Source organism: Bradyrhizobium sp. UFLA06-24 (assembly GCF_054967145.1).
Genome location: NZ_JADFUE010000006.1, coordinates 111,801 through 167,016 on the forward strand (window position 1 = coordinate 111,801; position 55,216 = coordinate 167,016).

At 64.7% G+C, this 55,216-nt stretch carries 56 protein-coding genes (2 of these 56 only partly in view); 20 read left to right on the forward strand and 36 right to left on the reverse strand.

What is annotated here, in order from left to right:
• Positions 1-374, forward strand: partial view of an Hsp20 family protein gene (locus IF809_RS07900; RefSeq protein ID WP_164938902.1) — the 3' portion only. The gene continues 88 nt to the left of window position 1, outside the view; only the last 374 of its 462 coding nucleotides appear in the window; its start codon lies off the left edge, out of view; the stop codon is at positions 372-374.
• A gap of 149 nt (positions 375-523) precedes the next feature.
• A complete protein-coding gene (locus tag IF809_RS07905; protein ID WP_462837287.1) occupies positions 524-1,294 on the forward strand; it encodes an alpha/beta fold hydrolase in 771 nt (256 codons plus the stop codon).
• 60 nt (positions 1,295-1,354) lie between these two features.
• Here the strand turns inward: IF809_RS07905 and IF809_RS07910 are convergent, their stop codons facing one another.
• The gene (locus tag IF809_RS07910; protein ID WP_462837288.1) at positions 1,355-2,098 is read right to left on the reverse strand and encodes a hypothetical protein; all 744 of its coding nucleotides are present in this window, start codon (positions 2,096-2,098) and stop codon (positions 1,355-1,357) included.
• Between the two features lie 491 nt (positions 2,099-2,589).
• Here IF809_RS07910 and gltB point away from each other — a divergent pair, with 491 nt between their 5' ends.
• Both gltB and IF809_RS07920 read left to right on the forward strand, forming a co-directional pair.
• Complete coding sequence (gene gltB, locus IF809_RS07915; RefSeq protein ID WP_462837289.1) at positions 2,590-7,323, forward strand: glutamate synthase large subunit; 4,734 nt, start codon at positions 2,590-2,592, stop codon at positions 7,321-7,323.
• 113 nt (positions 7,324-7,436) lie between these two features.
• A complete protein-coding gene (locus IF809_RS07920) occupies positions 7,437-8,888 on the forward strand; it encodes a glutamate synthase subunit beta (RefSeq protein WP_128968514.1) in 1,452 nt (483 codons plus the stop codon).
• 199 nt (positions 8,889-9,087) lie between these two features.
• Here the strand turns inward: IF809_RS07920 and IF809_RS07925 are convergent, their stop codons facing one another.
• Positions 9,088-10,830 carry an outer membrane beta-barrel protein gene (locus IF809_RS07925; RefSeq protein ID WP_462837290.1) on the reverse strand — a complete coding sequence of 581 codons (1,743 nt, stop codon included), beginning with the start codon at positions 10,828-10,830 and terminating at the stop codon, positions 9,088-9,090.
• Positions 10,831-11,023: 193 nt separating this feature from the next.
• Here IF809_RS07925 and IF809_RS07930 point away from each other — a divergent pair, with 193 nt between their 5' ends.
• A complete protein-coding gene (locus IF809_RS07930; protein WP_164938903.1) occupies positions 11,024-12,031 on the forward strand; it encodes a KpsF/GutQ family sugar-phosphate isomerase in 1,008 nt (335 codons plus the stop codon).
• A gap of 49 nt (positions 12,032-12,080) precedes the next feature.
• Here IF809_RS07930 and IF809_RS07935 read toward each other — a convergent pair whose 3' ends face one another.
• Entirely contained in the window at positions 12,081-12,632 is a 552-nt protein-coding gene (locus tag IF809_RS07935) for a carboxymuconolactone decarboxylase family protein (protein WP_128968518.1), read from the reverse strand.
• Between the two features lie 71 nt (positions 12,633-12,703).
• On the opposite strand from IF809_RS07935, the gene IF809_RS07940 reads away from it, so the two are divergent.
• On the forward strand, positions 12,704-13,090 hold the full coding sequence (locus tag IF809_RS07940) for a winged helix-turn-helix transcriptional regulator (protein ID WP_462837291.1): 387 nt from the start codon (positions 12,704-12,706) through the stop codon (positions 13,088-13,090).
• Positions 13,091-13,180: 90 nt separating this feature from the next.
• Here IF809_RS07940 and IF809_RS07945 read toward each other — a convergent pair whose 3' ends face one another.
• The 5 genes from IF809_RS07945 to hemH form a co-directional block, all read right to left on the reverse strand.
• Complete coding sequence (locus IF809_RS07945) at positions 13,181-13,624, reverse strand: NfeD family protein (RefSeq protein WP_462837292.1); 444 nt, start codon at positions 13,622-13,624, stop codon at positions 13,181-13,183.
• Between the two features lie 24 nt (positions 13,625-13,648).
• A complete protein-coding gene (locus IF809_RS07950; RefSeq protein ID WP_128968521.1) occupies positions 13,649-14,653 on the reverse strand; it encodes an SPFH domain-containing protein in 1,005 nt (334 codons plus the stop codon).
• A gap of 226 nt (positions 14,654-14,879) precedes the next feature.
• Positions 14,880-15,503, reverse strand: coding sequence for a DsbA family protein (locus tag IF809_RS07955; RefSeq protein WP_462837293.1), 624 nt, complete (start codon positions 15,501-15,503; stop codon positions 14,880-14,882).
• Positions 15,504-15,555: 52 nt separating this feature from the next.
• Positions 15,556-16,521, reverse strand: coding sequence for an ABC transporter substrate-binding protein (locus tag IF809_RS07960; RefSeq protein ID WP_462837294.1), 966 nt, complete (start codon positions 16,519-16,521; stop codon positions 15,556-15,558).
• Positions 16,522-16,531: 10 nt separating this feature from the next.
• Complete coding sequence (hemH, locus tag IF809_RS07965) at positions 16,532-17,569, reverse strand: ferrochelatase (RefSeq protein ID WP_128968524.1); 1,038 nt, start codon at positions 17,567-17,569, stop codon at positions 16,532-16,534.
• Positions 17,570-17,649: 80 nt separating this feature from the next.
• On the opposite strand from hemH, the gene IF809_RS07970 reads away from it, so the two are divergent.
• Positions 17,650-18,048 (forward strand): MAPEG family protein, encoded by a 399-nt coding sequence (locus IF809_RS07970; RefSeq protein ID WP_453993450.1) that lies wholly within the window; start codon positions 17,650-17,652, stop codon positions 18,046-18,048.
• Positions 18,049-18,071: 23 nt separating this feature from the next.
• On the opposite strand, the gene IF809_RS07975 is transcribed toward IF809_RS07970, so the two are convergent.
• From IF809_RS07975 to IF809_RS07985, 3 genes are read right to left on the reverse strand one after another with little or no spacing between them, the layout of a single operon-like run.
• Positions 18,072-19,181 (reverse strand): nickel/cobalt transporter, encoded by a 1,110-nt coding sequence (locus IF809_RS07975; RefSeq protein ID WP_462837295.1) that lies wholly within the window; start codon positions 19,179-19,181, stop codon positions 18,072-18,074.
• The gene (locus IF809_RS07980) at positions 19,178-19,810 is read right to left on the reverse strand and encodes a DUF1007 family protein (RefSeq protein ID WP_128968527.1); all 633 of its coding nucleotides are present in this window, start codon (positions 19,808-19,810) and stop codon (positions 19,178-19,180) included. The genes IF809_RS07975 and IF809_RS07980 overlap by 4 nt, the downstream gene beginning before the upstream one ends.
• Before the next feature lie 5 nt (positions 19,811-19,815).
• Entirely contained in the window at positions 19,816-21,897 is a 2,082-nt protein-coding gene (locus IF809_RS07985) for a M3 family metallopeptidase (protein WP_462837296.1), read from the reverse strand.
• A gap of 135 nt (positions 21,898-22,032) precedes the next feature.
• Here IF809_RS07985 and IF809_RS07990 point away from each other — a divergent pair, with 135 nt between their 5' ends.
• Entirely contained in the window at positions 22,033-22,287 is a 255-nt protein-coding gene (locus IF809_RS07990) for a hypothetical protein (protein WP_462837297.1), read from the forward strand.
• Positions 22,288-22,786: 499 nt separating this feature from the next.
• Here IF809_RS07990 and IF809_RS07995 read toward each other — a convergent pair whose 3' ends face one another.
• The gene (locus IF809_RS07995) at positions 22,787-22,975 is read right to left on the reverse strand and encodes a hypothetical protein (RefSeq protein WP_164938904.1); all 189 of its coding nucleotides are present in this window, start codon (positions 22,973-22,975) and stop codon (positions 22,787-22,789) included.
• On the opposite strand from IF809_RS07995, the gene IF809_RS08000 reads away from it, so the two are divergent.
• From IF809_RS08000 to IF809_RS08015, 4 genes are all read left to right on the forward strand, one after another.
• Positions 22,974-24,116, forward strand: a complete 1,143-nt coding sequence (locus tag IF809_RS08000) for a type III PLP-dependent enzyme (protein ID WP_462837298.1) — start codon at positions 22,974-22,976, stop codon at positions 24,114-24,116. The two genes, IF809_RS07995 and IF809_RS08000, sit on opposite strands and share 2 nt — an antisense overlap.
• Before the next feature lie 131 nt (positions 24,117-24,247).
• Positions 24,248-24,835 carry a GNAT family N-acetyltransferase gene (locus tag IF809_RS08005; RefSeq protein ID WP_128968531.1) on the forward strand — a complete coding sequence of 196 codons (588 nt, stop codon included), beginning with the start codon at positions 24,248-24,250 and terminating at the stop codon, positions 24,833-24,835.
• A gap of 148 nt (positions 24,836-24,983) precedes the next feature.
• Positions 24,984-25,373 (forward strand): RidA family protein, encoded by a 390-nt coding sequence (locus IF809_RS08010; protein WP_462837299.1) that lies wholly within the window; start codon positions 24,984-24,986, stop codon positions 25,371-25,373.
• A gap of 64 nt (positions 25,374-25,437) precedes the next feature.
• Positions 25,438-26,880, forward strand: a complete 1,443-nt coding sequence (locus IF809_RS08015) for a homospermidine synthase (RefSeq protein ID WP_462837300.1) — start codon at positions 25,438-25,440, stop codon at positions 26,878-26,880.
• A gap of 247 nt (positions 26,881-27,127) precedes the next feature.
• Here the strand turns inward: IF809_RS08015 and IF809_RS08020 are convergent, their stop codons facing one another.
• From IF809_RS08020 to IF809_RS08060, 9 genes are all read right to left on the reverse strand, one after another.
• The gene (locus IF809_RS08020; protein WP_462837301.1) at positions 27,128-28,312 is read right to left on the reverse strand and encodes a cytochrome P450; all 1,185 of its coding nucleotides are present in this window, start codon (positions 28,310-28,312) and stop codon (positions 27,128-27,130) included.
• A 69-nt stretch (positions 28,313-28,381) separates the two neighbouring features.
• The gene (locus IF809_RS08025) at positions 28,382-28,720 is read right to left on the reverse strand and encodes a hypothetical protein (protein ID WP_164939070.1); all 339 of its coding nucleotides are present in this window, start codon (positions 28,718-28,720) and stop codon (positions 28,382-28,384) included.
• A 101-nt stretch (positions 28,721-28,821) separates the two neighbouring features.
• A complete protein-coding gene (locus IF809_RS08030; protein WP_462837302.1) occupies positions 28,822-29,538 on the reverse strand; it encodes an MgtC/SapB family protein in 717 nt (238 codons plus the stop codon).
• 30 nt (positions 29,539-29,568) lie between these two features.
• Positions 29,569-30,588, reverse strand: a complete 1,020-nt coding sequence (locus IF809_RS08035) for a WD40 repeat domain-containing protein (RefSeq protein WP_164938905.1) — start codon at positions 30,586-30,588, stop codon at positions 29,569-29,571.
• Positions 30,588-31,640, reverse strand: a complete 1,053-nt coding sequence (locus IF809_RS08040) for a CobW family GTP-binding protein (RefSeq protein ID WP_128968537.1) — start codon at positions 31,638-31,640, stop codon at positions 30,588-30,590. The genes IF809_RS08035 and IF809_RS08040 overlap by 1 nt, the downstream gene beginning before the upstream one ends.
• A gap of 66 nt (positions 31,641-31,706) precedes the next feature.
• Positions 31,707-32,570: a metal ABC transporter solute-binding protein, Zn/Mn family gene (locus tag IF809_RS08045; protein ID WP_453980722.1), complete on the reverse strand. Its 864-nt coding sequence runs from the start codon at positions 32,568-32,570 to the stop codon at positions 31,707-31,709.
• Positions 32,571-32,572: 2 nt separating this feature from the next.
• A complete protein-coding gene (locus IF809_RS08050; protein WP_128968539.1) occupies positions 32,573-33,442 on the reverse strand; it encodes a metal ABC transporter permease in 870 nt (289 codons plus the stop codon).
• Between the two features lie 6 nt (positions 33,443-33,448).
• Positions 33,449-34,201 carry a metal ABC transporter ATP-binding protein gene (locus IF809_RS08055; protein WP_462837303.1) on the reverse strand — a complete coding sequence of 251 codons (753 nt, stop codon included), beginning with the start codon at positions 34,199-34,201 and terminating at the stop codon, positions 33,449-33,451.
• Between the two features lie 2 nt (positions 34,202-34,203).
• On the reverse strand, positions 34,204-34,440 hold the full coding sequence (locus IF809_RS08060; protein ID WP_462837304.1) for a hypothetical protein: 237 nt from the start codon (positions 34,438-34,440) through the stop codon (positions 34,204-34,206).
• Positions 34,441-34,537: 97 nt separating this feature from the next.
• On the opposite strand from IF809_RS08060, the gene IF809_RS08065 reads away from it, so the two are divergent.
• On the forward strand, positions 34,538-34,786 hold the full coding sequence (locus IF809_RS08065) for a hypothetical protein (RefSeq protein ID WP_462837305.1): 249 nt from the start codon (positions 34,538-34,540) through the stop codon (positions 34,784-34,786).
• Positions 34,787-34,790: 4 nt separating this feature from the next.
• On the opposite strand, the gene IF809_RS08070 is transcribed toward IF809_RS08065, so the two are convergent.
• Positions 34,791-35,387 carry a superoxide dismutase gene (locus IF809_RS08070; protein ID WP_084808431.1) on the reverse strand — a complete coding sequence of 199 codons (597 nt, stop codon included), beginning with the start codon at positions 35,385-35,387 and terminating at the stop codon, positions 34,791-34,793.
• Positions 35,388-35,623: 236 nt separating this feature from the next.
• Here IF809_RS08070 and IF809_RS08075 point away from each other — a divergent pair, with 236 nt between their 5' ends.
• Both IF809_RS08075 and IF809_RS08080 read left to right on the forward strand, forming a co-directional pair.
• On the forward strand, positions 35,624-36,151 hold the full coding sequence (locus IF809_RS08075; protein ID WP_128968543.1) for a GNAT family N-acetyltransferase: 528 nt from the start codon (positions 35,624-35,626) through the stop codon (positions 36,149-36,151).
• Between the two features lie 135 nt (positions 36,152-36,286).
• Positions 36,287-36,745 carry a DUF2147 domain-containing protein gene (locus tag IF809_RS08080; RefSeq protein WP_164938907.1) on the forward strand — a complete coding sequence of 153 codons (459 nt, stop codon included), beginning with the start codon at positions 36,287-36,289 and terminating at the stop codon, positions 36,743-36,745.
• Here IF809_RS08080 and IF809_RS08085 read toward each other — a convergent pair.
• On the reverse strand, positions 36,742-37,893 hold the full coding sequence (locus tag IF809_RS08085; RefSeq protein WP_462837306.1) for a DUF3095 domain-containing protein: 1,152 nt from the start codon (positions 37,891-37,893) through the stop codon (positions 36,742-36,744). The genes IF809_RS08080 and IF809_RS08085 overlap by 4 nt on opposite strands.
• Before the next feature lie 223 nt (positions 37,894-38,116).
• On the opposite strand from IF809_RS08085, the gene IF809_RS08090 reads away from it, so the two are divergent.
• A complete protein-coding gene (locus IF809_RS08090) occupies positions 38,117-38,497 on the forward strand; it encodes a hypothetical protein (protein ID WP_128969492.1) in 381 nt (126 codons plus the stop codon).
• Positions 38,498-38,509: 12 nt separating this feature from the next.
• Here IF809_RS08090 and IF809_RS08095 read toward each other — a convergent pair whose 3' ends face one another.
• The 5 genes from IF809_RS08095 to IF809_RS08115 all read right to left on the reverse strand — a co-directional run bounded on the left by IF809_RS08095 (position 38,510) and on the right by IF809_RS08115 (position 43,141).
• Positions 38,510-38,719, reverse strand: coding sequence for a hypothetical protein (locus IF809_RS08095; RefSeq protein WP_128968545.1), 210 nt, complete (start codon positions 38,717-38,719; stop codon positions 38,510-38,512).
• 126 nt (positions 38,720-38,845) lie between these two features.
• A complete protein-coding gene (locus IF809_RS08100) occupies positions 38,846-39,568 on the reverse strand; it encodes an SDR family NAD(P)-dependent oxidoreductase (RefSeq protein WP_128968546.1) in 723 nt (240 codons plus the stop codon).
• Positions 39,561-40,943 (reverse strand): class I adenylate-forming enzyme family protein, encoded by a 1,383-nt coding sequence (locus IF809_RS08105; protein WP_462837307.1) that lies wholly within the window; start codon positions 40,941-40,943, stop codon positions 39,561-39,563. Before IF809_RS08105 ends, IF809_RS08100 begins: the two co-directional genes overlap by 8 nt.
• On the reverse strand, positions 40,930-41,175 hold the full coding sequence (locus IF809_RS08110) for an acyl carrier protein (RefSeq protein WP_462837308.1): 246 nt from the start codon (positions 41,173-41,175) through the stop codon (positions 40,930-40,932). Before IF809_RS08110 ends, IF809_RS08105 begins: the two co-directional genes overlap by 14 nt.
• Before the next feature lie 151 nt (positions 41,176-41,326).
• The gene (locus tag IF809_RS08115; protein WP_128968548.1) at positions 41,327-43,141 is read right to left on the reverse strand and encodes a long-chain-acyl-CoA synthetase; all 1,815 of its coding nucleotides are present in this window, start codon (positions 43,139-43,141) and stop codon (positions 41,327-41,329) included.
• A gap of 224 nt (positions 43,142-43,365) precedes the next feature.
• On the opposite strand from IF809_RS08115, the gene IF809_RS08120 reads away from it, so the two are divergent.
• A complete protein-coding gene (locus IF809_RS08120) occupies positions 43,366-44,346 on the forward strand; it encodes a Bug family tripartite tricarboxylate transporter substrate binding protein (RefSeq protein WP_128968549.1) in 981 nt (326 codons plus the stop codon).
• A gap of 18 nt (positions 44,347-44,364) precedes the next feature.
• On the opposite strand, the gene IF809_RS08125 is transcribed toward IF809_RS08120, so the two are convergent.
• Positions 44,365-44,643, reverse strand: coding sequence for a DUF3551 domain-containing protein (locus IF809_RS08125; RefSeq protein WP_453980731.1), 279 nt, complete (start codon positions 44,641-44,643; stop codon positions 44,365-44,367).
• 21 nt (positions 44,644-44,664) lie between these two features.
• A complete protein-coding gene (locus IF809_RS08130; RefSeq protein ID WP_128968550.1) occupies positions 44,665-44,943 on the reverse strand; it encodes a DUF3551 domain-containing protein in 279 nt (92 codons plus the stop codon).
• Positions 44,944-45,369: 426 nt separating this feature from the next.
• Here IF809_RS08130 and IF809_RS08135 point away from each other — a divergent pair, with 426 nt between their 5' ends.
• Complete coding sequence (locus IF809_RS08135) at positions 45,370-48,504, forward strand: efflux RND transporter permease subunit (protein WP_128968551.1); 3,135 nt, start codon at positions 45,370-45,372, stop codon at positions 48,502-48,504.
• 120 nt (positions 48,505-48,624) lie between these two features.
• Here the strand turns inward: IF809_RS08135 and htpG are convergent, their stop codons facing one another.
• The 5 genes from htpG to IF809_RS08160 all read right to left on the reverse strand — a co-directional run bounded on the left by htpG (position 48,625) and on the right by IF809_RS08160 (position 53,971).
• On the reverse strand, positions 48,625-50,499 hold the full coding sequence (gene htpG / locus IF809_RS08140; protein ID WP_128968552.1) for a molecular chaperone HtpG: 1,875 nt from the start codon (positions 50,497-50,499) through the stop codon (positions 48,625-48,627).
• A gap of 122 nt (positions 50,500-50,621) precedes the next feature.
• Positions 50,622-51,053 (reverse strand): hypothetical protein, encoded by a 432-nt coding sequence (locus tag IF809_RS08145; RefSeq protein WP_128968553.1) that lies wholly within the window; start codon positions 51,051-51,053, stop codon positions 50,622-50,624.
• Positions 51,054-51,324: 271 nt separating this feature from the next.
• The gene (locus IF809_RS08150; RefSeq protein WP_462837322.1) at positions 51,325-52,326 is read right to left on the reverse strand and encodes a glycoside hydrolase family 3 N-terminal domain-containing protein; all 1,002 of its coding nucleotides are present in this window, start codon (positions 52,324-52,326) and stop codon (positions 51,325-51,327) included.
• Positions 52,327-52,431: 105 nt separating this feature from the next.
• Positions 52,432-53,028 (reverse strand): nuclear transport factor 2 family protein, encoded by a 597-nt coding sequence (locus IF809_RS08155; protein ID WP_128968555.1) that lies wholly within the window; start codon positions 53,026-53,028, stop codon positions 52,432-52,434.
• 136 nt (positions 53,029-53,164) lie between these two features.
• Positions 53,165-53,971 carry a response regulator gene (locus tag IF809_RS08160; RefSeq protein ID WP_164938909.1) on the reverse strand — a complete coding sequence of 269 codons (807 nt, stop codon included), beginning with the start codon at positions 53,969-53,971 and terminating at the stop codon, positions 53,165-53,167.
• A 220-nt stretch (positions 53,972-54,191) separates the two neighbouring features.
• Here IF809_RS08160 and IF809_RS08165 point away from each other — a divergent pair, with 220 nt between their 5' ends.
• Together IF809_RS08165 and IF809_RS08170 are read left to right on the forward strand one after the other, a co-directional pair.
• The gene (locus IF809_RS08165) at positions 54,192-54,425 is read left to right on the forward strand and encodes a NepR family anti-sigma factor (protein WP_164938910.1); all 234 of its coding nucleotides are present in this window, start codon (positions 54,192-54,194) and stop codon (positions 54,423-54,425) included.
• Positions 54,425-54,973 carry a sigma-70 family RNA polymerase sigma factor gene (locus IF809_RS08170; protein WP_092288831.1) on the forward strand — a complete coding sequence of 183 codons (549 nt, stop codon included), beginning with the start codon at positions 54,425-54,427 and terminating at the stop codon, positions 54,971-54,973. The genes IF809_RS08165 and IF809_RS08170 overlap by 1 nt, the downstream gene beginning before the upstream one ends.
• Positions 54,974-55,062: 89 nt before the next feature.
• Here the strand turns inward: IF809_RS08170 and IF809_RS08175 are convergent, their stop codons facing one another.
• Positions 55,063-55,216: the end of a nitroreductase gene (locus IF809_RS08175; RefSeq protein ID WP_128968556.1), read on the reverse strand. The gene runs 560 nt beyond the window's last position; only the last 154 of its 714 coding nucleotides appear in the window; the start codon falls outside the window, past its right edge — the gene reads right to left on this strand; its stop codon occupies positions 55,063-55,065.

A 55,216-nucleotide genomic window follows, 5' to 3' on the forward strand; every position in this document is an offset into this window, starting at 1 on the left:
GCAGCCCCGGTTATCCCCCCTACAACATCGAGCGCACCGGCGAGAACGCCTATCGCATCACCGTTGCGGTCTCGGGCTTTGCCAAGGATGAGCTTTCCATCGTCGCGAAGGAAAACACGCTGACGATCAAGGGCGAGAAAGTCGCCAACGAGAACTCGAAATCCGAAGTGCTCTATCGCGGCATCGCCGCCCGCGCCTTCGAGCGCGCCTTCCAGCTTGCCGATTTCGTGCAGGTGAAGGACGCCTCGCTCGAGAACGGCCTGCTTCATGTCGACCTCGTCCGCGAGATTCCCGAAGCCAAGAAGCCGCGCCAGATCGCGATCAACAGCGGCGCCGCGAAGGCCCAGGTGATCGAGAACTCGGTCGCCGCCTAAGCCGCGCACGTCACTTCCAGGTTGCGAAAACGCCCCGGTGCCCCGGGGCGTTTTTTGCATTGCATCACAGGGTGGTGAGGAGGCGTAACAGCGCCAGCATGTGCTCCGTCCTTGGGACATCGCAGTCAAAACCAGGACGGAGAACGATCATGACTTTCTGGCGCAGCCTTTTGGTCGCCGCGAGCCTCATAGCGGCCCCCATCAGCCTTGCCCATGCACAGACCCCGCAGGCCGTGAGGGCCAAGAACGTCGTGCTGGTGCACGGCGCCTGGGCCGACGGCTCGAGCTGGTCGGAGGTGATCCCGATCCTGCAGGCTGCCGGGCTCAACGTCACCGCCGTGCAGAATCCGCTGGATTCCCTCGCCGAGTCGATCGAGGCGACCAAGCGTGTGCTGGCCGAGCAGGAGGGGCCGACGGTGCTGGTCGCGCATTCCTGGGGCGGCACCGTGATCAGCCAGGTCGGCACCGATCCGAAGGTCACCGGCCTCGTCTATATCGCCGCGCGCGCCCCCGATGCCAATGAGGATTTCATTGCGCTGTCGAAGCAGTTTCCCACCGGTCCCGCGCGTGCCGGCATCGTCGAGCGCGACGGCTACACCAGGCTATCGGAAGACGCCTTCCTGAAATATTTCGCCAACGGCGTCGCGCCGGAACGCGCCAAGGAGCTCTACGCGGTCCAATGGCCGACGGCCGCCTCGATCTTCGCCGGCCGCACCACCGAAGCCGCCTGGCATTCGAAGCCGAGCTGGTACGCGGTGTCGAAGAACGACGCCACCATCAACCCCGACTTCGAGCGCTTCCTCGCCAAGCGGATGAACGCGACCACGATCGAGCTCGACGCCGGCCACCTCTCGCTGGTGTCGCATCCGAAAGAGGTGGCGAATCTGATCCTGGAGGCGGCGGGCTATCCGCGCAGCTGAGGCATTGCCTCTGTGGTGCCATAGCGCCCGATCTCTTCGGGGGCTTCTTGCATGCTCAGCCTAATCCAGCCCCTGCACGGGCGGCATCTCCTGTGTGGGCAAGATGGGTGGAGCTGATCTGACTTGGCCGACGGTCGGAGCGGCAACCGACGGCGCGGCGTCGGCGGGTTTTGCTTGTATGGCGGTGGTCTGCTGCGCGGGCTGGGCTTGCGTCGGCTGTTCGGCGGGCTTCACAGCCGCGACCGGCATCTCGGCGCGCCGCGGAGCCGCCTTCGGCAGCGGCACGGTCCGGCTGGCGACATGGGGAATCGGCGCCGGCGGGCGCGGCGGGCCGCTGCGAACCATGGTCGGCGGCGGCAGCGCGGTGTGCGGCTCGTAAGGCGCAACCGCGGGCTCCTCATAGCCGGGGATCATGCCGTAGGCGTCCGCGGTCGGCATGAAGCGGATGATCCGGCCGTCGCGAGCGTCGATCACGAGCCGGCCATCGTCGCCGCGGCGGTCGATCACCGCGATGGTGTAGACGGCGCCGCGCAGGCGCGGGACGCCGAGCGGCGAGAAGCCGTTGTCGCGCAGCACCGCGTAGACCTCGGTGGGCGGCAGCAGGGCCGGCGCCGGACCGCGCTCCTCATAACCATAGCCGTAGCGCGGGGGCGGCGCGGCTTCCGGCGCGATATAGGGCCCGTCGAAATCCGACACCGCAATATAAGCCCCTCCGGAGATACCACTGGCCGGAACTTGTGCCTGGGTAGCGGTTGCAGCCAGCGCCAGCGTGGCCGCGGCCACACATTCTGTGAAAAACTTCATGGTCGACACGCTCCTGTCAGTCCCCCGAATGATCGGCGCTCTTTCGCTTCTTCCGGCATGGCGCGCCGTTCGAAGGGCTGATCCGAAGCTTCATCCGGGATTTCGGCGTGCACAGGGCCGGATCGCGGCGCGTTTGCTCCAAAACCGGGGCCGCGCAACTTTCGGAAAGCGATTGATTGACATATCGGGAATCGGGACTTCCGCGCGCTTGTGTGCTAGACAAAAATTTGGCAAGGTGATGGTTAGGACAGGAAGACTGTCTCAATTTTGCTCGCGGTTCCGGCATAGGGATTGCAGCGAAAACCGGTGCCTTCGAGCGCCATAAGGCAACAGGCAAAGCCGTTCTCGGGGACGAAGAGCGCCTTGGCCTGAATTTAAGAAAATGCGGCTCGCAACGGACGAGCGGTGACCCAGAGGCGGGTGCCGCGGAACGCCGAAGGTGCGCCGAAGATGGCGGTGAGGCAGCTTGCCGCACGGAGAGGATTGGAACAATGAACGGGTCGCAATTCGAGCGCGCAAACATCGTGGCAGAAGAGCTGTCGGCGACGGTCGCCTCGAAAACGACCGATCCGATCCAGGAGCACAATTCGCGGCCAAAAGCTGAAGGTCTCTACGATCCGAGCCTGGAAAAGGATTCCTGCGGCGTCGGCTTCATTGCCAACATCAAGGGCAACAAGTCGCACGAGATCGTCTCGGATGCGCTGAGCATCCTGTGCAATCTCGAACACCGCGGTGCCGTCGGCGCCGACCCGCGCGCCGGTGACGGCGCCGGCATCCTGGTGCAGATCCCGCACGCCTTCTTCAGCCGCAAGGCCAAGGAGCTCGGCTTTGCGCTGCCGGCGCCCGGCGAATACGCCATCGGTGCGCTGTTCATGCCGCGCGATACCGCCTGGCGCAACGTCATCAAGAGCATCATCGCCGACCAGATCAAGGACGAGGGCCTGACCCTGCTCGGCTGGCGCGACGTGCCGACCGACAATTCCTCGCTCGGCGTCACCGTGAAGCCGACCGAGCCCGCCTGCATGCAGGTGTTCATCGGCCGCAACGGCACGGCCAAGAGCGAGGACGAGTTCGAGCGCCGGCTCTACATCCTGCGCAAGTCGATCTCGCAGGCCATCTACCAGCGCCGCGACCGCGGTCTTGCCGGCTATTACCCCTGCTCGATGTCCTGCCGCACCGTGATCTACAAGGGCATGTTCCTCGCCGACCAGCTCGGCAAGTACTATCCCGATCTGCACGAGAAGGATTTCGAGAGCGCGCTCGCGCTGGTTCACCAACGCTTCTCGACCAATACCTTCCCGGCGTGGTCGCTGGCGCATCCCTACCGCATGATCGCGCATAACGGCGAGATCAACACGCTGCGCGGCAACACCAACTGGATGGCGGCGCGGCAGGCTTCGGTGAGCTCCGAGCTCTACGGCAAGGACATCAGCCGGCTGTGGCCGATCTCCTACGAGGGCCAGTCGGACACCGCCTGCTTCGACAACGCGCTCGAATTCCTGGTGCAGGGCGGCTACTCGCTGCCGCACGCCGTCATGATGATGATTCCGGAAGCGTGGGCCGGCAATCCGCTCATGGATGAGAAGCGCCGCGCCTTCTACGAATATCACGCCGCGCTGATGGAGCCGTGGGACGGCCCCGCCGCAATCGCCTTCACCGACGGCCGCCAGATCGGCGCCACGCTCGACCGCAACGGTTTGCGGCCGGCCCGGTACCTCGTGACCAAGGACGACCGCATCGTGATGGCGTCCGAAATGGGCGTGCTGACGATCCCCGAGGACCAGATCATCACCAAGTGGCGCCTGCAGCCCGGCAAGATGCTGCTGGTCGACCTCGAACAGGGTCGTCTGATCCCCGACGATGAGATCAAGGCCGAGCTCGCCAAGAGCCATCCCTATAAGGAGTGGCTGGAGCGGACCCAGATCGTGCTGGAAGAGCTGCCGAAGGTGCCTACCACCGGCGTGCGCTCCAACCTGTCGCTGCTCGATCGCCAGCAGGCGTTCGGTTACAGCCAGGAGGACATCGCGATCCTGATGACGCCGATGGCGGCCACCGGCGAGGAAGCCGCGGGCTCGATGGGCAACGACACGCCGATCTCGGCGCTGTCGGACAAGGCCAAGCCGCTGTTCACCTACTTCAAGCAGAATTTTGCGCAGGTCACCAACCCGCCGATCGACCCGATCCGCGAGGAGCTGGTGATGAGCCTCGTCTCCATCATCGGGCCGCGCCCGAACCTGTTCGACCTGCAGGGCATGGCGACCACCAAGCGCCTGGAAGCGCGCCAGCCGATCCTGACCGACGCCGATCTCGAAAAGATCCGCTCGATCTCCGACGTGGCCGACACGCACTTCAAGTCGCGCACCCTGGACACCACCTTCCACGCTGGCCTCGGCGCAGCCGGCATGGACCAGGTGCTCGACGAGCTCTGCGCGCGGGCCGAAAGCGCGGTGCGCGAAGGCGTCAACATCATCATCCTGTCCGACCGCATGGTCGGCACCGATCGCGTGCCGATCCCGTCGCTGCTGGCCTGCGCCTCCGTGCACCATCACCTGATCCGCACGGGCCTGCGCACCTCGGTCGGTCTCGTCGTCGAATCCGGCGAGCCGCGCGAAGTGCATCACTTCGCATGCCTCGCCGGCTACGGCGCCGAAGCGATCAATCCTTACCTCGCGTTCGAGACCATCATCGCGATGAAGGACCGCCTGCCCGGCTCGCTCGACGACTACGAGATCGTCAAGCGCTACATCAAGTCGATCGGCAAGGGCCTCTTGAAGGTGATGTCCAAGATGGGCATCTCGACCTACCAGTCCTATTGCGGCGCGCAGATCTTCGACGCGGTCGGCCTCAAGGCCGATTTCGTCGCGAAGTTCTTCGCCGGCACGCATACCCGTGTCGAAGGCGTCGGCCTTGCCGAGATCGCGGAAGAGGCCGTGCGCCGTCATGCCGACGCGTTCGGCGAGGCGCTGGTCTACAAGAGCGCGCTCGATGTCGGCGGCGAATACGCCTATCGCAGCCGCGGCGAGGACCATGCCTGGACCGCCGAGTCGGTATCGCTGCTCCAGCACGCCGCGCGCGGCAATTCGCAGGAGCGCTACCGCGCCTTCGCAAAGATCCTCAACGAGCAGTCGGAGCGCCTTTTGACGCTGCGCGGCCTGTTCCGGATCAAGAACGCGGAGGAAGAGAAGCGTAAGCCGATCCCGATCGAGCAGGTCGAGCCGGCCAAGGACATCGTCAAGCGCTTCGCCACCGGCGCGATGAGCTTCGGCTCGATCTCGCGCGAGGCGCACACCACGCTCGCGATCGCCATGAACCGGATCGGCGGCAAGTCGAACACCGGCGAAGGCGGCGAGGAAGCCGACCGCTTCAAGCCGATGCCGAACGGGGATTCGATGCGCTCGGCGATCAAGCAGGTCGCCTCGGGCCGCTTCGGCGTCACCACGGAGTATCTCGTCAACTCCGACATGATGCAGATCAAGATGGCGCAGGGTGCCAAGCCCGGCGAAGGCGGCCAGCTGCCCGGCCACAAGGTCGACGCGACCATCGCCAAGGTCCGGCACTCGACGCCGGGCGTCGGCCTGATCTCGCCGCCGCCGCATCACGACATCTACTCGATCGAGGATCTGGCGCAGCTCATCTACGACCTCAAGAACGTCAACCCGACGGGCGACGTCTCGGTCAAGCTCGTCTCCGAGATCGGCGTCGGCACGGTCGCCGCGGGCGTCGCCAAGGCGCGCGCCGACCACGTCACCATCGCGGGCTTCGAGGGCGGCACCGGCGCATCACCGCTGACCTCGATCAAGCACGCCGGCTCGCCGTGGGAGATCGGCCTCGCCGAAACCCACCAGACCCTGGTGCGCGAGCGGCTGCGTAGCCGCATCGTGGTCCAGGTCGACGGCGGCTTCCGCACCGGCCGTGACGTCGTGATCGGCGCGCTGCTCGGCGCAGACGAGTTCGGCTTCGCCACTGCCCCCTTGATTGCGGCCGGCTGCATCATGATGCGCAAGTGCCATCTCAACACCTGCCCGGTCGGCGTCGCGACGCAGGACCCCGTCCTGCGCAAGCGCTTCACCGGCCGGCCCGAGCACGTGATCAACTACTTCTTCTTCGTTGCCGAGGAAGTTCGCGAGATCATGGCTTCGCTCGGCTTCCGCACCTTCAACGAGATGGTCGGTCAGGTTCAGCTGCTCGACCAGACCAAGCTGGTCGCGCACTGGAAGGCCAAAGGCCTCGATTTCTCGAAGCTGTTCGTCAAGCAGAAGGAAGAGAAGGGCCAGAAGATCTATCACTCCGAGCGCCAGAACCATCATCTGGAGGCCGTGCTCGACCGCTCGCTGATCGAGAAGGCGAAGCCCGCGCTCGATCGCGGCGCGCCGGTGAAGATCGAAGCCGCGATCAACAGCACAAACCGCTCGGCCGGTGCGATGCTGTCGGGCGCGGTCGCCAAGATCTACGGCCATGCCGGCCTGCCCCATGACACCATCCATGTCAGCCTCAAGGGCACCGCCGGCCAGGCCTTCGGCGCGTGGCTCGCCCACGGCGTCACCTTCGAGCTCGAGGGTGAAGGCAACGATTATGTCGGCAAGGGCCTCTCGGGCGGCAAGATCATCGTCAAGCCGCCGGCCAACAGCGCCATCGTTCCGGAGGAGAGCATCATCGTCGGCAACACCGTGATGTACGGCGCGATCGAAGGCGAGTGCTACTTCCGCGGCATCGCCGGCGAACGGTTTGCCGTGCGTAACTCGGGCGCGGTCGCCGTGGTCGAGGGCGCGGGCGATCATTGCTGCGAATACATGACCGGCGGCATCGTGGTCGTGCTCGGCAAGACCGGGCGCAACTTCGCGGCCGGCATGTCCGGCGGCATCGCCTACGTGCTCGACGAGACCGGCGACTTCGACAGGCTGTGCAACATGGCCATGGTCGAGCTCGAGCCGGTGCTGTCGGAAGAGCTGATCAATGCCGGCACCTATCACCACTCGGGTGACCTCGAGGCGCATGGCCGGGTCGACGTGTTCAACAACCTGCTCGCCTCCGACGTCGAGCGGCTGCACGTCCTGATCACGCGCCATGCGAAAGCGACCGGCTCCAGGCGCGCCGCCGAGATCCTCGCCAATTGGAAGGAATGGCTGCCCAAATTCCGCAAGGTGATGCCGGTCGAGTACCGGCGCGCGCTGCGCGAAATGGCCGCCAACGCGGACGCCGAGCCGAAAATCGCGATCGGGGCGTAAGGCATCACACCCCGTCATTGCGAGCGCAGCGAAGCACTGGATTGCTTCGTCGCTTCGCTCCTCGCAATGACGAGAAGAAACAAAACGACTAAGCGGCAGGGACTTCGGGTTTAATGGGCAAGATCACGGGTTTTCTCGAAATCGAACGGCACGACCGCAAGTACACCCCGGTCGCCGAGCGCGTGAAGCATTACAACGAGTTCGTCATTCCGCTCTCCGAGAAGGAAGTACGGGACCAGGCTGCGCGCTGCATGAATTGCGGCATCCCCTATTGCCACGGCACCGGCTCGGTTGCGCCCGGCACGCCCGGCTGCCCGGTCAACAACCAGATCCCCGATTGGAACGACCTGGTCTATCAGGGCAATTGGGAAGAAGCCTCGCGCAACCTGCACTCGACCAACAACTTCCCGGAGTTCACCGGCCGCATCTGCCCGGCGCCGTGCGAAGCGTCCTGCACGCTCAACATCGACGACAACCCGGTCACCATCAAGACGATCGAATGCGCGATCGTCGACCGCGCCTGGGACAATGGCTGGCTGAAGCCCGAGGTCGCCGCCCACAAGACCGGCAAGAAGGTCGCCGTGATCGGCTCCGGTCCGGCCGGCATGGCCTGCGCGCAGCAGCTCGCGCGCGCCGGCCACGACGTGCATGTCTACGAGAAGTACGCCAAGGCCGGCGGCCTGCTGCGTTACGGCATCCCCGACTTCAAGATGGAGAAGGGCGTCATCGACCGCCGCGTCAAGCAGATGGAAGGCGAAGGCGTCACCTTCCATTACAACAGCCATGTCGGCGCCAGCGGCAATATCGATCCGCGCGAGATGCTCAACCAGTACGACGCGATCGCGCTGACGGGCGGCGCCGAAGCGCCGCGCGACCTGCCGATCCCCGGCCGCGAGCTCGAGGGCATCCACTACGCGATGGACTTCCTGCCGCAGCAGAACCGCCGCGTCTCCAGTGAAGCGCTGAACGGCGTCAAGGATATCCTGGCCGGCGGCAAGCATGTCGTCGTCATCGGCGGCGGCGACACCGGATCGGACTGCATCGGCACCTCGCTGCGCCAGGGCGCGCTCTCCGTGACCCAGCTTGAGATTATGCCCGCCCCGCCCGAGCGCGAGAACAAGGGCCTGACCTGGCCGAACTGGCCGCTGAAGATGCGCACCTCCTCCAGCCAGGCCGAAGGCGCGATCCGCGAATACGCCGTGCTGACGCAGAAGTTTTCCGGCGAGAACGGCAAGGTCAGGAAGCTGCACTGCGTGCACGTCGACGACAAGTTCAAGCCGATCGCCGGCACCGAGTTCGAGCTGGAGGCCGAGCTCGTCCTGCTCGCGATGGGTTTTGTGCATCCCGTGCACGAGGGCCTCTTGAAGCAGCTCGCGGTCGAGCTCGACCCGCGCGGCAACGTCAAGGCCAACACGCTGGACTACCAGACCTCGCGCCCGAACGTGTTCTCCGCCGGCGACATGCGCCGCGGCCAATCGCTGGTGGTCTGGGCCATCCGCGAGGGCCGGCTGTGTGCCCGCTCGATCGACACGTTCCTGATGGGGAAGACGGATCTGCCGCGCTGAGCTTTTGCTCCGCCGCCAGATCCGCAGACGGTGTCATCGCCCGGCTTTGACCGGGCGATCCAGTATTCCAGAGACTTTTGTGATTGAACCGAGGAGCCGCGGCGTACTGGATGCCCCGGTCAAGCCTGGGCATGACAGCTGAGTGGGTGGCGAGGGCGGAGTCAACTAAACCGCAAGCGCCCGCACGACCCGTGTCGCCCTAATTCTGCAACCTCACACCCAGCATCACCACCGTGCCTTGCGAGCTCGAGCCCGGCTGGTTCGAGTCCAGGATGTCGTGGCGCAGCGTGCCCTTGATCCAGACATTGCGGTTGAGCTTGTAGATCAGGTTGCCTTCGAGCGAGTAGGTTTTGTCGTTGCGGCCCTGGTTCTGGTAGTCGTAGGTGCCGTAGGTAAACTTGCCGATCGCGGTGAGCCAGCGGCGGAAGTCGTGGTCGACTTCGGCGGCATAGGTGTGCACCAGCACGCCGGAGGAGCCGGGGATCGTGGTTTCCGCGATCTGCGTGTCGGTGTTGAACTTGACCGTGGTCAGCCCGCTGGCGTTCCAGATCAGCGAGCCCGAGGTCAGGAAGCCCGAGAGCTGGCTCAGGCGGGGATCGACATAGGTGCGCGCGGAATAGCCGACCGATATCTCGCCGGTGAGGATGCGCGAGAATTCAAAGGACGAACCGATCTTGGCGTAGCCGCCGGATGAATCGCGCAAGTAGCCGTTGCGGTCGGCGGCCTGGTCGTGGACGCGGTTGTCGCCCTCGATCTCGACGAACGGCTTCAAGCCGGGCTTGAGGTCGTAGGAGAAGCGGCCGACGCCGCCATACTGGTTGAAGTCGCGATCGTTGTTGCTGAAGACCGAGCCGTCGGTGAGTTTTGAATCGGTATAGGCGGTGCGGTCCACCGTGGCGCCGGCGGCGACCTCGAAGCGGTTGAAGGTGTGGTCGAAGCCGACGGTGGTGCCGTAGCTGGCATAGACTGGATATTTCTGCAGGCCGGCCTGTACGTTCGGGCTGCCCGGATTGTCGGTGGCGAGCCGCAGGCGCAGCTGCGAGGTCAGCTTGAGGTCGCGATCGACGTCGATACGACCGTCGATATGGCCGGTGAAGTCGGGGCGGTTGATCTCGACCGGCGACGGCGAGGCAAGGCCGTCGATGGTTTCAGGCATGTTGTTGGTATAGCCCGAGAACGAGCCGCGCAGATCGGCGACCAGTGCGTGGCGCTCCCAGTCCGAGATCACGAGCAGGTCAGGCGCGACGACATAGACCGGGGAGCCGACCGGCTTTTGCAGGCGTGCAGGATTGCTGTCGTAGCCGGCCGAGAGCTCGAGCCCGCCCTTGATCAGAAAGCTGCCGGCGTAATCGCCGACCGCGCCGAAGGCATCGTCATCGGCCTTGAGGCGGCGGCGCAAGGGCTGGCCGGGCACGGTGCCCGCCATTGCCGGCGGCACCGGCGTCTTGTGCGCGGTCTCCGATGGAGGCGGCGCGATGCGCGGAGGGCCGAGACTCGTGTCCGGCGTCGCCAGCGGCACCGGCGAGCCGGGACCCGCGGGCTTCCTGGGCTTCGGCTGGCCCGGATAGAGCTTTGGCTGCTGGCGCTTGCGATTGAGCGAATCGTAACCGGAGCTGCTGGCGCCATTGGCGGGAGGCAGCCCATAGGTCGGCACCTGGCCGACGCGCGTCGCCGCGGGCGCATCGCTTTTCTTGCGCGGATCGTCGTTGGGGTCCGGCGGCTGCGGCACTGCGTCCGACGGCGCCTGCGGCACGCCGGCCGTGCGGCGCATCGGTAGCGCATCGGGCGCGACGAAGCCGCCGCGGCTGGGATTGAACAGATCGGGCGTGAGGCTCTGGGCGGCCGCGGGCGCGCTTTCCAGCACCGTCAGCAGCAGGCATGGCAAAGCGGCGCGGAAAGCTAACGCGCAGCTGCTCCGGCCCCTGCCTGGAGGCGACCCCACGATGGATTAACTCCAACGAAATCAAATACTTCCGCGATCGCTCTCGCCGCCTGGCGGGAACCATCGTTAATGGAGTTAAAACAATTATGGTTAATGACCCGTTGAGGGTGTTGGCGCCCGCGTCGCCTCGCAGGCCGGAGCGTGCTAAGCAGGCCGGCAACGGGCTGACGCCCCTCCTCCCCTGGACGTGAACATGCCGAGTTCGAAACCGCTGATGACCCAATCATCCGGCCCCGCCCCTGCCAGCGTCGAATCCGCGCTCCGCACGTTGGAAGCCGAGAGCGGCGGCCTCAACGCGCTCGCGGCCGCCCTGCGCGGCCCGCTGTGCCAGGCGTTCGCCAGGGCGGTCGACCTGATCCGCAATGCCAAGGGCCGCGTCATCGTCACCGGCCTCGGCAAGTCCGGCCATATGGCGCGCAAGATCGCGGCAACCCTCGCCTCGACGGGCACGCCGGCATTCTTCGTTCACACCGCCGAAGCTGGCCATGGCGATCTCGGCATGATCACCACGGACGACGTCATCATGGCGCTATCCTGGTCCGGCGAGCAGCCGGAAATGAAGACACTCGTGAACTACTCCGCGCGCTTTGCGATCCCGATGATCGCGGTGACGTCGAACGCGGCGTCTTCGCTGGGCCAGGCCGCCGACATCGTCATCGAGCTGCCGAAGGCGCGCGAAGCCTGCCCGCACAATCTGGCACCGACCACCTCGACCATGATGCAGGTCGCGATCGGCGATGCCATCGCCATCGCGCTGCTCGAAAGCCGCGGCTTCACTGCTCTGGAATTCGCCCATTTCCATCCGGGCGGCAAGCTGGGCGCGATGCTGAAATTCGTCCGCGACTACATGCGCACCGGCGCCGAGATTCCGGTGAAGCCGCTCGGCACGAAGATGTCGGATGCGGTGGTCGAGATGTCGGCCAAGGGTCTCGGCTGCGTCTGCATCGTCAATGCTGCGAACGAGGCCGTCGGCATCATCACCGACGGCGATCTTCGCCGCCACATGCGCCCCGATCTGCTGACGGCGCTGGTTGACGAGATCATGACCAGGAAGCCGAAGACCGTGCCGCCCTCGATGCTCGCGACCGAGATGATCGAGGTGCTGAACACGCGCAAGATCACGACGCTGGTGGTAACCGAGGCGAACAAGGTGGTCGGCATCGTGCACCTGCACGATCTCTTGCGGGCGGGCGTGGCGTAAGGCATCGCTCGTCATTCCGGGCGCGCCACTTGGCGCGAGCCCGGAATGACTATTGGGGAAACCGCGCCGCCTTCTCCTCCAGCGGCAGGCGCAGCCCGTTCGCCAGATACGACACCGTGCGATAAAAGCCGCACAGCAGCATGATCTCCAGGATTTGCGCCTCGTCGTAATGCGCCGACAGAGCGGCGAACTCGGCGTCGGTGAGGGTCGCGCGGTGATGGAGCGCGTCCACCGCCGCGATCAGGGCCTCCTCCGCCGGCGACCAGCAGGGCGAGGTCGCATCGCCCGCGACCGTCGCGCGGACCTCGTCCTTCGTGAGTTTTGCCGGACCGGCGAAGACCGCGACATGGACACCCCATTCGTACTCGCATTGGTTCAGAGCACAGGTGCGATCGATGACGATCTCGCGCTGGCGCAGTGAGAGCGGGCCCGGATCGAGAAGCCCGGCGGCGCGAAACTTCTCCCACGCGCGCGTGTGGGCGGCCATGACCCGGAACAGCACCAGCGGCGGGGCACCGCGCATGATGCGGTCGAACTGCGCCTGGATCTCCGGGGGATAAGGCTGATCGAGCGGGGCGATGCGCGGCGTCGGGGATGACATGAGCGTCCTCCTTGCTACAATTCTCGTAGCAGCACGCTACATTATCCGTAGCTAGACGCAAGAGGATCGCGATGGCGAAACAGGCAGGCTCTGGGGATCCCCGCGTGCGCGGCTCGCGCACCGGGCGGCCGATCATGGCGCTGCTCGACCTGCTCGGCCGACGCTGGAGCCTGCGAATTTTATGGGAGCTGCGCGAATTGCCCCTCACCTCGCGCGCGCTGCGCACGGCCTGCGACGAGGCCTCGCCGACAGTGCTGCAGGCCCGGCTGACGGAGCTGCGCGAGGCGGGCTTCGTGGAGCTCGGCGACGGCGGCGGTTACGGGCTGACCGCGCTCGGGCGGGAGTTGTGCGAGACGTTCATGCCGCTGCACCGGTTTGCGGAGAGGTGGAGGTCTTCTCCCTCGCCCCGCTTGCGGGGAGAGGGTCGGGGTGAGGGGGAGTCTCCGCGAAGACGGTGACAGTTGGACTCGCGGAGACTCCCCCTCACCCGATAATCAAGCTGCGCTTGACTATCGGCCTCTCCCCGCACGCGGGGAGAGGCGAAGAAGTCAAGCCGCCGCGACCGTCAAATTTGCCCCATCCACCTGCACCACCTTCACCCGTGTCCCTGCGGGCGTATCCGGACCCGCCACGCGCCAGACCGTATCGCCGATGCGAACGGTGCCGTTGCCGTCGATGATCGGCTTCTCCAGCGTGAACTCGCGGCCGAGGAGCGCCTCGGTACGCTTGTTGAGGAAGGGGCTGGCGCCGGCGTCGGGCTTCGGCCGGGCAAGCCGGCGCCAAACAGGGACGGCTGCGGCGGCGAACACCGCGAACATCACCAGCTGGATCTGCCACGAAATGACCGCGGTGAACGAAATCAGGCCGACCAGAAGCGCGGCAAGCCCGAGCCAGAACAGGAACACGCCCGGCGCGACCACCTCTAGCGCCATCAAGATGAAGCCGAAGATCAGCCAGTTCCAGTTGCCGAGCGATACGAACATGTCCGTCATGACACGACCTCCATGCGCTATTCCCTACCCCTGCCGCGGCGGGACCGCCGGCGGCGGCGAGCCGGTCGGGGGCACCGAACCGGTGCGGCGCGCGGCGGCGGTCGCAGAGGCAGCACTTTCGCCGAACGTCGCCTTCGCGATTTCGCCGATGCCGGCGAGCGATCCGAGCATGCTGGTCGCTTCCATCGGCAGCATGATGATCTTCTGGTTCGGCGCATCCGCGAACTGGCCAAACGCCTTGATGTATTTGTCCGCAATGAAGTAGTTCAGCGCGGCGACATCGCCCTTGGCAATGGCTTCCGACACCGCCTGGGTCGCCTTGGCCTCGGCTTCAGCGAGACGCTCGCGCGCCTCGGCGTCGCGAAAGGCGGCCTCGCGACGGCCTTCTGCCTGGAGGATCTGGCCCTGCTTGGCACCCTCGGCCCGCAGGATTTCCGACTGGCGCTGGCCCTCTGCGGCGAGAATGTCGGCGCGCTTGACGCGCTCGGCCTTCATCTGCCGGCCCATGGCCTCGACGAGGTCGGCCGGCGGCACGATGTCCTTGATCTCGATGCGGTTGACCTTGACGCCCCAGGGCGAGACGGCCGCGTCGACGACGCGCAGGAGGCGCTCGTTAATCTCGTCGCGATGCGATAGCACTTGGTCGAGATCCATCGATCCCATCACCGAGCGGATGTTGGTCATGGTCAGGACCGTGATCGCCTGGTTGAGGTTGGCGACTTCGTAGCTCGCCTTCGCCGCGTCGAACACCTGGTAGAAGGCGACGCCGTCCACCGTCACGGTGGCGTTGTCCTTGGTGATGACCTCCTGCTCGGGGATGTCGATCACCTGCTCCATCATGTTGATCTTGCGCCCGACCCGATCGAAATAGGGCACGATCAGGTTCAGCCCGGGGCTCAGCGTCTGCGTGTATTTGCCGAACCGCTCGATGGTCCAGTCATAGCCCTGCGGCACCGTCTTCACGCCGGCGATCAGCGTGACGATGACGAGCAATACCAGAACAATCGCGAAAATATCGAAACCGCTCATCTTTCCTCCAAGGCGGGAAAAGTCTCTTTCCCGCGCTGCCATTGGTCGGGATCAAGACCCTAGCGGTTCAGCAGCCGCTTTTCACGTCGGTATCGGCGCCATTCTGCACAAGACGCGAGGAGGGGAAATGGTCTCGATTATGTATTTGCGAACGGCTCTTGAAAGCGTGAAGGCGCAGACCTAGCGGCAAAGACTAAGGGTCATGCTCCTGTCGAAAGCTGAGCTCTCAGCCGCCCGCCGCGCGATTCACTTTCCAGGCCAGGACATCGAGCCGATCTGCCCCAAAAAAGATTTCGCCATCCCAGACGAAAGTGGGCGTCCCGAACACGCCGCTCCCATAAGCCTCCACGGTCCGGCTCGTTAAGGCGTCGCGAACGTTGGGATCATCTGCCTGCGCGACGATTGCGGGATCACCACCCGCCCGGACGACGGCTTCTCTCAACACCGCCGGGTCGGAAATGTCGCGCTGCTCATGCCACAAACCGTCGAACACAGCGCTCCGGAAAACCTCCTCGACCCGGTCCGAAAGCAGCGATGCAACGCACAATGCGGGAATCTGATTTGGCCGGTTGGGCCACTTCCAGGATGGCTTGAAAGGTGCGCCATAGAACGCGGCCATGCGGCGGATGTCCGCCATCAGATAAGCCCGCTTCGGCGGGATGAGCGTATCGATATAGGGCGCCCATGGCTCTCTGCCGGATTGCAGGTTGAGGATCACGTCGATGAAAATCGGGCGGCCGATCCATTCCACCTTGGTCGCCAAGCCGAGATCGGTATGGCGGACCCTGTAGTCAGCGAAATAAGCGTACGGTGACCTGAAGTCGTAATAGGTGTCGATTCTTGCTGTCATGGCTCATGATCTCTGAGATCACAGCGTCGTTGCAACTCCAGAATGCGCCATCCTACTCGATGACCTCGTTCGCGATTGCGAGCAGGTTTGGGGAAAGCGTGAAACCTAGCGCCTTGGCTGTCTTTAGATTGATGGCCAGCTCGAACTTGGTGGGGTTCTGGACCGGCAGGTCCGCCGCCCGCGCTCCCTTGAGGATACGATCGATATAGCCGGCGGCACGGCGGAGCTGCTCGGCGCTATCAGTGCTGTAGGACATCAACCCGCCTTCATCGACAAAGGCGCGGATGCAGAACACGGCCGGCAAATGCGCCTGCTCGATCGCCGCCAGCAGCGGCGCGCGGTTCGCGATGGCGAAGAAGTCCGGCAGCACCAGGAAGCCGCCATCCTTGCGCGAGGCCAGCGCGGCGATCGAAGCGACATCATGCACGGGCGCCGGCTCGACCGTCACATGCAGCGTCCGCGCGGCCTCCTCCACCGTATGCAGCATCAGCGCCGCGAACGGCGCGGTGGCGGGGTTGTAGACGACGAAGACGCGGGACACCTTTGGCGTGACCTGCGTCAGCATCTCCAGCCATTTGCCGGCGAGCGGGCCGTCGTAATCTGTGAAGCCTGTGATGTTGCTGCCGGGATGGGCCAGGTTCTGGACGAAGCCCTGGCTGACGGGATCGGTGACCACGGCAAATACGATCGGGATCGTCGTGGTGCGCCGGCGCAGCTCCTCCACCGAAGGCGTGCCGAGCGCGAGCAGGATATCGGGCTTGCGCGCGATCAAATCATCGGCAAGCTGCGCGACGCGCGCGCGATCGCCCGCGCCGCTGCGCCAGTCGATTTCGAGATTGTCTTGATCCTTCCAGCCATGAGCGGCCAGCGCCTCGGCAAGGGCCGTCCGGCCGATCACGTCATCGGCTGATGTGACAGAGAGCACGCCGAGCCGGCGCGGCGCCGTCGGCTGCGCCAGCACGGAGGGCGGCCATACCGCGAGTGTCCCAAGAAGCGCCAGACAGTCGCGGCGGTTCATGGAGCGCTCCTCAGATCCAGCCCTGAAGCTCGCGCAGCACCAGCGTACGGATCACGTCCATGCCTGGATCGCTGTCGTTGAGACAGGGGATCGCGGAAAATTGCTCGCCGCCATTGTGCTTGAAGATCTCGGCATTCTCCTGCGCGATCTCCTCCAACGTCTCGAGGCAGTCGGCGGAAAAGCCCGGCGTCACCACCGCGATGCGGCGCACGCCTTCCTTTGCCAACCGCTCCATGGTCTTGTCGGTATAGGGCTGCAGCCACTCGTCATTGCCGAAGCGCGACTGGAAAGTCAGCAGCAGCTTTGTTTCATCCATGCCGAGCCGACGGCGCAGCGCCTCTGTCGTGGCGATGCAGTGGCTCTGATAGGGATCGCCCTTCTCGACATAGGATTTCGGCATGCCGTGGAAGGAAGCGACGATCAGTTCGGGCTGGAACGGCAGTGTCGCCAGATGCGTCTCGATCGAGACAGCCAGCGCCTCAATGTAGGCCTCGTCCTGATAATAAGGCGGCGTCACCCGGAGCGTCGGCTGGTTCCGCAGGCGGGCGAGCACACGGAACACCTCGTCGCAGACGGTCGCCGAGGTCGAGGCGGAATATTGCGGATAGAGCGGAACCGCCAGGATGCGCTCGCACCCTTTCGCGATCAGCGCATCCATGCCCGCCTTGATCGAAGGATTGCCGTAGCGCATTGCCCAATCCACCACGACATGGGGACTATCAGACAGCGCGACGGCGAGCTTGTCGGCTTGCGAGCGCGTGATGGTCTTCAGCGGCGATTCGTTTTTCTCGTTGTTCCATATCTTCTGGTAGTCGAGCGCCTTGGTGCGCGGGCGGCTGCGCAGGATGATGCCGTTCAGCACCAATTGCCAGATCAGTCCCTGGTCCTCGATGACACGGGCGTCCGACAGGAATTCCTTGAGATAGACCCGCACGCCTGCGGCATCGGCGGTGTCGGGCGTGCCGAGATTGACCAGCAGCACGCCAACGCGCGGCTGGGCCGGGGGCGTTGCCTGCTTCGCGGTCTTGAGGGGGGCTAGGGTCGTCATAACCAGTTGCGTCGCGCGTTGCTCCGAACTTGTCAAGATGAGCCCGGTTTCGCTAGGGTCCTCCCAGCGGGGGAGGAACGATGACGCTCGCGGAATGGTGCGTGCTCGGAGCGTTACTGCTCTATCTCGTAACGATCGCCTCGATCAAATGGATCAGGTTTCGCGGCTTCGACAATTCCCGACCGCGCGATCCCGCCTTCTATCAGGACGCCATCGCGCAGCGCGCGCTCGGCGCCCACCAGAACGGGATCGAGACCTTTCCGTTCTTCGCTTTCGCCGTCCTGCTCGCCGAATTCCGCGACTCCCCGCAGCGCCTGATCGACGAGCTCGCGGTGCTGTTCCTGATCGTGCGGATCGCCTATGTGCTGACCTATCTCGGCGACCGCCCGACGCTGCGCTCCATCCTCTGGAGCATCGGCTTTGCGATCAATCTGGTGATTTTCTTCATGCCGATGTTGAAGCGGCTGCTGCCGGCGTGAGCTGATAAAATTGTAGGTGGCGCCTAAAAACACGTCGTCCGCTCGGCCGCGATATAGCCGAACAACAGGCCCGCTCCGAACAGCAGCACGAGGGCGGCGGCGCCGAGTTCGAGGCCGCGCATGAACAGCGCGCCGCCGCCATCGCTGGCCCCACTCAGGCGGGCGGCGATGTCCTTGGCGGAAACGGCGACGACCGCGATGGCCGCAACCGTGATCGCGGTGCCCAGCCCCATCAGGAAGGTCGCGGCGATGCCGGCCCAGAACAGGCCCTGAGCCAGCGCGAACACCAGCACCAGGATCGCCCCCGAGCAGGGGCGGATGCCGACGGTCAGGATCGCGGCAAAGCCGCGGCGCCAGCCCCCGGGGCCGGCGAGTTCGCTTGGGATTGGTCCATGGGAATGGCCGCAATGCTCGTCGTGGACGTGATCATGCCCGTGGTTGTGACGGGCGTGCGCGTGGTCGTGATGATGATGATCGTGCGCATCATGATGATGGCTGTGATGATGGCTGTGATCATGGAGGTCATGTGGCACGCCCGCGATCGCCGGCACCGGCTGCGTCGCCTGAAGCGCGCGGATGAAGGTTCGGCCCTTGATCCAGACCAGGCGCAGGCCGAACAGCGCGATCAGAGCATAGCTCGCGATCTCGATCGCGCCCTCCGCCTTGCACATGGTTCTGGCGGTGGCGTTCAAGATCCAGGCCGAGATGCCGACGATCAAGATCGCCACCAGCGACTGCATGAGCGCCGAGGCGAACGACAGCACGATGCCGCGCCGGGCCGTCTCGCGGTTGGCGACCAGATAAGAGGCGATCACCGCCTTGCCATGCCCGGGCCCGGCCGCATGGAAGATGCCGTAGGCAAACGAGATGAAGAGCAGCGTCCACACCGCCGAGCCGTCGGATTTCGCGGCGCGGATGGTAGACGACATCTGGCGATAGAACTCGGACTGCTTTGCCAGCAGCCAGCCGATGATACCGCTAGCCTCGGGCTCGGCGGCCTGCGCCGGCTTCGGCGCGCCGAACGGGTTTTGCGCGAAGACCTCGTGAAGCACGGCATCGGCTGAGCTCACGACCAGGAGCACGGCTGTGCAAGCAATCAACCCGCGCACGAGGGGCGACAGATGCGGCTTCAAGGGCAATCCACCGTGATCTTGTTGGCGAACATCATGCCGAAATTGGCGTTCGGGCCGTCCGTGAAGGTCTGCTCGTTGAGCTTTTGCGCGGTCGCGGTGCCGTCGCTCGGGCGATCGAGCTTCATCTGGCACGCCGAGGGCGCGCCGACCAGCTTGACCGGATTGTCCTTGGCCATCTGGAAATCGATGAAGAAGGAGCGGTCGAACACTTCGAGCACCAGCTGCTTGGGCTTGACCGGGTTCTTCAGCGGCAGGGTGAAATGCAGCGTCAGCACGGAGTCCTTGTAGTCGAGGAAATAATCGACCGGCTCCTGGAAGCGCTCTTTCTTGCCGTCGGCCTTCGCGAAGGTGAAGTAGGCATATTCCTTCAGGGACTCGACGTTGGTCTGCGCCAGCGGCACGAGTTCCTCGCGGGTGTAAGCGCCCTTGGTCTTGTTCTCGAGCCCCTGCACCGCATAGGCCGAGAACATGTCGTCAAAGGTCCAGGCATGGCGCACGCCGGTGATCGAGCCGTCCTCGGCGTAGAGCAGTTCGCTGGTCGCCGTGATCCAGACATGCGGATGCGCGCGCGCCACGCCTGACGCGAGCATCATGGCGGCGACGAGCAGGAGTCCCAGCAGGGCGCGCATGCCGGTCAGGCCGCCTTGGCGTCGTCGAGCAGGCCGCGGCGGCGCAGCAGCGCGTCGGGCTCGGGCGGACGGCCGCGGAAGGCCTCGTAGGCCGCTTCCGGATCGACCGATCCGCCGCTCGAATAGATGTCGTCGTGCAGACGCTTTGCCACGGCGGGATCGAAGATGTCGCCGGCTTCCTCAAACGCGCCGAAAGCGTCGGCATCCATCACCTCCGACCACATGTAGCTGTAATAGCCGGCCGCATAGTGGTCGCCGGAGAAGATGTGGCCGAACTGGGTCGGCCGATGCCGCATCGAGATTTCCTCGGGCATGCCGATCTTCTCGAGCTCGCGTCTCTCGAAGGCGCGGACGTCCTGAGCGTTTGCCGCCGGCTGGGAGTGGAACTCGAGGTCGAGCAGCGCCGAGGACACGAACTCGACGGTGGCAAAGCCCTGATTGAACTTTCGCGCGGCCAGGAAGCGGTTGAGCAGGTCATCCGGCAGCGGCTCGCCGGTCTGGTAATGGCGGGCGAATTGCTGCAGCACCTCGGGCCGCTCCTGCCAGTGTTCGTAGAGCTGGGAGGGCAGCTCGACAAAGTCGGTGAACACGGAGGTACCCGACAGCGAGGGATAGGTCACGTTGGACAGCATGCCGTGCAGGCCGTGGCCGAATTCGTGGAACAGGGTGCGGGCATCGTCGGGCGAGAGCAGCGAGGGTTCGCTGCCGGTGCCCTTGGCAAAGTTGCAGACGTTGAGGATGAGCGGCGCGATGTTGCCGTCGAGCTTCTGCTGGTCCCGCAGCGAGGTCATCCAGGCGCCGGAGCGTTTTGACGGCCGGGCGTAGTAGTCGCCGTAGAACAGTGCCTTGTGCTTGCCGTCGGGGCCCCTCACCTCCCAGACCCGAACGTCGGGGTGCCAGACCGGGACGTCCTTGCGCTCCTCGAAGCTGATGCCGAACAGGCGGGTGGCACAGTCGAAGGCAGCCGCGATCATGTGGTCGAGCGTCAGATAGGGCTTGATCGCGGCATCGTCGAAATTGGCGCGCTGAAGCCGCAGCTTTTCGGCGTAGAAGCGCCAGTCCCAGGGCGCGAGCTTGAAGTTGCCGCCCTCCTCCGTGATCAGCGCCTGCATCTCGTCGCGATCGGCGAGCGCCCGGGCCCGGGCCGGCTTCCAGACCCGCTCCAGGAGGCCGCGCACCGCGTCCGGCGTCTTGGCCATGGAATCCTCGAGCCGGTAGGCGGCAAAGGTCGGGTAGCCCAGGAGCTTGGCGCTCTCCTCGCGCAGCTTCAGAATCTCGCCGATCGCCGTGTTGTTGTCGTTGGCATTGCCGTTGTCGCCACGCGCCGTGAAGGCCTTGTAGACCTTCTCGCGCAGGTCCCGCCTTGCCGAGCTCTTCAGGAACGGCTCGGCCGAGGAGCGTGACAGCGTCACGATGGCCTTGCCTGCCATGTTGCGATCTTCTGCCGCAGCCTTGGCGGCGGCGATGAAGCTATCCGGCAGGCCCTGACGGTCCGCCTCCCCAAGCTCCAGGAACCAGTCCTGTTCGTCGCCGAGCAGATGATGACTAAAGCCGGTCGCGAGCTGCGCCAGCTTCTCGTTGATCTCGGCCATCCGCGTCTTGGCCTCGTCGGAGAGCCCGGCGCCGGCGCGATGAAAGCGGGTATAGGTGCGCTCCAGCAGGCGGAGCTGCTCCGGGTTGAGACCCAGATTGGCGCGGTTCTCGTGCAGCTGCGCGATGCGGCCAAACAGCACGGCGTTCATCATGATCGGATTCCAGTGCCGCGCCATCCGCAAGGAAACTTCCTTGTCGATCTCCAGGATGGCCGGATTGGAATGTGCCGAGACCAGATCGTAGAACACCGCCGCGACCTTGTTGAGCAGCTTGCCGGAGCGCTCCAGCGCTGTGATGGTGTTGGCGAAGTCGGGGGCAGCCGGATCATTGGTGATCGCCGCAATCTCGGCGGAATGGTCGGCAAAGGCCTGTTCGAAGGCGGGCAGGAAGTGCTCCGGCTTGATCTCGTTGAACGGCGGGGTCGCGAACGGCGTCACCCAGGCCTTGAGCAGCGGATTGGTCTCGGCGTCCGTAGTTTGGCTTGGGTCTGACATCACAAGTCCCGATTTTCGAGGCAATTTGTTGGGCCAGCTATAGCACGCCATCGGGCTTTTTTGGGCCATTTGGCCTTGCTCCCGCCCGCCTTTTCGGGGAGATTGCGGCCCTCGAAACACCGGACCCCAACGCCCATGAACGCGCCCTCCTCGTCCTCCCGTCAGATCGTCTGGCCGAGCGTCATCACCGTCGTCAGCGCCGCCATCCTGATCGGCGCCGAGGTGTTCGGCGCAGCGTTTGCCGGCGGCTGGGCGCTCGCGATTCTGCTCGGGCTCGGCGACCAGGCCGCGCACATCCTGCAGGCCGTGCTGTTCGCACTTGGCGTGCTGGTGATGACGGCCTTCATCCGCGGAGCTCAACGCGTCGAGCCGTTCTTCAAGCGCCGCTGACGCATCTTGCGCACAAGCAGCGCGCGCGAGGCTCAAAACTTAACGCCCGTTCATCTTCCGCGTCGCTCGCGCAACACTGCGCAAGCAGATGTTAGGCAATTCTGTTCGCAGCCTAAAAAAATTCTTGCGAAGCAGAGTCAAAACGCTTATGTGCGCTCTTGCCCAATTTCGCACGTGCCTGTGGTCGTGTGTCAGTCGGTAGGTATCCGGACAAGAGGCCGGACAGCCGCCAAGGGGTGAAGAAGCCGAGGGGCTCTTCGGAAGTGCGGAAGTCAAAGGCCGAAGGTCGCCAGACCCAGAGGTCCGAAGACGAAGCAAACCCGGAGCGCCCAGCATCTCTCTCAAAGAGATGCCTTGTCGAAGGTGACTTCGCTCTTTGCAACCGTGACTGGCAGCCGGAGGCGAACCGGCGCACCCCGCTCTCAACGGGGGACGCGACTTAAAGCAACGACGGATCGGGCTTTTTTGGTCTCTACCGGCATTCCACCGCCGGCGCGGGCTACTGAAAAGGCTTGTCCTTCATTGCCAGGTGAGCGGGCGGGAAACTCTCCCAACCAATCCACGGCAGCACAGTCTGGTTTGAGTTTTTTGGCCTCAGCGCGCCTCCATCGCGCGATGTGGCCGAAGCGCTCTTATCCGACGTCACGTTGATGCGGATCCCGTCGCTGGGACCGTTGGAGAGTGCCATGACCGAACGTATCCAGGAATTCCTGCGCAACCGCCGCAAGGATGGCCTCGACACCGAGCCGTGCCTCGTCGTCGACCTCGAGGTCGTGCGCGACAATTACCAGACCTTCGCCAAGGCGCTGCCCGACAGCCGCGTGTTCTACGCCGTCAAGGCGAACCCGGCGCCTGAGGTGCTGGCGCTGCTGGCCTCCATGGGCTCCTGCTTCGACACCGCGACGGTCGCCGAGATCGAGATGGCGCTGGCCGCCGGCGCGACGCCCGAACGCATCTCCTTCGGCAACACGATCAAGAAGGAGCGCGACATCGCGCGCGCGTTCGCGCTCGGCATCCGCCTGTTCGCGGTCGACTGCGTCGCCGAGGTCGAGAAGATCGCCCGCGCCGCTCCCGGCGCGAAGGTGTTCTGCCGCATCCTCTATGACTGCGCCGGCGCCGAATGGCCGCTGTCTCGCAAGTTCGGCTGCGACCCGGAAATGGCCGTCGAGGTGCTCGACGCCGCCAAGCGTCTTCGCCTCGAGCCGTGCGGCATTTCCTTCCATGTCGGCTCGCAGCAGCGCAAGGTGAAGGCGTGGGACCGTGCGCTGGCGATGGCCTCGCAGGTGTTCCGCGACTGCGCCGAGCGCGGCATCAACCTGTCCATGGTCAACATGGGCGGCGGCTTCCCGACCAAGTACCTGAAGGACGTGCCGCCGGTCGTGACCTACGGCCGCTCGATCTTCCGCGCGCTGCGCAAGCACTTCGGCAATCAGATTCCGGAGACGATCATCGAGCCGGGCCGCGGCATGGTGGGCAACGCCGGCATCATCGAATCCGAGGTCGTGCTCATCTCGAAGAAGAGCGACGAGGACGAGGTGCGCTGGGTTTACCTGGACATCGGCAAGTTCGGCGGCCTCGCCGAGACGATGGACGAGTCGATCCGTTACGCCATCCGCACCCGTCACGACGGCGCGGACATGACGCCGTGCGTGCTGGCAGGTCCGACCTGCGACAGCGCCGACGTGCTGTACGAGAAGAACCCGTATCCGCTCCCCGTGACGCTCGAGATCGGCGACAAGGTGCTGATCGAAGGCACCGGGGCCTATACGTCGACCTATTCGTCGGTGGCGTTCAACGGCATTCCGCCGCTGAAGACGTATCATATCTGATCCGCCTCTCTTTCGGGGCTTGACGAACCCGGGAGCCGGCTTGCCGGCTCCTCCCTGACATCTCTGATTTCTGACGACGCCTTGGAGTGGCGTGCTGCGCGCACGCCGGTCCAAGCGGGGACTGACGCGCCATGACCGCTTTTCGGAAGCCAAAGTTCGCCCTCACCTCGAAAGCCGCTCCGTTCGCAATTCGCAGCGAACGCGCTGCCGACGTCGCGATGCGTGAAACGCTGCTCGATGCCTGCTTTGGCGAGAACCGCCACGGCCGCACCTGCCAGCGCCTGCGCGACGGACGTGCACCTGCCGCAGGCCTTGCCCTGTCGGCGGTGCGCGAGGGCAAGCTCGTGGGAACCGTGCGGCTGTGGCACGTCAGCGCCGGAGGCAGGCCCGCCCTGGTCCTCGGACCACTGGCGGTGGATCCTGCCTGCCGCGAGCTCGGGATCGGCGCCGCGCTGATGCATCAAGCGCTGGCCGCCGCCCGGGCGCGCGGGCACGAAGCCGTCATCCTGCTCGGCGATGCGCCCTATTACGCGCGCTTCGGCTTCTCCGCCGAGAAGACCGGCGCGCTGGTGCTCCCCGGCCCGTTCGAGCGCGACCGCTTGCTGGCGATCGAATTCCAGGCGGGTGTGCTGGATGGAGCGGAAGGGATGATCGTCCCGACCGGCGCGGCGCTCGCCAAACGGAGGTCGGTTCGCGCCCTCCAGGCGCACGCGGCCTAAGGGATTGCCGTGATGGCGACGACCAAGGCCGCGGCGCGCGGCAACGCCGGGCCGCGCCTACGATAAGCCTGTTCCTTTGGGGTTGCGTGAGCCCCGGAAACGCCGTTTAACCCCACGAAATCCCCCTTTTCAGTCGAGGCCGAAAGCCATGTCCCGTCGCCTAATTTCCACCGGCTCCCCGCTCGAGAAGACCGTCGGCTACAGCCGCGCCGTGATCGAAGGCGAGTTCGCCTTCGTGGCGGGAACCACCGGTTATGACTACACCACGATGACGATGCCATCAGATGTCACGAGCCAGTCACGCAACTGCTTCAAGACCATTGAAGCCGCCCTGAAGGAGGGCGGCTTCGAGATGGCCGATATCGTCCGGGCGACCTACTACGTCACCGACGCCAGTGACATCGATGCCCATTTCGCCGTCTGCGGCGAGGTGCTGGGTGACATCAGGCCCGCTGCGACCTTGCTGGTCGTCAGCGCCCTCGCCAAGCCCGAGATGAAGGTCGAGATCGAAGTCACCGCCAAGCGCCGCAGCATCTAACAAGCGCCGCAGCGCCTGATCCACGTTCATTTTGTCCGACAGCACGTTCCGGAGAAACGATTCCATGAGCCTTCCCTCGCAGATCTACGCCAAGATCACCGGCCCCATCGTCATGGTCGGCTTCGGCTCCATCGGCAAAGGCACGCTGCCGCTGATCGAGCGGCATCTGGATTACGACAAGTCGCGCATCACCGTGCTCGATCCCAAGGACGAGGGCCGCAGGGCGCTTTGCGAGAAGCACAACGTCCGCTTCATCCAGAAGGGCCTGACCAAGGACAATTATCGCGAGGTGCTGACCCCGCTGCTTACCGAAGGCGGCGGCCAGGGCTTTTGCGTCAATCTCTCCGTCGACACCGGTTCGACCGACATCATGGAGCTCTGCAACGAGCTCGGCGCGCTCTATATCGACACCGTCAACGAGCCCTGGCTCGGCTTCTATTTCGATGCATCCAAGGGCCCGGAAGCGCGCTCGAACTATGCGCTTCGCGAAGTGACGCTGGCAGCCAAGAAGGCGCGGCCGAAGGGCTCGACGACCGCCGTGTCCTGCTGCGGCGCCAATCCCGGCATGGTCTCCTTCTTCGTCAAGCAGGCGCTGCTCAACGTCGCGGCCGACCTGAAGCTCAATGCGCCCAGGCCGAAGACCAAGGCCGAATGGGCGGATCTGATGCGGCAGGCCGGCATCAAGGGCATCCACATCGCCGAACGCGACACCCAGCGCTCGAAGAAGCCGAAGGAGCCCGACGTTTTCGTCAACACCTGGTCGGTGGAAGGCTTCCTGTCGGAAGGCGTGCAGCCGTCCGAGCTCGGCTGGGGCACGCATGAGAAGTGGATGCCGGAAAATGCGCACACCCACGAAGCCGGCTGCGGCGCCGCGATCTATCTGATGCAGCCCGGCGCCAACACGCGCGTGCGCACCTGGTGCCCGACCCGCGGCGCGCAATACGGCTTCCTCGTCACGCACAACGAGTCGATCTCGATCGCCGATTACTTCACGGTGCGCGACGCATCGGGCAAGGCGGTCTATCGGCCGACCTGCCACTACGCCTATCACCCGGCCGACGATGCCGTGCTGTCGCTGCACGAGATGTTCGGCCGCGCCGCGAAGATGCAGGAGAAGCACCACATCCTCGACGAGAACGAGATCGTCGACGGCATCGACGAACTCGGCGTGCTGTTGTTCGGCCACGACAAGAACGCCTATTGGTACGGCTCGCAGCTCTCCATCGAAGAGACCCGCAAGCTCGCGCCCTATCAGAACGCCACCGGCCTGCAGGTGACCTCCGCCGTGCTCGGCGGCATGGTGTGGGCGCTGGAAAACCCGAACGAAGGCATCGTCGAAGCCGACGAGATGGATTTCGATCGTCTCTTGGAAATCCAGTTGCCGTATCTCGGACCGGTGAAGGGCTTCTACACCGACTGGACGCCGCTGACGGATCGCCCGGGACTGTTCCCGGAGGACATCGACACCAGCGACCCCTGGCAGTTCAAGAACATTCTGGTGCGGTAGGGCGAGCCCTCTCCGTCCGTCATTCCGGGTTCGCGCTTCGCGCGGACCGGAATGACAGGCGGCCTCGACATCAAAAACTCGAAAACAACCCCATGCACAGTAGCCGCGGCCCGGCTATTTCTGTTTTTCCAAAGTTCACTTGACGCGTCGGGCAAAACAGCGGCAAGATGGCATGCTCATCATGCGGAGGCGTCGTCACCGATGGTGCCGGTGGGATCCAGTCGGAACGCCTTCGTCCCGGCAGCCGCTACTGCAGAAGGACCGGCAGATTGAGCGGGCCGCGGAAACCGAACCCGTGCCAGCGAACGCTCGCGGGATCAGGCAAGGTCATGCGGGGGAAGCGCTCGAACAGCATCGGGAGAAGGATGGCGCCGACCGTGCGCCGCGACAAATGCGCGCCCGCACAGTGATGCGGGCCGTTGCCGAAGGCCTGATGAGGATTGGGCTCGCGCAAGGCGTTGAAGTGCTCGCCGTCCTCGAAGACCTCCTCGTCCCGGTTCGCGGACGCCTGTATCGTCATCACTGTGTCGCCCTTCGGAATGAAGCAGCCCCGGATCTCGGTGTCTTCCATGACGAGCCGCGAGCTCGCCTGGATCGGCGCAACCCAGCGGACGCCTTCCTCGAAAGCGGATCGCCATTGGTCGCCTTCCTGGACTGCTTCGAGCTGGTCCGGGTTCGTCAGCAAGCCGTAGAGGATCGTCAGCAGCGCATCACGCGGTTCGTTGATACCGCCCCCGATCGCGATCTTGACGTTGGCGATCATCTGGCTTTCCGGAATCGGATTGGTCGCATTCGCCATGAAGGACAGCGCGGAGGAATCCGGCTCGGCGCGAACGCGTTCGACATTGGCGCGGATACATTCATCCATCTGCGCATTGGCGAGATCGGTTGCTTCGAAGGGCCCCGGCGTCCAGCCGAAATTGCCGGCGCCGTCGATCAGGGTCTGGGACCATCGCTGCATATCCTGATCGCTTGCGTCCGGAACGCCCATGACATGCGCCAGAATCCGCGCGGCGAGCGGTCCCGCGAGCGTGGGGAACAGATCAACCACCTCGCCGCGGGGCAGCCGTTCGAGATATTCGCCAGCCAGTTTCGCATAGAGCGGCGCCCAGACGGCCTCGATGGTCTTCGGCATCAGAGCCGGCATCATCGCCATCCGTTCGCTCCGGTGCTCGGCATGGTCCTTGCGCATCAGCGTGTGGGCCAGGAAGGCGCGCTTCATGGGCGTGTTCGGATCATCGGAGCTGAACAGCGCGGCGTTGTCCTTGACGAGCTTGGTGTCAGCAGCCTTGGTGAGGAAGGTGCGGCCGACGGATTTGACGCGGAGCACGGGCGCTTCGCGCCTCAGCCGCCTGTAGATCGGATAGGGATCGCGCGTGAGCTCCGCGATCGAAATGGTCTCGTCAAGGGGCGCCAGACTCGCGGTGGGCATGGGGTGATCCTGTGGCTGCAGGACGGTTGCCATTGTTGGATCATACACCGGGGCGCAGCGTGATGCCTGCTACTTCTGCTGGATCGGCGGCGCCACTTTCTCGGCCGGGGCGGGCGGCAGCGCAGGCTTGGCCGCGCCGGCGGCACCCTGCGTTTGCGGATCGGGGCGCGCCGGCTCGGGGGCCGGCGTGGTTGGACGCTCGCCGCCGGGCTTTGCCTCCGCGGGCGTCTTGTCCTGATCGTTGGACGGGGTGCCCTGGAGCGGCTGTGTCGCCTGTGCCAGCTCCATCCGGCTTTCGGCGCGGATTTGCGCAAGTGACATCACCGACACCACGACGCCTGCTGCGAACAGCGAACAGGCGATCATGAGATCTAGCTTCAGGTTTCGGTTGTTGTTCTGGCCGGGCATGTCGATCACCGCCTTCATCAGGGGAATCAACGAATTGCCCGGGCGGCGGTTCCGAACCCGCCGAAGCGGGAACTCCTCAGTTGGGCGCCAGAAGGCGGCGTTCACTCGGTCGTACTGACTTCCCATGTGGCATGCCGCACGCCCGGCAGGTGCTGCAAATCGGTCGCCACGGCGTTCAGCTCTTTCGGGTCGACCGCGCTGGCCACCAGCTTGGCGACGATCTCCAGCAGGTCGTCGCCGATCTCGACCACCTCGATATCGGCAACCGCATATTTCGCCGCTTCGAGCTTGTCGACGAGACGGTCGCGCATGTCGGGTAGCGCGTCGGTCGCGACCGCGAGCTTGAAGTAATAGGTGGCCTCCAGCGCCTTCTCGTCCAGCGGAATGCGGTTGATGGCGTTGACCAGCGGGCGCAGCAGCGTATTGCCGGCGATGACGAAGACGGTGAGCGCGGCTGCCTGCGCGACCATGTCGGCGCCGGCGCAGGAGCCGACCGCCGCCGAGGCCCATAGCGTTGCCGCGGTGTTGAGGCCGCGCACGTCCATGCCCTGCTTCATGATGACGCCGGCGCCGAGAAAGCCGATGCCGGAGACGACATAGGCGATCACCCTGACAGCACCGTCCGCCCCATCCAGATGCATCGCAAGATCGACGAAGGCGGCCGCTCCGACCGCGACCAGAACGTTGGTGCGCAGGCCCGCGGTGCGCTGGCGGTATTGCCGCTCGGCCCCGATCAGCGTGCCCAGCACAAAGGCCGTGATCAGGCTGACCAGCGTGTCGGCGAAGTCGGCGAGCTGGAAGGTCGTGAGAAATCGCATGGGCCCCTATACGGCGGGAACCATGACAGATCAAAGCTCCAGGAGGCCGCCGTCCCCATTTTCGTCCGCGAATGCGAGCAGTGTGCCCTTGGCGTTCCAGGCGATCGCGGCCACCGGCGGGGTGCCGTTGCGGCGGACCAGGATCTCGGCGCCGTCCTCCAGCCGCACCATCAGCACCGTGCCGTCGCTATAGCCGGCGGCGAGGATGTCGTTCTTCGGATGGCAGGCGACCACCGACACGCGCGCCTGCAGCGGCGCGAGCATCGCGGGCTCCTTGCCCATCGGGCCGTCCTTGCTGGCGAACGGCCAGATGATGACGGTGTCGGCGCCCGAGGTCGCGAGCCCCTTGCCGCCCGCGCTCCAGGACATCGAGCGGACGCGGCCGGGATAGCCGGTCATGCGCATGTGCCTGTTGTCGGCGAGCCGCCAGCCATGCAGCGCCGGCTCGTGCATCGCAGTGACCAGGAATTTGTTGTCCGGGCTGAAGGTGACGCCGTGATGCGAGCCGGCCCAGGGCAGGAACTCGGCCGATCCCTCCATGTTCGGAAACCACAGCGTGGCGCCGTTGTAATGCGCGATCGCGAGCCGCAGACCCTTGGGCGCGAACGCGAGCCCGCCGACGGTCGAGGGCACCTCGAGCGACTTCTCCTCGTTCTTGCCGCTCTTGACGGTTGCGATCTTGCCGGCCGACCAGGCGAAGGCGCCATCGGCGTGCAGCGCCACCGCATCGATCCAGCGCCGCTTGGGATCGGTGGCGAGCAGCGTCACCTCGCCCTTGGCGTCGAGCGCGACGACCTTGCCGTTGTCGCCGCCCATGATGATGCGCTTGCCGTCGGAAGCGGTCGAAAGAATGCCGCCACTGTGCACGGCGACCGTGGTGATCTCACCGGCGATGTCGACGAGCGCGACATTCTCCTCGCCGCCGACGAAGGCGGCGCGGGGCCCGAGAAAATGCACCGAGGTCACGGCCATGCCGAGCGTAACCGGCTTGACGCGGTCGGTGACGGAGACGATCGAGGCGGAATCGGGGGGCGGCGTGAACTCTTTCATCACGAGACGATGCAGCTCTCGAAGCCCTCGCGAATGGCCTTTTCCGGCAGTTCGCGGCCGATGAAGACGAGGCGGCTCTCGCGCTTCTCGCCCTCTTTCCACTTCCGCTGGTGGTTGCCCTCCAGCATCATATGGACGCCCTGGAAGACGTAGCGGTCGTCGTCGTCGTGGAAGGCGAGGATGCCCTTGGAGCGCAGTATCTTGCCGCCCTCGACCTGCACCAGGTTCTGCAGCCAGGGCATGAACACGTTGGGATCGAGCGGCTTGTCGGTCTTGAGCGAGAGCGACTGCATGTCCTCGTCGTGATAGTGCTTCAGGCCGTGGCCGTGGTCATGATCGTGATGATGGTCATGACCATGATGGTGGTGATGATCATGGTCGTGGTCATGATCGTCGGCTTCGAGGAAATCAGGCTCGATATCGAGGATGCGATCGAGATCGAACGCGCCGCGGTCGAGCACGTCGGCCAGCGCCACCGAGCAGCGCTCGGTGCGATGCAGCTTGGCATAGGGATTGATGCCGCGGATGCGGGCCTCGACCTCGGCAAGCTCGCCCTTGTTGACGAGATCCGTCTTGTTCAGAACGATGACGTCGGCAAAGGCGATCTGGTTCTTGGCCTCGGGCGCATCCTTGAGCCGGTCCGACAGCCATTTGGCGTCGGCAACCGTGACCACCGCATCGAGCCGGGCGTTCTTCTGCACGTCCTCGTCGACGAAGAAGGTCTGGGCGACCGGCGCGGGATCGGCAAGGCCGGTGGTCTCGACGATGATGGCGTCGAACTTGCCCTTGCGCTTCATCAGCCCGTCCATGATGCGAACGAGGTCGCCGCGCACGGTGCAGCAGATGCAGCCATTGTTCATCTCGAACACTTCCTCATCGGCGCCGATGATGAGGTCGTTATCGATGCCGATCTCGCCGAATTCGTTGACGATGACGGCGTATTTCTTGCCGTGATTTTCCGACAGGATGCGGTTGAGCAGCGTGGTCTTGCCGGCACCGAGATAGCCGGTCAGGACGGTCACGGGAATTTTGGAGGCGGTCGCTTCAGACATAACAACTCCGGACATAAGGCTGTCGCGCGACACTGACGGGGTCGCCCCGATGGGGTGGCCCCTGCCCTAATGGTCAAGCGCGCTGGTCAGGGCCTTTATATTGTGCCTGACCATATCAATGTAAGTGGGTGCAGGCCCCTTTTCGCCGGTCAAACCGTCCGAAATCAGGGTCCCGCCGACCTTGGCGCCGGTCTCGGCCGCGATCCGCCGGATCAGGCGGTCATCGCTGATATTTTCCAGGAACACGGCGGGGATTTTTTGGGCCCTGATCTGGCCGATGATACCAGCGATGTCCCGCGCGCTGGGCTCGGTTTCCGTGGAGACCCCGAGGGGAGCGATGAACTGGATGCCGTATTCGGCGGCGAAATAGCCGAAGGCGTCATGGGTCGAGATCACCTTGCGCCGCTCCGGCGGGATCCTGGCCACGGCCTCGCGGACCTCGCGGTCGAGCGTGTCGAGCTTTTCCAGATAGGCCTTGGCCTGGGCACGGAAGAATTCCCCATCTCCAGGGGCGGCAGCGGCGAGCGCGTTGGCGATATCAGTCACGTAGACCTTGGCATTGGGCACGGATTGCCAGGCATGCGGATCGGCCGCCGAGCCGAGCTGCAGCGGCGTGATGCCGGCGCTGGCGGTGACCACTTGCGCCTTGCTGCCGGAGGATTGCACCAGACGCGGCAGCCAGCCCTCGAGGCCGAGTCCGTTGACGATGACGAGCTTCGCCGCCGCGATACGCTTCGCATCGCCTGGCGCCGGCGTGTAGACATGGACATCGCTGTCGGCGCCGACCAGCGTCGTTACGCTGACCCGCTCACCACCGACATTGCGGACGAAATCGCCGAGGATCGAGAAGCTCGCGACGACGTCGAGCCGCTCGGCTGCGTGCAGCGGCGAGGCGATCAGCAGCGAAGCAAGGAGCAGAAGGATGCGCATCGTCACGCTTCCAGGTGCCGGCCGGGAAACATCTGGCGAACCAGTCCGCCGACGCTGCCGAACAGGACCGAAACGACATAGAGCGCGGCAGCCACGAGGATGATGGCGGGGCCCGAGGGCACGCGGGTCTGGAACGACAGCACGAGGCCGGCATAGCCCGAGACGGCGGCAGCGACGACCGCGATGCAGATCATCATCGTCAGGTCGCGCGACCAGAACCGCGCGATGCCGGCCGGCAGGATCATCAAGCCCACCGCCAGCAGCGTGCCGAGCGCCTGAAACCCGTTGACCAGGTTGACGACCACCAGCGCGAGGAAGGCGAGATGCGCGGGGCCGCCGGCGCGGCTGACGGTCCGCAAGAACAACGGATCGACGCTCTCGATCACCAGGGGACGATAGATCACCGCGAGCACCAACAGCGTCACCGTCGCGTTGAAGGCGACCACCAGCAACGTCTGGTCGTCCATCGCCAGGATGTTGCCGAACAGCACGTGCAAGAGGTCGATGTTGGTGCCCTTGATCGAGACGATGCTGACGCCGAGCGCCAGCGAGGCCAGATAGAAGGTCGCGAGCGAGGCGTCCTCCTTCAGCCCGGTCGAGCGGGCGACCACGCCGGCAAGGATCGCGACCGCGAAGCCGGCGATCAACCCGCCTGCGGTCATCGCGAACAGGTTGAGGCCGGAGAGCAGGAAGCCGACGGCCGCGCCAGGCAGGATCGCATGCGCCATGGCGTCGCCGACGAGGCTCATCCGCCGCAGCATCAGGAACACGCCGATCGGTGCGCCCGCCAGCGACAGCGCGACGATGGCGGCCAGCGCCCGCCGCATGAACTCGAATTCGGTGAACGGGCCGATCAGCGCGTCATAGATCATCTGAGATCAAGCCGCCCGCGAGTGGGCATCATCGGCGCAGGCCGCGGCGCTGTCGTCGAAGGCCTCGCACATCCGCATCGCCACCATGAGATTTTCCGGCGTCAGCACCTCCGCCGTCGGCCCCCAGGCCACAGGGCCGCGCGCCAGCACCAGTGTCTCGGTGAAATGGTTGCGCACCATCTCCATGTCGTGCAGCGCCGCGAACACGGTGCGGCCCTCGCCGTGCCAGCGCTTCACCAGCGCGAGCAAATCGGCCGTGGTCTTGCTGTCGATGGCGTTGAAGGGCTCGTCAAGCACGATCAGGCGCGCATCCTGGAGCAGCACGCGTGCAAACAGCACGCGCTGCATCTGCCCACCCGACAGCGTGCCGATCGACCGGTTCTCGAAACCGTTGAGCCCCACGGACGCAATCGCCCGGAGGATCTTGTCCCGCGCCGCCTTGCCGATGCCGCCGAACAGGCCGGCGTCGCGCCACAGCCCGGTGCCGACGAAATCGAAGACCGAGATCGGAAAGCTGCGGTCGATCTCGGCGCTCTGCGGCAGGTAGGCGATGTCCCTGCTGTCGAGCCCCCCGAGATGGATGCTGCCGTCGAGCGGCTTGAGGATGCCGACGATGCCGCGCAGCAGCGTCGACTTGCCGGCGCCGTTGGGGCCGATCACCGCGACCAGCGCGCCTGATGCGACCTCGCCGTTGAGATGGTGCACGGCCGGATGGCGGTCATAGCCGAGCGTGACGTTGCGGAATGCGACTTGGGCCATGCTCACCTCATCGCCAGGAAGACGATGCCCCAGAGCACGGCGCAGACGGCCAATGCGGCCGCGAGGCGCCCGGCCATGGTCATCCGCAGGATCGACCAGGGCGCGTCCTGGGCCGGATGTGGCGAAGCCGCATCGTGGACATGGGCATGGGTATGGTCGTGCCCGTGCGAATGCCCATCGAGGTGGGAATGGCCATGAGCATGGCCGGGATGATGGGTATGGGACGCGGCGGGAACCATGCCAAAGACGTTATATTATAACATTACGTCTGTCCACGGCCGGCTCAGGGGAGTCTCCGTGTGAGGGAGCGCCCCCTCACCCGACTTGCGCCGGACCATGCTTCGCATCGCCGGGGGCAAATCGACCTCTCCCCGCTGGGGAGAGGTGAACCGCCCCCTGCCGGCCCACTGCATCAATGAAGTTTTGAAATTCCGCGCAGCAAAAAAAGGCGGCCGCGTGAGCGACCGCCTTGTTGTCATTCCGGGGCGCGCGAAGCGCGAGCCCGGAATCCATTTGTCAACGCAGACTGGCGCCCGATGGATTCCGGGCTCGGCGCTGACGCGCCGCCCCGGAATGACCGGGTGAGCGCTCAGGCCTTCTCGAACAGGGACTCGACGTATTCCCAGTTCACGAGGTTCTCGACGAACGCCTTGAGATAGTCGGGACGGCGGTTGCGATAGTCGATGTAGTAGGAGTGCTCCCAGACGTCGCAGCCGAGGATCGGGGTGGCGCCGTGCACCAGCGGATTCTCGCCGTTGGGGGTCTTGGAGATCTCGAGCTTGCCGTTCTTGACCTGGAGCCAGCACCAGCCGGAGCCGAACTGACCGACGCCGGCCGCCTGGAAATCGGTCTTGAACTTCTCGAAGCCGCCGAGGTCCTCGTTGATCTTCTTCTCGAGCTTGCCCGGCAGCTTGGTGCCGCCGCCATTGGGCTTCATCCAGCTCCAGAAATGGATGTGGTTGTAGTGCTGGCCGGCATTGTTGAACACGGCGGGGTTCTTGCCGAACGAGCCCTTGACGATCTCCTCAAGGGACTTGCCTTCCCATTCGGTGCCCTTGAGCGCGTTGTTGCCGTTGGTGACGTAAGCCTGATGATGCTTGTCGTGATGGAATTCCAGGGTTTCCTTCGACATGAACTGGCCGAGGGCATCATAGGCGTAAGGGAGTGGGGGCAGCGTAAAGGTCATGGGTTCTTGTCCGCAACTGGTGGGGAACGGGGCTTAACGGTCACCCCTTATAGAAGGTTCCGGCGCCGCAAAATACCGTCAATTTGCGAAAAGGCGCGATGCGATCGCGTGGATTGATTGCACAAATTCGCCGCAGGCAACCATGTTCACCCTGATGTGCTGCAAAATATCATTGCCTTTGAAGCGGTTATGGCAGAACGGATGCACCACGCAGCCGGGGCCGCAAGGTAGAAGCCATGAGCATCGAGATCGACATCCTCAACGGCGACGCCTCGTGGCGGATCGCTGAGCCGCTCCATCAGGCGGTCTGGGGCCCGGACATGATCGCGGGCAAGCCGTGGGCTCACGTCAAATGGGCCAATGCCGATCTGCGCGTGCTGATCGAGACGCCGGAGGATGGCCTCGTCTGCCATGTCGGCATCTATTTTCGCACCATCACCTGGAATGGACAGAAGCTGCATGTCGGCGGCATCGGCGGCGTCTGCACGCGCGAAGACCGCCGCAACCGCGGCTATGCGACCATGGCGATCGACGCCGCCGTGCACACGATGCGCGCCAACGAGGCGGTTCGCTTTGCGATCCTGTTCTGCGAGCCGCACAATTTCGCGTTCTACCAGAGCCGCAGCTGGCTGCCCTTCAATGGCGAAGTCTATTGCGAGCAGCCGGAGGGGCGGATTCGCTTCGATTACATGGCGCCTTACGTCTTCAACGTCGTCCGTGCGCCGACGCTCGGCACCATCGATCTGTGCGGTCTGCCGTGGTGAGCTTCGCGCGCGTCATTGCGCCGGCCACCGAGGCAAATGCACGCAGGCGGATAAGCTTTGGAATGTGATTCTCTTCAGCGTTGCACTATCCTGCTGGGCTGCTATGGAGGCGCCATCTTTTTCGGGGCTGTCTCCATGTTCAAACGATTCGCCATTTTCAAACGATTCAGCATTGTGTCCGTCCTCCTGGCCGCGCTGTCCGGCACGACGGCCGCGCATGCGCAGAGCGCTGACGCCAGCGGGACCTGGCTGACCCAGGCTGGCGATGCGCGCGTCAAGATCAGCAAATGCAGCGGCGGCATCTGCGGCGTCATCGTCTGGTTGAAGCAGCCCTACGACACCGCGACCGGCCAGCCGGCGACCGACAGCAAGAATCCCAATCCCGCGCTCGCCAAGCGTCCGATGATCGGCTTGCCGCTGTTCTCCGGCATGCAGCCTGCGGGCCCGAACAAATGGTCCGGCCAGATCTACAACGCCGATGACGGCAGCACCTATGCGAGCAACGTCACGGTGACGGGCGCCGAGACGCTGCGGGTCGAAGGCTGCGTCGGCGCGCTCTGCGGCGGCGAAACCTGGACGCGCGCGAGACACTAACGCCCGGCCACCATCGCCTTCAAGGCGGTCGCCGCCGCGGCGTACCCGCCGCGCGCGCCATCGATGAAGTGCACGTGGTCGCTGCGCAGCGCCGAAGGCGTGAAGCAGGTCATCATCGCGGCATCCTGCCGATAAAGCCCGTAGCGGACGATGCCATCGCGGGCAGCGCCCGCCAGACGATCGCTCAAGGCGCTCTCGAGCTCCGGCGTGCAGTCGAGAATCATGCGCAGGCCGTCGTCATACTTGCGGAAGTCGGAGTTCTCGACCACCTGGCGCTTGTAGACTTTTGGCAGGAAGCCCCCGACCTTGATGTCGAAGCGCATCAGCAGATAGACGAAGAACGTATAGGCCAGCACACCGGCGCGACGCGTGAGCAGTGGGCCACCGCGCCTGGTGCGGGCTTCGTAATCCAATCCCTGGGGCGGCCATTTCAGCGGCGGCCCCTGCGGCGGCACGGGCCGCCCCGCATCCGGGCTGCGCTCGACGAGGTGGATGATGTCCTCGATGACCTTGCGGAACGCGAGCGGATCGGCGCCGGCGGCCGGCATCACCAGCACCGACAGGATCAGTCCGCGCGAGGCCGGCATCACCTCGAAGCGGCAGGACAGGCCCGAGAGATCGGGCTGCGCCCCCGACGGCGCCTCGGCAACGGCGAATTCGCCGCGCTTCATCGCGGCATCGGCGTAGGCGAGCCCGCCGCCGGAGAACATCGCATAGGACAGATTGGCCGATGGGCCGAAGCGCGCGACGCGCACGTCCAGCCCCTGCGCACGGATGGCGCTCACCGGCACCAGCGCCACGCGCATTTTCAGATCGAGATCCTCCCGCACCCAGGTCGCGGTCGCGGCGAGCGCTTCGCGCGCAGCGTCGAGATCGCCAGGCGCGACCGCAAAGCTCGCGCCGTCGCCGCCGAACACGAAGGGAAATTCGCGTCCCTCCAGCGCATTCGTCACCGCCGCGATGACGGCGGCGCCGGCCATGTTCACCGCCTTGTAGCGCTGCGCCGCGATCGCCTTGGTGGAATCGACGATGTCGGCGACGCCGATGGACCAATCATCAGGCAGCGGTGAATAGAGCACCGGATCCATCAGGCTGGTGAAGCCGCGGAAGACGGGGATGCTGCCGTAGAAGGAATCGTCTGGTGTCATCGGGTGGTGCCGGATGGCTCGAACCGCGTTTGAGCGAGATACGGGGCAGGACCGGTCCGGGTTCGCCGGCTGCCATGCCCCTTTCGAAGTTCCGATCATTGGCTGAAACGGAGCCGGACAACAAGGTCGCGCCGCGCCGCAATGCCGCAGCTCGTCATTGATCGGCATCAAACAGCCGGCTGCCGATTGCGCTTACGGTTCACTATCTGAAATATTGCTTGGGATCATCGGCGTGTCTGACATCGGCAAGAGGGACCCGACCGCTCCCGTACGCCGGCGTACGGGGCTTGACGCGATCAGCGCGGTGAAGATGCCGGAAGGACTGACGGCAACGGTCGATGCCTGGGCCGAGGCCCACCAGCTGTCACGATCAGATGCGATCTGCAAGCTGGTCGAGCTCGGCCTGAAAATCGCTCCCGCGCCTGCACACACGACGGTCTCGGACGCCGCCAGAATCGAAGAGATCGCGGCGCATCAGATCGACCTGCTGCTCGATCCGGCCCTGCCCGCGGAGGAACGCGAACGACGGATCCGCCGCCTCACCGAAGGGCCGCCGGAATTCTCGCACGAGCGGATCGACCTGCCGAAGCCGCCCCGGACTTGAACGCCGATATCGCTAATGCAGCTTTTCGTCCTGGCGCTTGCGCAGCATCGCCATCGGCACGTCGTGACAGCCCACCAGCCGGACGAATTGCTGCGGATACATTTCGTGGCCGTGATCACCGGAGTTCTGATGCGACATCGGCCGGCAGTTGACGTCGCCGGACCTTGTGGGGGACTGGCCCGTGCGGCCCTGGTTTGAAGCGGTCATGCTTGAACTGGCCATTGACTGCTCCCTCTCGATTAGGGCAGATCGATTGACGTAACCCAACCGATTGCGGGACATGCTACGACCAAATCCGGTGGAATGCCATTGAGCCGGATCAACTTAATCGCAGCGGTCGAGTTCCGCTTAGGCCGTATTCCCCGCGTCGACCGTGAACACGGTGCCAGTGATGTTGCGGCCGCCCTCGCCGAGCAGATATTCCACCATGCGCGCGACGTCGTCGGTCTCCGGCAGACGGCGCAGCGCGCTGCGACCGGCGATGCGCTTGCGCCCCTCCTCGGAGAGAGTGTTCGTCAGCTCGGTGTCGATGAAACCAGGCGCGATCGCGTTCACGGTGATGCCGAGCTTGCCGACCTCGCGCGCGAGCGAACGGGTGAAGCCGGTCGCGGCCGCCTTCGTCGCGCCGTAGACGGACAGCCCGTTATAGCCGGTGGTCGCAATGATGGAGGAGATGTTGATGATGCGGCCGGCGCCGTCCGCCATCATCTGCCGCGCCACATATTTGGTGAGGATGATCGGCGACAGCACGTTGAGCTGCACCAGTGCCTCGATCTCCGAATTGTGCATGGTCGCGAGCAGGCCTTCGGTGCCGAGGCCTGCATTGTTGACGAGGCCGTAGATCGGCCCGAACTCGTCGCGCACGAGCTTCGCGAAAGCCGGGATCGCGTCGATCACGGCGAGATCGCAGGCGCGGAAATGCAGGCGTCCGTCGGAGACGGCAATCGCCGCCTTGAGCTCCTCGCTCTCGCGCCGGGCCGCGGCAATCACGTTGAAGCCGGCGCCCGCGAGGCGCCTGCCGATCGCAAGGCCAATACCGCGGCTGCCGCCGGTGACGAGAACATTATGCATCGGTGCGCGCCAATTTGCCGGCCGGGGTGACGTCGAGCGCCTCGACGAAGCGGATCACCGCCGGCACCTTGTGAGAGGCGAGCTGGGCGCGGCACTGCTCCAGGATCTGGTCGCGGATCTCCTTCGCGCGCGCCTGGTCGGTGCCGTCGGCGAGAACGACGTCGGCGACGACGATGCCGCCGGTGATCGGACTGCGCCGCGATTTCGCTCGCGACATCCGCACATCAGGATGACGGTTGATCGCCGCCTCGATCTCTTCAGGGTGGACCTTCAGCCCGCCGATATTGATGATGCCGCCGCGACGGCCGACGAAATAGTAGCGGTCACCGCGCAATTCGACGATATCGCCGCTGTCGACGAAGCCATCGTCATCGGCGAGCGCAGCCGCGTTACGGCCGATATAGGCATGCGCGGTGCGCGTCGAGCGAATCCGCAGCGAGCCGTCGACGACCTTCATCTCGACCCCATTGCGGTTGCCGAGATAGTCGGCCGGAAAACCCTCCAGCCCGTCATTGACCGCGAAGCCGACACCGGCCTCGGTCGAGGCATAGGCATGGCCGACGGAGGAATTTGGGAATGCCGCCTTCAGGCCGTCGAGCACCGCCTGGTCGGCGATCTCGCCGGAGAGACGGACATAGCGCGGGGCAAACCGCGCGGCCGATCCGCTCATCAACAGCTTGCGCCAGTGCGAGGGCGTACCGGAGATGTGGGAGACACCGCGCGCGTTCAGCCGCGCGACGTGATCGGCAAGGGCCTCATGCGGGTCCGACAGCACCATGGAGCCGCCGGAGAGGATGGCACGGAGGAAGATCTGCAAGCCGCCATAGCGCCTGATGTCATAGAACGTGGCCCAGACCGGCGCAGGGCCCTTCGATGGGCCTTCGGCGACGATGGCGCCGGTGAGCGCCTCCAGCGTATGGCCGACGATCTTGGGCACGCCCGACGTGCCCGAGGTGAGCATCAGCCATTCGGTCGCGCGTTCGGTCCTGGCGGGCGCGGTGGCCTGAAACGGCAATTGCGCGGTGACGACCAGCGACATGCCGGTCCCAGACCAACGATCGGGCTCGTCGGTGACGACGGCATCGATCCCGGCATCCGCGATCAGCGCGTCCAGATGCGCGGGATTGAGGTCCGGCGGGCACAGCAGCATGCGACGGACAATGCCGTCGAGCTCGATCATGGCGAGGCCAGACCTGAGCTGGTCGGATAGCTTGAGCAGGACGGCCCGACCGGACAGCTCGCGCAGGCGGCCGCCAAGCACGGTCTGCGACAGGATGTCGGTGAGCGACAGGACATCGTACGCATCCGACAGCGTTCGGCCCTTCAGCTCCGCGCCGAGATGGTCGCGGAGCGCAAAGATTTCACGCGGGGACATTTTCGTAGGCCCGCACGAAATCGCCCACGGTGGCGGGGAACGCTGCGTCCTCGGAAATGGTAAACGGGTCGACGCCGGTCTCGTCCTCGAGACGCGCGACCAGGATCGCGAAGGCGAGCGAATCGAAGCCCGTCTCGTGCAGCGACAGATCATCCGAGAGTGCGGGAAGCGTGACGTCCTGCTCTTTGGCGATCTGCTTGATCGCTTCGATGACCTTTGACCGTACCGACATGGCTGTTCGCCTCTTGTTTAGTTAATTAAACGTTTGTCTTGCGGCGGCTCTGAGATGACCGCCTCCCATGGCCGTCTGTTTACCCGACAGAAGTAAATGGCCTCTTGGACAATTCAGATAAAATTGGACCTATCTGCCGATTTTGCTGCGGCTACAGCCTGATCGTGCCGTCCGCGATCCGCGCGAATGTCCCGGAATCGAGTGCGGCATAGGCCCCCGATTTCGGCTCCAGCATGAACAGCGGATCCGTCACCACGGCCGGGTCAAAACCTTCCCGCGCGAGCTCGCCCTTCTTCTGCTTGAACGTCTCGGTCGCATCCAGCTCGCGCGAGATGCGGATGAAGATCGGATGGGCATAGGCCGGCAGGCGTCGCGCGAGATGCGCGGGCAGCCCCGCGATCTCGAACCCTTCGTTGACGACGATGGCACTCATGCCGGCGCGGCCATCAGTGCCGGGGACGCTGACACCATAGGTGGTGGCATCGACCACACCGGTGAAATCGCGCACGGCGTCGTTGACCTCCGACGTCGCGACGTTCTCGCCCTTCCAGCGGAACGTATCGCCGATGCGATCGACGAAATGGAAGAAGCCCTTGTCGTCGAGCTGCATCAGATCGCCGGTGCGGAACCAGGCATCGCCCTTGGCGAAGACATCGCGCAGGATCTTCCTCTCCGTCTCGCCGGCGTCGGTATAGCCCTCGAAGCGGCCGCCGCCCTCGTCCGCCCTGCCGATGCGGCCGATGGCCTCACCCGCCTCGCCGCGGGCGCAGGGGATGCAAAAACCCTCGTCATTGCGCAGCGGCGCGCCGCTGTCGGGATCGAGCTTGACGAGGCCCGCAGGAAAGCGATGCGCAAGCAGCGGCGGGACGCGGCCGATCGCGCCTGGCTGGCCCTCGACGTTGAACAGCGAGAAATTGCCTTCGGTCGCGGCATAGAATTCGAGGATGCGGGGAATGGCGAAGCGCGCCTGAAAGTCTTTCCAGATGTCGCCGCGCAGACCGTTGCCGCACGCGAGCCGCAGCTGGTGGCGGTTCTCGTATTCCGACGGCGGCGCCTTGAGCAGATAGCGGCATAGCTCGCCGATATACTGGAACAGCGTGCAATCGTGGCGCACGATGTCGGACCAGAAGTTCGAGGCCGAGAATTTTCCCGCGATCACCACCGCGCCGCCGGCGGCCAGCATGCTGCACGGGGCAACGACGCCGCCGACCGAGTGGAACAGCGGCAGGCAATCATACAGCCGATCCTGCGGCGTCGCGCCGGTAAGGCCGGCGAACCAGAACCCCCAGTTCAGGATGCGGCGATGGCTGATGCTGGCAGCCTTGGGCAGGCCGGTCGTACCCGAGGTATAGATCAGCAGCGCGCGATCATCGATGGTGACGTCGCCATGCTCGTCCGGCGACAGCGGTCCGTCATCAAGCGCGGCCAATGCAACATCGATTGCGCGCTCGCTGCGGGCATCGCCATGAGTCCAGACCTTGGCTTCCGTCTTCAGATGCGGCCTTGCGCTCTCCAGCGTCGCCGCGAGCTCATGCGCAACGATGATATGCGAGGGCTTGGCGACGTCGAGACAATGCGCGAGAGATTTGCCGACGAGCTTGGTATTGATCAACGCCACCACGCCGCCGATGCGGCTGATGCCGAGCCAGGCTGCGACATAGTCCAGGCCGTTCGGCATGATCAGGCCGACGGTATCGCCTTTGGCGAGGCCGACCGAGCGCGCCCAGCGCGCATAGCGGCGGATGCGCTTCGACAAGCCCTCGTAGTCGAGTGTTGCGTCATCCATCACCAGCGCGAGGCGGTCGGGCTGGCGTCGTGCCCAATCCTCGATCACGTCGGCGAACAGACGGCCCGGCAGCGTCTCGATCCGCGCGGTCAATTCGATCGCCTTCAGCCAGATTTTCGAGGCCGAGGGTGCGCGCGCGGCTTGGGGTTGCTCGATGACGCCGATGGTCATGCGGTTCATTCTTTCGGACGGTATCTGCTTGTGCCGGCAGCTTAGCCCGCACGCCCTGCCCAGGTGTTAAGAGACAAGGTAAAAGCCGATCAGCGCGCGATTAACTCTAGTCATCCTTTACCAAGTCGATGGGAACGGCGTGCGGCCAAGCGTAATTCTTGCGATAGCAATTCCAGTCATTCGGGCGCGCTATGCGGCCCTCTCGCCTCGCGCGAAATGAACTGGAGGCCACGATGATTACCAGGCGACATTTCCTTCAGACCGCAGCATGTGCCGCGGCGGCGCTCGCAGCGCCTCGCGCCTTTGCGATCGGCAACCCGTCCTATCCGTCGCGCAGCGTGAAATGGGTGGTGCCGTATGCGCCCGGTGGGGCCACCGACCTGCTGTCGCGGTTGATCTGCCAGCGCCTGTCCGAACGACTCGGGCAGACCTTCGTGGTCGAGAACAAGCCCGGCGCCGGCAGCAATATCGGCACGCAGGCGGTCATTACGTCCGCGCCGGACGGCTACACGCTGCTGCTGACCTCGACCGCAAATGCGATCAACGCCTCGTTCGATCCGGCGCTGCCCTATGACTTTGCCAAGGGCATCGCGCCGGTCGCCGGCGTCGCGCGGATTCCGCTGGTGCTGGTCGTCAACAACGATCTGCCGGTGAAGAGCGTCGCCGACTTCATCGCCTACGCCAAGTCCAATCCCGGCAAGATGTCGATCGCCTCTTCCGGCATCGGCACCTCGCTGCATCTCTCCGGCGAGCTGTTCAAATCGATGGCGGGCGTGCAGTTCACCCATGTGCCGTATCGCGGCTCTGCGCCGGGCCTCACCGACGTGATGAGCGGCCAGATCCAGGGCATGTTCGACAACGTCACTTCGTCCTTCGAGCTGGTGCGCGCCGGCAAGCTGCGCGCGCTCGGCATCACCACGCGCGAGCGCTCGGAGATCCTGCCTGATGTGCCGCCGATCGCGGACACGCTGCCCGGCTACGAGACATCCTCGTTCTACGGGGTCGGTGCGCCCTACGATACGCCGCGCGAGATCATCGATCTCCTCAATCGCGAGGTCGACACGGCCTTGTCAGATCCCGGGATCAAGGCGCGCATCGCAGAGCTCGGAGCGATCCCGCTGCACGGCAATGCCGGCGAGTTCGGCGGCATGCTCACCGCCGAAACCGAGCGCTGGCGCAAAGTGGTCGAGCTGTCCGGAATCAAGAAGGAATAGCTTGCGGCCATCTCGGCATTAGCGGCTTCGCCGATGGCGGGGGCGCGGTGGCGGCAGGTTGACCGGGTAATAAGGATTGAGGTCGCAGGTTGCGGCCTGACCGGCAGCCGTCGCACGGCACTGCGGCAGCGATGTGAAGGAGCAGTCATACCACTCCCCGCCGCCGCCGCTCGCGCCGGTATAGACGTGCATGCAAACGGGATAGCTTGGGTCAAATGTCTGGGCCTGCGACGGAGCGGCTGCAAGCCATGCACCGGCCGTCACGATCAGGCCGAAGGTCAAGCGCGTGATCTTCATTGAAACTCGCATCGTAGACCGTCAGTGCACTTTCTTGTGACGTTTGGCCGGCACGGGCGGCTGATCGAACGCATAGTAGGGATTGAGATCGCAGCTCGCGGCGCGGCCCGAAGCGGTGGCGCGGCACTGCGGCAGCGAGGTGAAGGAGCAGTCGAAATAATCGCCGCCACCGCCGGTGAAACCGCCGGGCGTGTAGACATGCATGCAGACCGGATAGCGCGGATCATAAGTCTGCGCGCCGGCATCTGCCGCGACGAACAGCGTGGCAATCGCGGTAAGGGTCAGGAGAGACAAACGCATCGGACATATCCTCGAATCGGTAGCAGCAGCACGCGTTATGCCATTTCGATATGGCACAACAGCGCGGAAGAAGCGATCGTTCCTATTAATACCTCTCCCGCTTGTGACGCGCAGCAAAAACGATGGGACACAACGCCGTAACGATCTGAAACGGCGAAGACGCACCGGACCCGGCCTGCATTGAACGCATATCTCGCGACACCCATCGTTCGACCAAGGTCGCAAGCGATGGGCGCACGAAACCGTTCGCTGGACCGGGCGAACGGATTAGTCTTCGGACCACAGCGCCGGCCCCGGACCGATGATGTTCCGGAGCAATCAACAAACAATATGGGCTGAAGGAAACGCACATTCGCCGCTCGGGCTCTTGAGCGCGGCTCCGCCGTTGGTGGAGGAAGATGCGTCGGCGGCCTGTGGTCTCAGGGCATGCAAGAGAGCATCTCGTCTCCGTTCATCCGCTATCCGATCGGCACCTCGCTGCTGATGGCCGGCATCCTGTTCGTAGGTCTCGTCGCCTATCCTCTGCTGCCGGTTGCACCGCTGCCGCAGGTCGACTTTCCGACCATCCAGATCTCCGCCTCGCTTCCCGGCGGCAGCCCCGAAACCATGGCGTCCTCCGTGGCGCAGCCGCTCGAGCGCCAGCTCGCACAGATCCCCGGCATCACGCAGATGACCTCGACGAGCTCGCTCGGCTCGGCCTCGATCACCCTCCAGTTCGATCTGAACCGCCTGATCGACGCGGCCGCCAACGACGTGCAGGCTGCGATCAACGCCGCCAGCGGGCAACTGCCGAAGAACCTGCCGTCTCCGCCGACTTACCGGAAGGTCAATCCGGCGGACTCGCCGATCATGATCCTGTCGGCGACCTCCGATACGCTGCCGCTGACCACCGTCAGCGACCGCACCGACGCCCAGCTCGCACAGCAGATCAGCCAGATCCCCGGCGTCGCCCAGGTGTTCGTCGGCGGACAGCAGAAGCCTTCGGTGCGCATCCAGGTCGATCCGACCAAGCTGGTCGCCAAGGGTCTGTCGCTGGAGGACGTACGCAGCCAGATCGCGATCGCGACCACGGACAGCCCGAAGGGCAGTATCGACGGCGCGAAGCGCGCCTATACCGTCTACGCCAACGACCAGCTGCTCGAGGCGAGCCAGTGGCAGGACGTCATCGTGGCCTATCGCGGCGGCGCACCTTTGCGGGTTCGCGACATCGGCAAAGCCGTGTCGGGACCGGAGGATTTGAAGACCGCGGCCTGGGCCGACGGCAAGCGCGGCGTGTTCCTGGTCATCTTCAAGCAACCCGGCGCCAACGTCATCGAGACGGTCGACCGCATCAAGCAGAAGCTGCCGCGGCTGATTGCGGCGATCCCGCCGGCGATCAACATCAAGATCATCAGCGACCGCACCATCACCATCCGCGCGGCGGTCGATGACGTTCAGATCACGCTCATGATCACCATTGCGCTGGTGGTGATGGTGATCTTCGTCTTCCTGCGCAGCTTCTGGGCCACGATCATCCCGAGCATCACGGTGCCGCTGGCGTTGCTCGGGGCCTGCTCGCTAATGTGGGTGTTCGGCTACTCCCTGGACAATCTGTCGCTGATGGCGCTGACCATCGCGGTCGGCTTCGTGGTCGACGACGCCATCGTGATGCTGGAGAACATCACGCGCTATGTCGAACGGGGCGAAAACCCTGTCACCGCCGCCTACAAGGGCGCGGCCGAGATCGGCTTCACCATCGTCTCCATCAGCATCTCGCTCGTCGCCGTGCTGATTCCCCTGCTGCTGATGGGCGGCATCATCGGCCGGCTGTTCCGTGAATTTGCCGTGACACTGTCGATGGCGATCTTCGTCTCGCTCGTGGTGTCGCTGAGCCTGACGCCGATGATGGCCTCGCGTTTCCTGCGCTCCGACCACGAAGTCCGCCACGGCCGCTTCTACCAATGGAGCGAACGGTTGTTCGAGCGCCTGCTTGGCGACTATGAGCGCGGGCTCGACCTCGCGCTTCGGCATAGTCTCGTCACGCTCTTCATCTTCTTCGCCACCGTTGCACTGTCGGCACTGTTGTTCATCCTGATCCCAAAAGGTTTCTTCCCGCAACAGGACAACGGCTTTCTCACCGCCGTGTCGGAGATGCCCCAGGACATCTCCTTCGCCGAGATGAAGCGACGGCAGGAGGAGCTCAATGCGATCGTACAAGCTGATCCTGCCGTTGATTCCATCGCGATGTTCATCGGCGGCGGCGGGACGGCGCTGAACTCCGGACGCATGTACGTCACGCTGAAGCCGATCGGGGAGCGCGACGCCAATGCGCAACAGATCATCGCGCGGCTACGGCCAAAGCTCGCCCAGGTCGAGGGCGCACGTCTCTACATGCAGGCTTCGCAGGACGTGCGGCTCGGCGGCCGCGCGACCCGCACCCAGTTCGAGTTCACGCTTCAGGACGCCAATCTTTCCGAGCTGGACACCTGGGCGCCGAGGATCCTGACGGAGATGAAAGGCCTGCCGGAGCTTCGCGACGTCGCCACGGACCAGCAGACCGAGGGCACGACGCTGCAGCTCACGATCAATCGCGACACGGCCGCACGCTACGGTATCCAGCCGCAGCTGATCGACGATACGCTCTATGATGCCTTCGGCCAGCGCCAGGTGGCGCAATACTTCACGCAGACCAACAGCTATCACGTGGTGCTCGAGATCACGCCGGCATTGCAAGGCAAGCTCGAGACGCTCGACAAGCTCTATGTCAAATCGCCGCTGACGGGCGACGAGGTCCCGCTCTCTGTGATCTGCAGCTGGAATAACGAGCCTGTCAGGCCGCTGGCGATCGCGCACCAGAGCCAGTTCCCGGCGGTGACGATCAGCTTCAACCTCGCCGAGGGCATCGCGCTCGGGCAGGCAACCGCCGCCGTGATGCGCGCGGCCGGCGAGATGGGCGCGCCACCAACGCTGTCTATGAGCTTCCAGGGGACCGCGCAGGCGTTCCAGCAGTCGCTCGGCACCGTGCCGATGCTGATCCTCGCCGCCCTCGTCGTGGTCTATCTGGTGCTGGGTGTGCTTTACGAAAGCTACATCCACCCGCTGACCATCCTGTCCACGCTGCCGTCGGCCGGCGTCGGCGCGATTGCGATCCTGATGATCTCCGGCTTCGATTTCAGCCTGATCGCCCTGATCGGGGTCATCCTCCTGATCGGCATCGTCAAGAAGAACGGCATCATGATGGTGGATTTCGCCATCGCGGCCGAACGCGAGCAGCGTCTGACGCCGGAGCAATCGATCCGCCAGGCCGCGCTGCTGCGCTTCCGCCCCATCATGATGACGACGATGGCGGCCCTGCTCGGCGGCGTGCCGCTGATGCTCGGGCACGGCACCGGCGCAGAGATCCGCCAGCCGCTCGGCTACGCCATGGTCGGCGGACTTGTCGTGAGCCAGGCGCTGACCTTGTTCACGACGCCGGTCGTCTATCTCTACCTCGACCGCTTCTCCAACGCGCTGTCACGATGGATGGAACGGAAGCCGGAGGTGGAGGAAGAGCGCGAAGAGCAGAAGGATGCGGCGGAGTAACGGCGCGGGCCCCGGACGCCGTCATTGCGAGCGCAGCGAAGCAATCCAGGACTGTCTCCGTGGAGATCGTCTGGATTGCTTCGTCGCTGCGCTCCTCGCAATGACGTTGGGGAGGCAAACTCAACCCAGCCCCTGCAGCACCAGCCGGTTCAGCCTCGCCGCAAACGCAGCCGGATCCTCCGGCAGCTCGCCGTCCAGGATCTGCGCCTGTTCGAGAAGCAGCAGGCTGAGATCGTCCACCGTCTTCGAGCCGGCCTGGGCCCTGGTGATTGCCGTGACCATGGGGTGGCGCAAATTGATCTCCAGGATCGGCTTGGTGCGCATGCCGCGGTTCTGCTGCGCCAGAATGCGCTCGAGCTCGCGGCTCGGCCCCTGGCTGTCGGCGACGAGGCAGGAGGCGGAGCTGGTGAGCCGGGTCGAAGCCTTGACGTCGCTGACGCGCTCACCGAGCGCCGCCTTGATCACCGCAATGGTCGCAGCCTCGTCCGCCGCCGGCTCGTCCTTCTTCGCCTCGTCCTTCTCGTCGATGCGCGGTATCAGGTCGAGATTGAGATCGCCCTGGCTCAGCGATTTCAGCGGCTTGCCCTCGAACTCCGTCGGCATCGAGGTCCAGAACGCATCGACCGGGTCGGACAGCAGCAGCACCTCGATGCCACGCGCGGTCGCTGCTTCCAGCCGCGGGCTGGACTTCAGCCGCTCGATGCTGTCACCGACGAGATAATAGATCTCGGTCTGGTTCGGCTTGAAATCGGCGACGACGTCCTTGAGCGCGCGCTTCTCACCTGATGTGGTGGTGAAGCGCGACAGCGCAAGCAGCTTCTCGCGGCGCTCGAAATCCTCGTAGATGCCCTCTTTCAGCACCGCGCCGAAGGCGTCCCAGATCTTGGCGAAGTTCTCCGCGTCCTTCTCGGCGAGGCTTTCTAGCTCGTTGACGACGCGGGTCGCCACGGCTTTGCGGATCTGCGCCAGTTGCGGATTGTTCTGGAGCATCTCGCGCGAGATGTTGAGCGGGAGGTCCTCGCTGTCGACGACGCCGCGGACGAAGCGGAGATAGCCCGGCAGCAGGTCGGCATCATCGGTGATGAAGACGCGGCGGACATAGAGCTTGACGCGGCCCTTGCGGTTGGGCTCGAAAAGGTCGAACGGCTTGGTCGACGGCGCGAACAGCAGCACCGCGTAGGAGTAGCGCCCCTCGGCGCGATAGTGCAGCGTCATCGCGGGATCGTCGAAGGCGGACGCGATCTGCTGGTAGGCCTTCTTGTAGTCCTCTGCCGTCAATTCGGATTTCGGGCGCTGCCACAGCGCGCTCGCCGAATTGATCTGGCGCGGCTCGCCCTCTTCCGGCACGAGTTCGATGGGAAAGAGGATGTTGTCGGAATAGGCACCGACAATGCGCTCGATCTCGAAGGCTTCGAGATACTTTTTCGCATCCTCCTTCAGGTGCAGCACGATCTCGGTGCCGCGTGCCACGCGCGCCGCTTCCTCATCACTGGCGCGGGCAATCTCGAAACCGGAGCCGCCTGACGAGGTCCAGGTCCAGACGTCGCTCTCACCGGCACGGCGGCTGATCACGACGATCTTCTCGGCGACCATGAAGGCGGAATAGAAGCCAACGCCGAACTGGCCGATCAGGCCGAGGCCGTCCTTGGCCTCCTTCAGCTTCGATACGAAAGCCTTGGTGCCGGAGCGAGCGATGGTGCCGAGATGATCAATCAGCTCCTGCCGCTCCATGCCGATGCCGTTGTCGGCGATGGTCAACGTTCCCGCCGTCTTGTTCGGGATGATGCGGATCTTGAGCGCTTCGCCCCCGCCCATCAGGGCCGGATTGGCGATCGCCTCATAGCGCAGCTTGTCGCAGGCATCCGAGGCGTTGGAGACGAGTTCGCGCAGGAAGATATCGGTCTCCGAATAGACCGAGTGCACCATCAGGTGCAGCAGCTCGGAAACCTCGGCCTGAAAAGGCTGCGTATGCGTAACCGTATCGGACGTCGTCATGCGTTTACCCGGTCAATCGGAAATGGAGAAAGCCGGGATATAGCGCGATGGGATCGGGGATCAAGTGGACGCGCAAAATCGCCCTCCCGAAAGGGGAGCGATTTGCATCGGAGACGACTAGATCAGGTCACGCAGCGGCCGGGCTGAAGCAGTTTTGCGACCTCGGTCAGGGAGCTGACCATCGGCTCGCACGCAATCGTCGGCCTGCGGCCCGGCTTCAGGATCGTGGGGGCCGGCTTCGCATTGCCGGTCTCGACGGCCGCGGGGAGGCGCAGCAGCACCGACGTATCCGGCAGGTCGTTCAGCCGCATCGAGACGGTGCGGGTAGGCGCCGGAGCCGGCTTCGGATCGGCCAGGCGGTCGGCCTTGCTGGTCCGGTTGACATTGTGGCTCGCGACGTTGCGATCTGAGGTTTGGCCCGACCGGTCGGCCAGCGCCTGCCAGCGGTCGGCCAGATCATGGCCGGAGGCCAGTTGCACGGCACCAACCTGGACGGCGCCAAGCGTCGCAGCGATGGCGACGGCGCCCAAAAATACCTTTTGAATCTGTGGCATGGCTGTCGGTCCCTCGCCCCATGGCGATCCCGGGAACAACGCGAGCGGAGGACCGGAGTTTCCCGAACGTTAAGATCACTTAACCGTGTGCAGAAAATGCACCGCCTCGGAAAAATTTTGCAACCGCCTGGAACGACTCCCGCGCCCGGGAGTCATCTCGGCAGCCGGCTATTCCCCCCTGCCCCATAAGCCGGCGACGTAGGGCGCGACTGTGGTGATGCCAGTCGCGCCTTACTTTTTTCTATTTCCGAAATTGAACGATCCTTTCGGCTCAGGAGCTGCCGAGAAGCTCGCGGACGCGGTTCCGCGCCCACTCGGGATCGATGTCGGACCGAGTTCGTGCGACGCGCATCCGCTCCGCCGCATCGATGTCGCTCAGAAGGCTGTTCGACATCGGTCTCGCAACGCCGGCAATGCTCTCCATCTCGGCCATGTCGCCGTTACAGTGAAGCGCCAAGTCACAACCGGCCGCGAGGGCCTGCATCACGCGCGCGCTCACGTGGCCGGTCAACGCGTTCATGGACAGATCGTCCGTAATCAGGATGCCCTTGAATCCGATGCGTTGCCGGATGACGTCCTTGATGACGGAGGCCGACAGGGTTGCGGGGCGATCCGGATCGACGCTTCGAACGAGCGCATGGGCCGTCATGCCCCACGGGATGGACGCGAGCGCCTTGAACGGCACAAAATCCGTCGCATCGAGCTGATCAAGACCTTCTGCAATCACCGGCAGCGCCAGGTGGCTGTCCACCATGGCGCGGCCGTATCCAGGCAAATGCTTGATCACGGGAAGAACGTTGGCGTCGAGCAGGCCCTCGCAGACGGCGCGCCCCATCTCGCTCACCAGAAGCGGATCCGGTCCATAGGCGCGACTTCCGATCATTTCGTGCGCACCGGGGATAGGGACGTCGATCGTCGGCGCGCAGTTCACCGAGATTCCGACCGCATTCAGGTCGAGACCGATCAGCATGCTGTTCAGCCGGACCGCCTCGAGCGCCGCAGCACGGTCGGCCCGCGCCGCATCGCCGAATGCACGCGCGGCCGGATAGGCCGGCCAGTGCGGCGGCTTGAGGCGGGAAACCCGCCCTCCCTCCTGATCGATCAGCACCGGCGCATCGGCACGGCCAATCGAATTGCGCAGATCGTCAACCAGGGTTCTTACCTGATCCGGAGCGAGGCAATTACGCCCGAACAGAATAAAGCCGAGTGGATTGACTTCCCGGAAGAAGCGGACCTCGGCGTCGCTGAGCACTGGGCCGGCGCAGCCGAACACGACCGGCAAAGGGTTATTCGTCATCGTCAATCCTCCCGGCGCGTTTTGACTGCAGCACGCGATCTGATGCCCTCGATCAAGTCGCGCCTTGCTTTTTGCTGGTACTCACTTCGGCCCCCGCAGCCACTCCGCTCCCTCGCGGTAGAGCTTCTCGACTTCGGCGCCGATCAGGCCGGGCATGTCGCGCTTGACCTTGTAGCCGATCAGCTGCTGCATATAGGCGAGATGGCGGTAGCCCTCGGGCAGCGCGGCCAGCGCCGTCTGGTCGAGGCGCAGCGTGGCGGCGGGATCGACGGGGTCGATCCGGTCCTTCTCGTAGATCGGCTGGCGGCGGACGATGCCCCATTGGCCCTTTCGCTTCTCCAGGAAATCGTAAAAGCGGCCGGTGCAGACGACGTCGCAGAGCACGTCGTGCACCGGGGCTCGCTGCGAGATCGTCATCTTCGTTTGCGCGATGGCCCGCTCGCCGGAGAGATCGATGCTGGTGCCGCCGAGGAAATGCAGGATGCGCACGCCCCTGGCAAACCCTTCCTGGCTGACGCGCATGAAATCCCGCGCGGGCCCCTGAAACCAGGTGGCGGACATCCAGCCCTCTTCATGCCAGACGGTGGCAAAGCGCTCCCAATCGCCGGCATCGCGCCACACCGCCCAGTTCTCGACGAGGTCGCGGATGGCGAGGCGATCGAGAAGTTGCTGGTCCATGGGCACGTCTCCAAGTTCTGGTGATGCGCGAGGTATGGGCGTCGAACGCGATACCCGTCAAGCGGGCACAAAAAATCCGGCGTGCCTTGCAGCACGCCGGATCAGATCGTCATCGCCGAATGGCGGGGCGTTGCCTCTACGCCGCGGGCGCCTTTGGCGCGCGGTTGCGCGAGTTGCGCTGGAAGAATAGCGCCTGGCTCGCCACCGCTGACACCATCGCGGGCTGGAACGGTTTTGAGATCAGGAAGGCCGGCTCCGGACGCTCGCCGGTCAGGAAGCGCTCCGGGTAGGCCGTGATGAATACCACCGGCACCTCGAAGGTGCGGAGCAGCTCGTTGACGGCATCGAGCCCGGACGAGCCGTCGGCGAGCTGGATGTCGGCGAGGATCAGGCCCGGCCGCTTGTTCTTGGCCAGCGCCACCGCATCGGCATGGGTGCGCGCGACGCCGACGACATTGTGGCCAAGATTCTTCACCAGGCTCTCGAGGTCCATGGCGATGAAGGTCTCATCCTCGATGATCAGGACGTCGGTGGCGATCTCGGCCGCCATCTCTCGGCCAGCGGCGTCGGCCAGCCGCCGCGTCTCGGCGACGTCGGTCGCGAGAATATAGGCGACTTCCTCTTCCGAAAATCCCTCGAGCGAGAGCAGCAGGAAGGCCTGCCGCGGCAGCGGCGTGATGTTGGACAGCCGCCGCTCCGGCGGCATCGGCAGCGTCGCCACCTCGGCGTCGTCATTGACCGAGACCGAATTCCAGATTTGAGTGAACAGCCGGAACAGGCCGGCACGTGGGCCATGGGTCTCGTCGAGCACGCTGGGATCCCCCAGCATGGCCTCCAACATGGCTGCGACGTAGGCGTCGCCGGAGGCCTGGCTGCCCGTCAGGGCGCGCGCATACCGGCGCAGCAAGGGCAAGTGTTCAGCAACGAGCTGTGAACGGGACATCCCCACTCCATTCATCATCGGGCCAACCTTGAGGACTAGGCGATACGAGGGGTGGCCCGGGTTCCCCTGCTGGGCTGTCTACGCCTCAGGACAAGAAAAGTTCCGCCAAGCGCGGAACTTTTTATCGAACCTGGAATTGTGCCTATCCAGGGAACGGCTCCCGGTTGAGAAAATTTCTCTATTTTGCAGTCACTTAACTCGGGGAAACGTGGAACAGGTCATGAAAGATCTCAAGTCTCAAGCCAGCAAAAGCACGACCCCCGGCAAAGGCGGGCTCACGCCGGAGATCCAATCCCGGATTGGGCACCAACTGCGCGCCATGTATGACGACGTCGTACGGCAGGGGGTTCCGGACCGGTTCGCGGAGCTTATCAAGAAGCTCGATGCGCCGGGAGGCGGATCTCCAAATGAGAATGGGGCTGGGGGCTCCAACGACAACCATGGGAGGGATTAATGCCTCTCACGAACTCCCTGCGTGACGATATCCTCGCGGCCGTGCCGAGCCTGCGCGCCTTTGCGATCTCGCTCAGCGGCAATGCGGATCGCGCCGACGATTTGGTGCAAGAGACGCTGCTGCGCGCCCTCGCCAACATCGACTCGTTCCAGCCCGGCTCCAACCTGCCGGCATGGCTGTTCACGATCCTGCGCAACCTGTTCCGTTCCGACTATCGCAAGCGGCGGCGCGAGGTCGAGGATGCCGAGGGCAATTATGCCAAGACGTTGAAGACACAGCCTTCGCAGAACGCCCATCTCGAGTTCGAGGAATTTCGGACCGCGCTCGACAAGCTTCCGCAGGACCAGCGCGAGGCCTTGATCCTGGTCGGCGCCTCCGGCTTCTCCTATGAGGACGCGGCCTCGATCTGCGGCTGTGCGGTCGGCACCATCAAGAGCCGCGTCAATCGCGCGCGTTCGAAGCTCGCCGCGCTGCTTTATGTCGACGGCGCCGAAGACTTCGGGCCCGACGAGACCGTGCGCGCCGTGATCGGCGGCAGCGGCGGATAGCAAGTTAAATCGACTTGAGATGACAGCTATGAAGGTGGCCGCTGACGCGGCCGCCTTCACACGCGTGTGGCCAATTGAGTATCGCTCGGTTACGTCTCGACGAACGTGACCGTGTCGGCAACGCTCGCGCGCGAGGTGCGGTAGCTGTTGACCTTGTGCGCGGCGTCGGCATACCCGAATGAAATGCCGCAGACGACACGGCGGTCATCGGACAGCTTGAAGTGGCTGCGGATCAGGCCGGAA

What these genes read in the sequence shown, in the direction of transcription:
- IF809_RS08095 (WP_128968545.1), bottom strand. Translation starts at nt 38,719, where the DNA reads ATGGCCAGTTCAAGCATGACCGCTTCAAACCAGGGCCGCACGGGCCAG.
- IF809_RS07940 (WP_462837291.1), top strand. Translation starts at nt 12,704, where the DNA reads ATGGCGAAACAGGCAGGCTCTGGGGATCCCCGCGTGCGCGGCTCGCGC.
- IF809_RS07955 (WP_462837293.1), bottom strand. Translation starts at nt 15,503, where the DNA reads ATGACAGCAAGAATCGACACCTATTACGACTTCAGGTCACCGTACGCT.
- htpG (WP_128968552.1), bottom strand. Translation starts at nt 50,499, where the DNA reads ATGACGACGTCCGATACGGTTACGCATACGCAGCCTTTTCAGGCCGAG.
- IF809_RS08130 (WP_128968550.1), bottom strand. Translation starts at nt 44,943, where the DNA reads ATGCGTTTGTCTCTCCTGACCCTTACCGCGATTGCCACGCTGTTCGTC.
- IF809_RS08015 (WP_462837300.1), top strand. Translation starts at nt 25,438, where the DNA reads ATGAGCCTTCCCTCGCAGATCTACGCCAAGATCACCGGCCCCATCGTC.
- IF809_RS07980 (WP_128968527.1), bottom strand. Translation starts at nt 19,810, where the DNA reads ATGCGCGCCCTGCTGGGACTCCTGCTCGTCGCCGCCATGATGCTCGCG.
- IF809_RS08160 (WP_164938909.1), bottom strand. Translation starts at nt 53,971, where the DNA reads ATGTCCCGTTCACAGCTCGTTGCTGAACACTTGCCCTTGCTGCGCCGG.
- IF809_RS08110 (WP_462837308.1), bottom strand. Translation starts at nt 41,175, where the DNA reads ATGTCGGTACGGTCAAAGGTCATCGAAGCGATCAAGCAGATCGCCAAA.
- IF809_RS08170 (WP_092288831.1), top strand. Translation starts at nt 54,425, where the DNA reads ATGCCTCTCACGAACTCCCTGCGTGACGATATCCTCGCGGCCGTGCCG.
- IF809_RS08075 (WP_128968543.1), top strand. Translation starts at nt 35,624, where the DNA reads ATGAGCATCGAGATCGACATCCTCAACGGCGACGCCTCGTGGCGGATC.
- IF809_RS07970 (WP_453993450.1), top strand. Translation starts at nt 17,650, where the DNA reads ATGACGCTCGCGGAATGGTGCGTGCTCGGAGCGTTACTGCTCTATCTC.
- IF809_RS08135 (WP_128968551.1), top strand. Translation starts at nt 45,370, where the DNA reads ATGCAAGAGAGCATCTCGTCTCCGTTCATCCGCTATCCGATCGGCACC.
- IF809_RS07920 (WP_128968514.1), top strand. Translation starts at nt 7,437, where the DNA reads ATGGGCAAGATCACGGGTTTTCTCGAAATCGAACGGCACGACCGCAAG.
- IF809_RS07985 (WP_462837296.1), bottom strand. Translation starts at nt 21,897, where the DNA reads ATGTCAGACCCAAGCCAAACTACGGACGCCGAGACCAATCCGCTGCTC.
- IF809_RS08070 (WP_084808431.1), bottom strand. Translation starts at nt 35,387, where the DNA reads ATGACCTTTACGCTGCCCCCACTCCCTTACGCCTATGATGCCCTCGGC.
- IF809_RS08100 (WP_128968546.1), bottom strand. Translation starts at nt 39,568, where the DNA reads ATGCATAATGTTCTCGTCACCGGCGGCAGCCGCGGTATTGGCCTTGCG.
- IF809_RS08020 (WP_462837301.1), bottom strand. Translation starts at nt 28,312, where the DNA reads ATGCCCACCGCGAGTCTGGCGCCCCTTGACGAGACCATTTCGATCGCG.
- IF809_RS08080 (WP_164938907.1), top strand. Translation starts at nt 36,287, where the DNA reads ATGTTCAAACGATTCGCCATTTTCAAACGATTCAGCATTGTGTCCGTC.
- IF809_RS08050 (WP_128968539.1), bottom strand. Translation starts at nt 33,442, where the DNA reads ATGATCTATGACGCGCTGATCGGCCCGTTCACCGAATTCGAGTTCATG.
- IF809_RS08105 (WP_462837307.1), bottom strand. Translation starts at nt 40,943, where the DNA reads ATGTCCCCGCGTGAAATCTTTGCGCTCCGCGACCATCTCGGCGCGGAG.
- IF809_RS07950 (WP_128968521.1), bottom strand. Translation starts at nt 14,653, where the DNA reads ATGAGCGGTTTCGATATTTTCGCGATTGTTCTGGTATTGCTCGTCATC.
- IF809_RS08125 (WP_453980731.1), bottom strand. Translation starts at nt 44,643, where the DNA reads ATGAAGATCACGCGCTTGACCTTCGGCCTGATCGTGACGGCCGGTGCA.
- IF809_RS07935 (WP_128968518.1), bottom strand. Translation starts at nt 12,632, where the DNA reads ATGTCATCCCCGACGCCGCGCATCGCCCCGCTCGATCAGCCTTATCCC.
- hemH (WP_128968524.1), bottom strand. Translation starts at nt 17,569, where the DNA reads ATGACGACCCTAGCCCCCCTCAAGACCGCGAAGCAGGCAACGCCCCCG.
- IF809_RS08045 (WP_453980722.1), bottom strand. Translation starts at nt 32,570, where the DNA reads ATGCGCATCCTTCTGCTCCTTGCTTCGCTGCTGATCGCCTCGCCGCTG.
- IF809_RS08085 (WP_462837306.1), bottom strand. Translation starts at nt 37,893, where the DNA reads ATGACACCAGACGATTCCTTCTACGGCAGCATCCCCGTCTTCCGCGGC.
- IF809_RS07995 (WP_164938904.1), bottom strand. Translation starts at nt 22,975, where the DNA reads ATGGCACTCTCCAACGGTCCCAGCGACGGGATCCGCATCAACGTGACG.
- gltB (WP_462837289.1), top strand. Translation starts at nt 2,590, where the DNA reads ATGAACGGGTCGCAATTCGAGCGCGCAAACATCGTGGCAGAAGAGCTG.
- IF809_RS08010 (WP_462837299.1), top strand. Translation starts at nt 24,984, where the DNA reads ATGTCCCGTCGCCTAATTTCCACCGGCTCCCCGCTCGAGAAGACCGTC.
- IF809_RS08040 (WP_128968537.1), bottom strand. Translation starts at nt 31,640, where the DNA reads ATGTCTGAAGCGACCGCCTCCAAAATTCCCGTGACCGTCCTGACCGGC.
- IF809_RS08005 (WP_128968531.1), top strand. Translation starts at nt 24,248, where the DNA reads ATGACCGCTTTTCGGAAGCCAAAGTTCGCCCTCACCTCGAAAGCCGCT.
- IF809_RS08000 (WP_462837298.1), top strand. Translation starts at nt 22,974, where the DNA reads ATGACCGAACGTATCCAGGAATTCCTGCGCAACCGCCGCAAGGATGGC.
- IF809_RS08025 (WP_164939070.1), bottom strand. Translation starts at nt 28,720, where the DNA reads ATGCCCGGCCAGAACAACAACCGAAACCTGAAGCTAGATCTCATGATC.
- IF809_RS08030 (WP_462837302.1), bottom strand. Translation starts at nt 29,538, where the DNA reads ATGCGATTTCTCACGACCTTCCAGCTCGCCGACTTCGCCGACACGCTG.
- IF809_RS07930 (WP_164938903.1), top strand. Translation starts at nt 11,024, where the DNA reads ATGCCGAGTTCGAAACCGCTGATGACCCAATCATCCGGCCCCGCCCCT.
- IF809_RS08055 (WP_462837303.1), bottom strand. Translation starts at nt 34,201, where the DNA reads ATGGCCCAAGTCGCATTCCGCAACGTCACGCTCGGCTATGACCGCCAT.
- IF809_RS07960 (WP_462837294.1), bottom strand. Translation starts at nt 16,521, where the DNA reads ATGAACCGCCGCGACTGTCTGGCGCTTCTTGGGACACTCGCGGTATGG.
- IF809_RS08065 (WP_462837305.1), top strand. Translation starts at nt 34,538, where the DNA reads ATGCTTCGCATCGCCGGGGGCAAATCGACCTCTCCCCGCTGGGGAGAG.
- IF809_RS08155 (WP_128968555.1), bottom strand. Translation starts at nt 53,028, where the DNA reads ATGGACCAGCAACTTCTCGATCGCCTCGCCATCCGCGACCTCGTCGAG.
- IF809_RS07910 (WP_462837288.1), bottom strand. Translation starts at nt 2,098, where the DNA reads ATGAAGTTTTTCACAGAATGTGTGGCCGCGGCCACGCTGGCGCTGGCT.
- IF809_RS07990 (WP_462837297.1), top strand. Translation starts at nt 22,033, where the DNA reads ATGAACGCGCCCTCCTCGTCCTCCCGTCAGATCGTCTGGCCGAGCGTC.
- IF809_RS07945 (WP_462837292.1), bottom strand. Translation starts at nt 13,624, where the DNA reads ATGACGGACATGTTCGTATCGCTCGGCAACTGGAACTGGCTGATCTTC.
- IF809_RS08165 (WP_164938910.1), top strand. Translation starts at nt 54,192, where the DNA reads ATGAAAGATCTCAAGTCTCAAGCCAGCAAAAGCACGACCCCCGGCAAA.
- IF809_RS08035 (WP_164938905.1), bottom strand. Translation starts at nt 30,588, where the DNA reads ATGAAAGAGTTCACGCCGCCCCCCGATTCCGCCTCGATCGTCTCCGTC.
- IF809_RS08060 (WP_462837304.1), bottom strand. Translation starts at nt 34,440, where the DNA reads ATGGTTCCCGCCGCGTCCCATACCCATCATCCCGGCCATGCTCATGGC.
- IF809_RS08120 (WP_128968549.1), top strand. Translation starts at nt 43,366, where the DNA reads ATGATTACCAGGCGACATTTCCTTCAGACCGCAGCATGTGCCGCGGCG.
- IF809_RS07905 (WP_462837287.1), top strand. Translation starts at nt 524, where the DNA reads ATGACTTTCTGGCGCAGCCTTTTGGTCGCCGCGAGCCTCATAGCGGCC.
- IF809_RS08145 (WP_128968553.1), bottom strand. Translation starts at nt 51,053, where the DNA reads ATGCCACAGATTCAAAAGGTATTTTTGGGCGCCGTCGCCATCGCTGCG.
- IF809_RS08115 (WP_128968548.1), bottom strand. Translation starts at nt 43,141, where the DNA reads ATGAACCGCATGACCATCGGCGTCATCGAGCAACCCCAAGCCGCGCGC.